Source organism: Pseudomonas sp. P42, from assembly GCF_017973755.1.
In the GTDB taxonomy this organism is placed as follows: domain Bacteria; phylum Pseudomonadota; class Gammaproteobacteria; order Pseudomonadales; family Pseudomonadaceae; genus Aquipseudomonas; species Aquipseudomonas iridis.
Map to the genome: position 1 here is coordinate 848,240 of NZ_JACOPU010000002.1, position 54,735 is coordinate 902,974.

The window sequence follows — 54,735 nt, forward strand, 5'->3', positions numbered from 1 at the left end:
GCGATGAGGGCCTGGCATTCAGCAGAGAATTTCAGGACTCCCCCCCCGGTTTCTCGGGTGTGGATGAGAACTGTGTTTCACACAGACCAAAGTGGGAGCTGGCTTGCCAGCGATGAGGGCCTGGCATTCAGCAGAGAATTTCAGGGTTCTCTGTTTTGCTCCTCTTCATACCGATCCAAGGTATCCCGCGCAATTTCCCTTCCCAGCGCGATCAACTCCGGCGCCTTGTAAAACTCGAAAAACCGGCACACCCGCTTCGGCACGTTGATCAGGATGTCCGGCGGATACCCTGCAATTTTGTACTGCGCCAACGAGGTCTGCATCACCTCGAAACTCTGGTTGATCAAGTCCAGCAATGACGCCGGTCCCACGTTATCGATGATGAATGAACCGGTTGCGGATTTCGGTGCGCCTTCACGCTCCGGGGCGGCTGCCGGTTGCTGGTTTTCCGGTTCGGCGCCTTCAATCCAGGGATTGATTTCAGCGGCCTGCGCGCGCAGCGCTTCCTGCTCCAGTTTCAACATCTTCTCGGCCTGGGTGCGACGGAAAGGCATCTTTGAACCGAGCGAATTGATCAGGCTGTCGAACCGCGAGCGGAAGGCAGGCGGGCGCTGGATCACCGGTAGCTTGTAATGCCGCTGGTTGGTCGAGTTGAGATTGACCGCGATGATCAGATCGCAATGACTCGACACCACTGGCACGATCGGCAGCGGGTTGAGAATCCCGCCGTCAACCAGCATCCGGTTGCCTTGCATCACCGGGGTGAACAGGCTGGGAATCGCCGCCGAGGCGCGCATGGCCTGATGCAGACAGCCTTCCTGAAACCAGATTTCCTGCTGGTTGGTGAGGTCGGCCGCGACCGCGGTATAAGGGATACGCAGGTCTTCAATGTTGATATCGCCGACGATCTTGCGGATCTGACCGAAGACCTTTTCTCCGCGAATCGCGCCGAGGCGGAAACTCACGTCCACCAGGCGCAGTACGTCGAGGTAATCCAGGCTTTCGATCCAGTTCTTGTATTCATCGAGCTTGCCGGCGGCGTAGATCCCGCCAACCACCGCGCCCATCGAACAACCGGCAATACAGGCGATGTCATAACCGCGTCGTTCGATCTCTTCAATGACTCCGATATGGGCGTAACCCCGGGCGCCACCGGAGCCCAGCACCAGTGCGACACGCTTTTTCATCAAACTTCCTCCCGACAAGGTTGCACAATGCACCCATCGGGCAGAGGGCTCAATCGCCGAGGTCGTTCAGCGCGCCGATGACGTCGTTTTTTTTATACTGTTTGACCACTCGGCGCTATCCTCTGGCCATCGCCTATTCATGGGGCGGCAAGGCACTTTTCCGCAGCCTTATCGTCTTACCTGCACGACTGTTGACCTATCTTTGAGGTGTGAGTGATGAAAGCCTGGATCTGTGTACCGTTGTTGGCCCTGGCATTGGCCGGTTGCGCCGGTAAAACCGCTTACCGCGACAGCTGCGGCAGCCAGCTCGACACCGCGTGGCATGAGCTGGACCTGGCCAAGGCCGAAGGCTTTGCCGGCACCGTGAGTTATTCCAAAGCGCTGTCATTGCTGACGGCCGCCAAGACCCAGCAACAATTTGAAGGCTTCGAAGGCTGTGCGAACAAGGCCGAGAAGGCGCGTTTCTATATTCGCGAATCCCGCGCCGGCCGCTAAGCTGCTGACTTGGCACAAGTCGGCTGAGGCTGCGACATTGCAGACTCGGTCGACAGGCTTTTTGAATCAGGGAGCAAGTGATGTCTGCGTTGGTTGACGGCTTGGTGGCTCATGTCCTGAGCCTGGAAGTACGATTGCTGGCCTGTCAGGCGCGCCTCACCGCGCGTACCGACCCTGAGGCGCTGCACGATCTGCGCACCACGGTGAGACGCTTGCGCAGTCTGTTGCGGCCGTTGCGCGGCTTGCCGGGTGTCGAGCAACTGGAAGACGCAGCGTCGGCGGTCGGTCAGTTGACCACACCGTGGCGTGATCGCGAGGTGCTGGCGGCGTATCTGCTCGAACACGATCAACCCGAAGCCGCACAGCGACGCATGGCGCAGATGGCCGAAGCCTACCCGGCGCTGGCGGCGAGCCAGGAAGTGGCCTCGCTGCTGATGATCCTCGACGCTTTTCCGCGCTTCTTGCGTGCCTCGCAGCGTCAGGGCCTGCTCAAGCGTCTGGGCAAGCGCATCGAAAAACGCCTCGGCAAACAATGGGAAAAACTCGACGAAGCGCTGCACGATCCGGCCCATGACCGGCATCGTCTGCGCCTGCTGATCAAGCGTGTGCGTTATGGCATCGAAGCTTATCCCGAACTGGATCGCTTGCCCGAGTCAGCGCTGGAGCGGCTGAAGTCCGCGCAAGGGGCCTTGGGTGATTGGCACGATTGCTGGCAGTGGCTGGCGCGGGCCGAGCTGGAGGCGGACCTTCAGCCGTGTGTCGCGACTTGGCAGGCAACGATGATCAAGTCTGAGGCCAAGGCAGATCGGGTGCTCGAAAAGCTCAGCGCAACCTGCTTCGAATAATCCCGCAATCTCCTACAGGGTTTTTCATTGGGTTTGAAATCGGTGTAAGGCCTATCTGTCTGCCCATTTGACCGGAATAGACGCTGCGGCGCTCTGCGTGGCTGGTTAAGATCCCCGCATTCATTTTTCGTTTTTTGAGGTTGCCATGCGCTTTAGCGATCTGCTTGATGCGGTCCGTCGTGGTCCGGAACTGACCATTCCCGCCGAATGGGGTCAGGGCCGCGCGAGTTTCGGTGGCCTGGTGGCTGCGCTGCAATTCGAGGCCATGCGCGCCAGGGTGCCGGCGGATCGCCCGGTGCGTTCGCTGGCGATCACCTTTGTCGGCCCGGTCGAGCCCGAAGTGCCGGTGCAATTCGAAGTCGATGTTCTGCGAGAAGGCAAAGCCGTCAGCCAGGTGCTGGGCCGGGCGATGCAGAACGGTCAGGTGGTGACGATCGTCCAGGGCAGCTTTGGTGCCTCACGACCATCAGAGGTAGCGGTTGAAGCGTATCCCGCGCCGCAAATGAAGCACCGGGACGAATGCCAGGAGTTGCCGTACATCAAAGGCGTGACCCCGGAGTTCATGCGCCACCTGGCGATGCGCTGGACTACCGGCGGCATGCCGTTCACCGGCACCTCATCGCGGCTGATGGGCGGATGGGTACGTCTGCGTGGGGATGTGAAAGAAGAGCCGGTCAGTGAAGCGCATCTGCTGGCGCTGGTGGATGCGTGGCCACCCGCGCTGTTGCCGTATCTGAAGAAGCCTGCGCCGGGCAGCACGTTGACCTGGACCATCGAATTCGTTCAGCCGCTACGCGACTTGGGTACGCTGGACTGGTGCCAATATCTGGCAGACATCGAGTATGCCGCCGACGGTTACGGTCATGTCGCCGCCAAGCTGTGGAGCGCGCAAGGGGAACTGATCGCCATGAGTCGCCAGACTGTCACGATCTTTGCCTGACTCGATGCCGACGCTGGCGCTCACGCTTCCAGGTGGTGGCCGTGGCGCTGTAAACCCAGCGCCGCGACGATGCCAATCACACCGATGGCCACGCTGACCAGGCTCAGGCTGAACACGCCGGAAACGATCAACAGAAACGCCACGATGAACAACGGCACTGCGATCAAGTGCAGCACCTGATGGGTCGGATGCTGGTGATTGCCCGGGTGCGCGCGCCATTGCCACGCGGGAAGGTTGGGGTGACGTTTGCCCATGTCTGCTACTCCTCGATCCGTGTTGAACACATGGGTGAAGAATAGGCGGGGGCGTGAAGGGCGGCGAATCAAGCTTGGCTATGAACGCGATAGGCTTCATCGCAGGAATTGATATTGACCGGGCTGACGCCATCGCGTGCAAGCCTGCTCCCACAGGATTGAGCGGTGTTCACATAATTTGCGTCCGCTGAAGATCCCTGTGGGAGCGGGCTTGCCCGCGATGGGCCCTCAGAGTTTCAACTGTCCAATGGCTTTGCTCAGTTCCCCCGCCAACGTCGCCAACTCATTACTGGTTGTCGCCGAATCCACTGTCTGCTGCACGGTGTTCTCGGTCACATCGCGAATGCTCACCACCGCCCGATTCATCTCCTCGGCGACCTGACTTTGCTGCTCTGCCGCCACGGCGATCTGCGTGTTGCTCTCACGCATCTGCGCGACTGCTCCGGTGATCTCTGCCAGTGCCTCGCCCGCTTCCTGCGCCTGCTGCACACAATCGTCAGCCTTGTACGAACTCTCCTGCATGAAATCTACCGCATCACGCGTGCCGGCCTGCAACGCCGACACCATGCTGGTGATCTCGTCGGTGGAGGTCTGCACGCGTTTGGCCAGGTTGCGCACTTCATCGGCGACCACCGCAAACCCACGGCCCATCTCACCGGCGCGGGCCGCCTCGATGGCGGCGTTGAGCGCGAGCAGATTGGTTTGTTCGGCGATGCTGTGAATCACGCCGACCACGCCGTTGATCTTCTGGCTGTCCTCGGCCAGCCGTTGAATCATCTGCGCGGTCTGTTGCACGCCGCTGGACAGGCCGGTAATCGAATGCTGAACCCGTGCCACCACTTGCTGGCCGCTGCCGGCGAGGGCATCGGCGGTTTGTGACAGATCGCGGGTGGCGCCGGCGTGCTGGGCGATGTGGTAAACGGTGGCGGTCATTTCGTTGATCGCCGTGGCCGCCTGATCGGTTTCACTCTGCTGGCCGAGCATGCCGTGACGCACTTCGTTCATGCTCGACGCCAGGCGCGCAGCCCCGACATCCAATTGCCGTGCGGTATTGGCGACAGTGGTGACGACGCGCTGATAACCGGCCTGCATCGCATTGAACGCATTGGCCATTTGCCCGACTTCGTCCTTGCCGGCCAGCGGCACGCGGGCGCAGAGGTCGCCGCTTTTTTCAACGTGCAGCATCACGTCTTTCAACGTGTTCAGTTGGCTGAGCAGGAAGCGGATCAGTAGTTGCGAAGCGCCAAGCATGGCAAGCATCAGGATGAACACCGCCACCGCGTAATTGGCGAAGCGCTCCCCGAACACTTGAGTGAGGCTGGGGCCATAAGTGACGACCGCGACTTGCTGACCGTCGGCGCGGCTGAAAACTTCGGCGCCGATCAGCAGGTTGTCGCCGAACAATGGCAGGTGATTGATCGCATGCCAGCCATTGCTTTCGGTGATCTCCAGCAGCGGCTGATCATTGAGGCGCGGTACTTCGCCGCGTTTAAACGTCAGCACTTGCTCGGCCTTGGGCAGCGGTTGCCCGGCAGGCCAGGCCTTGAGCAACTGCGCCTGAGTTTGCGCCGACGATTGGGCCGCGTGGCTGCGCGCCTGCTGTTCGAGTTGAACGGCATATAGCACCAGCAGCAGGGTGGTGACGAAGGCGACCGCGTTGACCGCCCAGAATTTGTATTTCAGCGAGATGTTGCTAAGCCAGGCACCCATGGAGGTCTTCTCTGATAGCGGAAACAGTTTTGGCAAGGTGCCAGCATTGTGCCTCTATGCAGGGGGGCCGATTTGATGTGGGTCAACAGATCCGGTGGTGAAAGAAAAAGATGTTCAGGCCAATTCAGGGAGACCAAAAAATGCCCGGCTGCAAGCGGTCGTGTGCGCCGCCAGATCTTCCTCGGTCTCACCCCGATGCAACGCCACCTCACGCAACACCTCAGTCAGATACGCCGGCTCATTGCGTCCGTTCTTCGGTTTCGGTCGCAGGGTGCGTGGCAGCAAATACGGCGCGTCACTTTCGAGCATCAGCCGCCCGCGCTTGATCTCCTTGACCAGCGGATGCAGATGCGTGCCTCGGCGCTCGTCACAGATCCAGCCGGTAATGCCGATGTGCAGATCCAGGTCGAGATAGCTGAATAACGCCTTTTGTTCGCCGGTGAAGCAATGCACCACGGCGGCGGGCAGTTGATCGCGGAAATCCTTGAGAATCTCCAGCAGGCGCTGACTGGCATCGCGCTCGTGCAAGAACACCGGCAATTGCAGGTCAACGGCCAGTGCCAGATGCTCTTCGAGGACTTTTTCCTGCTGCGGGCGCGGCGAGAAATCGCGGTTGAAATCCAGCCCGCATTCACCCACCGCGACCACATTGGATTCCTTCAGCAAACTGCGCAGGCGTCGGGCGCTGTCAGCGTTCCAGTCACTGGCCGAATGCGGGTGAATCCCGGCGGTGGCGAACAGTCGTTGACCGCTTTCATCCAGCTGCTGGCAGAGCTCCAGCGCCTGCTCGCTCCCCTCGACGCTGGTGCCGGTCAGCACCAGTTGGCAGACCCCGGCGGCATAGGCGCGGTCGAGTACGGCTTGGTATTTGTCGGCGAAACTTGGGTTGGTCAGGTTGACGCCGATATCGATGAGTTGCATGGTTGCTACCTCGGGCCGAAGGCCGGAAAGCATACCAGAGCTGTAGATTCATAAGAAAAGCCAAGAACTACAAAGAGTTATCGCTGTCTTTTGATGCCGCGAAACAGCTTGGGTTGGCAGTAATGCCAGCACTGTGCCAGTCTCTCGCACGTTGCCAGCGCACCAGGCGCTCTGTTTTCGTCGGTGATTTCAACCGTTGCGCGGTGATTTTGCCCCGTATCCTTTCCGGAGAGTGGATGATTCGTCCCTCGGTTTTGCTGCTGTTGTGTGCATCGTTGCTACTGCCAATGACGGCGGTTGCGCGTCTGCCCGGGCCGCTACAAGCCGTGCCCGCCGCCAAAGTCCGCGATCTTTCGCAGATTCGCAGCAGCCGCGTGTTGCGGGTGCTGGTCAACCAGAGCCGTAACAGTTCCGGTGAAGTCCAGGGCCAGGCCATCGGCGTCGAATACCATCGCCTGCGTGCCTTCGAGCAATACCTCAATGGCCACTCCCGGGATGGCCAGGAAATTACCCTCAAGATCATTCCCAAAGCCAAGGATCAACTGCTCGGCGCGTTGCAGCGTGGGGAAGGTGACCTGGTGGCGCCCGGGGAATTGCTCGAACTGCAACCGGGTTATGCGGTGGCCAGCAGTGAACCTATCGCCAGCAACGTGCCGTTGGTGCTGGTGGGCATCAAAGGCCAGCGGCGCTACACCAAGGTCGAGCAACTCGCCGGTAAAACCCTCGCGTTGCCCACCGGCAGCGCAGCAGGGGAGGCGATCAGTCAGCTCAATCAAAAACTGGCACTGCACAAACTCGCGCCGATCAAGATCGAGTGGGTCGATCCGACGCTGGCCGTCGAGGATGTGCTGGAGATGGTTCAGGGCGGCATTTTTCACCTGACCGTCGTTGAACTGCCGATTGCCGAGCGTTGGGGCAAGATCCTGCCCAAGCTGCGTGTTGATCGACAACTGGTGATCAGTGAGCCGGGTGAGGAAAACTGGTTCGTGCGCCGTGATGCGTCGATGTTGCGGGCCAGCGTCGACCGCTTCCTCAGCGGTTACAAGAAACCGGCGAACGAAGACGCGGCGTTTCTGCGTATTTATCGCCGGCTTTATCAGGTTCACTATCCATTGGCCAAGGCCGATCGTCAGCGTCTGGAAAAACTGCGCCCGACCCTGCAAAAACACGCTGCTGCACAAAATATGGATTGGTTGAATCTGGCGGCGCTGGCGTTCAAGGAATCGGCACTGCAACCCAACGCCCGCAGCGGCAGTGGCCCGACCGGGCTGATGCAGATCACGCCATCCGCCGCCCAGCGCGTCGGCGTGAACAATATCCAGAATCTCGATGCAAACGTGCAGGCCGGGGCCAAGTACCTGGCGCTGATCCGTCGCAAGTTCTTCAACAGCCCCAAACTTAACGAGCGCGAACGCATGGCGTTTACGCTGGCGGCCTACAACATCGGCCCTGAGCGAGTGCAAGGCATGCGCGCCGAAGCCCGGCGCCGTGGACTCAATCCCAACCAGTGGTTCTTTCAGGTCGAGCGTATTGCCATGGAGCAGGTGGGAATGGGGGCCGTCAGCTATGTTAATAGCGTGAACAAGTATTACTTGGCGTTCGATCGGGAGCGGGAGTCGTTGGAGCCCGGTGGACAGAAAGTTGTCTCACGGAAATAATCAAATAAATCGATTGTTATGGCGAAATATTTGCGCTTTAAACATGAAAATAACTGATTAATATAGCGGCCAACCCACACACACTTTCGCAAAACAAGGAACGCAGCATGAGCTCTCTGATCAACAAGGTACTGTTCACCCGCGCTGGTTACGGCCTGACCATCCTGCGCATCGTAGTCGGGGTGATCTTCGCCGCACATGGCGCACAAAAACTCTTCGGAATGTTCGGTGGATATGGACTTGCCGGCACTGCGCAGTACATGGAGAGCCTGGGTCTGACGCCGGGTTATGCCATGGCCGTTCTGTCGGGTGGTACCGAGTTTTTCGCTGGCCTGGCGCTGATCATCGGCCTGCTGGTTCGTCCGGCAGCCTTGGGTTTGACCGTCTTGTCGCTGGTGGCGATTTTCACCGTGCACATCAGCAACGGTCTGTTCATGGCCAACAACGGTTACGAGTTCGCCCTGGCTTTGCTCGGTGGCAGCCTCGCGGTACTGATCGAGGGCGCCGGCAAGCTATCGGTGGACCGCGCCATCGCCGGTTGACCGCTCTGGCTCAAGCAAAAGGCCCGCATTGTGCGGGCCTTTTTTTGTTGTGGCTGATTCTTGACACTGATCGGTCACGTTCTCTAGGATGTTGCCCATGCGCCGATTTAAACAGCTACTTGCGGGGCGCCAGGTGACTCGATCAGTCACCGTCAGAAGCCGGAACAGGGCTTCGAAATACCGCTAAAGCGCTGGTTCGGTGTTGCCTCTCACCTGCCATGCAGACTTTTGAGGCAGAGACACGACCAATGAATGCATTACGCCCTCCAGCACGTCCCGCGCCGATCACGGCACATATCACCCAGCGCAATCCAAAAATCCTCCTTGGCGGTAAACATCAGCCGACGCTGTTGCGTTATCTCGACGGCTGGCCACGGCGCAGCGGCGGTCCTGCCGCGTTCCTGATCCAGTTCGTTGAGGACGGCGAGTCGCTGACGCGTTTTGCCAGTGACAGTTTCGATCTGGCGGTGATTCAGTCACCGAGTCAGGAAGAGGCCTCTGAAATGATCAGGCAACTGGTGCGTGTCGCGCGGCAGGGGCTGATTACCCGTCGCTGATTACGGGTAATCGATCGCCACGATGTAAACGCATTGTTCGCCGGTCGGGGTTTGCACGCGCACTTCGGCATCCAGCGCCTTGCCAATCAAGGCGCGGGCCAACGGCGAATCAATGCTGATCAGGCCCAGCTTCAGATCCAGTTCATCAGGGCCAACGATGCGGTAGCGCGATTGCTTGCCGTCTTCGTCCTCGATGGTGACCCAGGCGCCGAAGTAGACCTTGTTCGGATCGCTGGGTTTTTCGCTGACAACCTTGAGTGCTTCCAGGCGTTTGGTGAGGAAGCGCACACGACTGTCGATTTCGCGCAGCATCTTCTTGCCGTAGGTGTATTCAGCGTTTTCCGAGCGATCCCCCTGAGCCGCCGCCTCACTGACCGATTGCGTCACTTGTGGGCGGCGCACGTGCCACAACTCATGGAATTCGGCGCGCATCCGCGCTTCACCTTCAGGGGTGATCAGCGCGGTGCCGGCGGTGCGGGGAGGGCGATAACGGCTCATGGCAACTTCTTGTGGTGACGAGCGCTTGAGTCTATCAACCCTCGCGCAACACTGTCAGCGGACTTGCGTTGAGTGCCCGGCGCGTGCCGAACACGCCAGCGCCGCCAATCAGCACTGCGCCAATCAGCGGTAGCACCAGCAGCCACGGATGCGGATGCCACGGCAGATCGAACGCGTAGCGATACAGCACCAGACTCACCACTTCCGAGCCAATTGCCGCGAGCAAACCGCTGACCGCGCCGAGCAGGCCGAACTCGATGCGCCGGGCCTTGATCAGCAATTGCCGCTCCGCACCCAATGCACGCAGGAGCGCGCCTTGGCGAATGCGTTCATCCAGCGTCGCTTGCAACCCGGAAAACAGCACGGCCATGCCCGCCGCCAGGACAAACAACAGCACGTATTCCACCGCCAGGGTGACTTGGGCGAGGATGCTGCGCAGCTGTTCAAGCAAGGCTTCGACCTGAAGGATGGTCACCGCCGGGAAGGCGCGCGACAGCTCGACGATCTGCTGGTCGTGACCCGCGGCCAGATAGAAACTGGTCAGGTAGGTCGCCGGCAGATCTTTCAATGTGCCGGGCTGGAAGATCATGAAGAAGTTCGGCTGGAAGTTGTCCCAGTTGATATCGCGCAGGCTGGTGACTTTCGCTTCGCGATTGACTCCGCCAACACTGAACACCATGTGATCGCCCAGCTTGAGCTTGAGGCTCTCGGCAACTTTGCCTTCCACTGACACACCCGGTACATCACCGGTTGGCTGGTCGGTCCACCACGATCCGGCGGTCAGTTTGTTGCCGGCGGGCATATCCGCGGCCCAAGTCAGGCTGAGGTCACGTTGCACCGCGCGGTCGCCGGCAGAATCCTTGCTGACGATTTGCTGCACCGGCTCACCGTTGATGCTGATCAGCCGCCCCGGCACGACCGGGTACAGCGGCGCCGCTTGCGCAGACACCTTGATCAGGTGATCGGTGAAAGCCTGCTTGTCCGCCGGCAAAATATTCAGGGCAAAGTAGTTTGGCGCGTTTTTTGGCAACTGGTTTTGCCAGGTGTCGAGCAGTTCGCCACGCAACAGCGCGATCAGCGCCATGGACAACAAAATCAAACCGAAGGCCAGCGATTGACCCGCTGCGGCCAGCGGATGGCGCAACAGTTGGCCGAGGCCAAGACGCCACGGCAACGATGCACGGGCGAGCATCCGACGCAGGCTTTGCAGCAACAACAGCAGCAGGCCACCCAGCACCAGCGCAGCGACGACGCCACCGCCGAGCAGTGCGAACGTCAGCAGCAGATCAAGGCTCAGGCGCCACATGATCAGACCTAGAGCGCCCAAAGCGGCACCGTAAACCATCCAGGTACTCGATGGGATCGGCAGCATGTCGCGGCGTAGCACGCGCAATGGCGGTACACGACCCAGCGCGGCGAGCGGCGGCAGGGCGAAACCTGCCAGCGCCACCAACCCGGTGCCGATCCCGGCGATGGCCGGAAACAGGCCGCCCGGTGGCACATCACTCGGCAACAGATCATGCAACAGCGCAAACAAACCCAACTGTGCCAACCAGCCAAGCAAAGCGCCGCTGAGGCTGGCGAGCAGACCAAGTACCGTCAGTTGCAGGCTGAACAACACCATGGTTTCGCGGCGTGACAAGCCGAGGCAACGCAGCAACGCACTGGCATCGAAACGACGGCTGGCGAAGCGATTTGCCGACAGAGCGACGGCCACCCCGGCCAGCAACACCGCGACCAAGCTGGCCATGTTCAGATAGCGTTCGGCTTTGCCCAACGCGCCACCAATCTGTCGGTTGCCGTCGCGGGCATCCTGAATCCGCTGGTTCGCCGCGAGCCCCGGTTTGATCAACTGTCGATAGGTTTCCAGCGCTTGCGGCTCGCCGCGCCACAGTTCGCGGTAGCTCACCCGACTGCCGGGCTGCACCACTGCGGTGGCGGCAAGATCGTCGAGATTGATCAGCACCCGTGGCGTCAGGCTGTAGAAGTTGCCGGCGCGATCCGGCTCGTAGGTCAGCACCCGGGTCAGCTTCAATGTCTTCGAACCGACATCGATGCTGTCGCCGATCTTCAGATCCAGCGCAGTCAGCAGACGTGCCTCGACCCAGGCTTCGCCCGGTTGTGGTTCGCCACCGGTCTCTTCAGTGGCGAAGGGCGCCGGTGCGCTTTTCAGTTCGCCGCGCAATGGATAAGCGCGATCAACCGCTTTGATACTCGACAACTGAATGCCGTTGTCGGTGGCGATGACGCTGGAGAACTCCACCACTTGCGCATGGTTCAGACGCAGTTCGGCGCCGCTCCTGATCTGCTCCTCACGGGCCGGCGAGCTGCCTTCAAGCACCAGGTCTGCGCCGAGAAACTCGGTGGCACGCAACATCATGGCGCCGTTGAGGCGAGCGCCGAAATACCCGATGGCGGTACTCGCCGCCACCGCCACGACCAAGGCGAAGAACAATACCCGCAATTCTCCGGCGCGGGCATCGCGCAGCAGTTGGCGGATGGCGAGGCTGAACAGACGCAACAGCGGCAGACGTGCCATCAAGGCTCCAGGGGGGCGACCAACAGCCCGGCTTCAAGACGGATCAGGCGCCGGCAGCGATGGGCCAGGCGTTCGTCGTGGGTCACCAGCACCAGGGTGGTGCCGCGTTCCTTGTTCAATTCGAACAGCAAGTCGCTGATGCGTTCGCCGGTGTGGCTATCGAGGTTGCCGGTGGGTTCATCGGCGAACAACACGTCAGGTTCGGCAGCAAACGCCCGGGCAATCGCCACACGTTGTTGCTCGCCACCGGACAATTGGCGCGGAGAGTGCGTCAGGCGCTGGCCGAGGCCGACCCGTTGCAGCAATTGGGTGGCGCGCTCACGGGCGTCTTTGCGGCCATCAAGCTCCAGCGGCAACATGACGTTTTCCAGGGCATTGAGGCTGTCGAGCAATTGGAATGACTGAAAGACGAAACCAACGTGCTCGGCACGAATGCGCGCGCGCTGGTCTTCGTCGAGACCGCTCAGGTCCTGGCCGGCCAGCGTGACTTCGCCGCTGCTGGGCAGGTCGAGTCCGGCGAGCAGGCCCAGGAGGGTGGATTTGCCGGAACCGGACGCGCCAACGATGGCCAGGCTGTCGCCCTTGTTCAGTTCCAGGCTGAGTTCGTGCAGGATAGTCAGTTCACCTTCCGCGCTGGAAACCACTTTGCTGAGGTTCTTCGCGGTGAGAATGCTTGCGCCCATGGAGAATCCGATGCGAGTGTGGTTTTTGAGTGCTGGCCTGGCCTTGATGTGCATGGCCCAGAACGCAGCGGCGGGTACTGTCCTGATCGTTGGCGATAGTATCAGCGCCGGTTTCGGCCTGGATACCCGTTTGGGGTGGGTGTCGTTGCTTGAGCAACGGCTTGAACAGGAGGGTTTCGACGATAAAGTGGTCAATGCCTCCATCAGTGGCGACACCAGTGCCGGAGGCCTGGCGCGGCTGCCCGCGCTGCTTGCAGAGCATAAGCCTGATCTGGTCATCCTCGAACTGGGCGGCAATGATGGCCTGCGCGGAATGCCGCCAACGCAATTGCAACAAAACCTTGCGGCGATGATCGACAGTTCGCGACAAAGCGGCGCGAAGGTGCTGCTGCTGGGCATGCAGTTGCCGCCCAACTATGGCAAGCGCTACACCGATGCTTTCGCCGAGGTTTACGGCAAACTCGCCGACGACAAGAAAATCCCGCTGGTGCCGTTTTTCCTCGACGGCGTGGGCGGTCATCCGGACCTGATGCAGGCCGATGGTCTGCACCCGGCGGCCGGGGCTCAAGGCAAGTTGCTGGAAAATGTCTGGCCGACGCTGAAACCGCTGCTTTGAGGCTTTTCTAGCGGCAGGCTTTCGGCTAATGTGGCGCCCCCTTAATCGGAGGCCCCGATGTCGCGTTCTGCCTGGTCCCTTTTTGCCTATCAACTGATCGAGCCTGACGAGCAGCTGGATCTGTTCGCCTGCCAGGAAGTGCGGGTGCATCTGGTGACACGTCAACTCGAACTCGGTGGCTCGGCCGATCGCACCTTGTGCGGCAGCCTGCTGCCGGCGCAACCGCGCTGGTCGAGCGTGGATCGCCGGGTCTTTCAGGACCAGCGGCTGTGCTCGCTGTGCCGGGCGATTCTTGAGTCGCAGAAGCGTGGCACTTCGCCGATCTGGCCCGAGTTGCGTTTCGAGCTCTAAGATAAAAAGAGCGCAGGCACGGTCTATCGGCCTGTCTCCCCGAATATTCCAAGTGCGGTGTACAATCGCGCTCTTATACCCTTGTTGATCACGCGAAGGATTTTCCGGATGTTGCCGCGCTTTCCTGCCGTCACCCGCTGCCTGTCACTTGCCGCCCTGTGTGTGGCCGGTCCCGTTGCTGCATTGGAGCTTCCCTTGCCACCACCCGGTGAAGACATCGTCGGCCAGGTGCAAGTGATCAAAGCCAAGTACGAAGACACCTTCGCCGATCTGGGCACCACCTACGATCTGGGCTATTCGGAAATGGTCGCGGCCAACCCGGGCGTCGATGCCTGGCTGCCAGGTGCCGGTACCGAGATCGTTCTGCCGACGCGTTTCATTCTGCCGCCGGGCCCGCGTGAAGGTATCGTCATCAACCTTGCCGAATACCGTCTCTATTACTACCCCAAAGGCCGGAACGTGGTGTACACCTTCCCGCTGGGTATCGGGCGTGAAGGTTGGGGTTCGCCGATCGCGCACACCACCATCACCGCCAAAACCCCCAATCCGACCTGGACGCCTCCAGCGTCGATCAAGGCTGAACACGCCGCTGATGGTGATCCGCTGCCAAACGTGGTGCCGGCCGGTCCTGACAACCCGCTGGGCCCGTTCAAGTTCACCCTGGGCACGCCGGGTTACCTGATCCACGGTTCGAACAAGAAGTTCGGCATTGGCATGCGCACCAGCCACGGTTGCTTCCGCATGTTCAACAACAACGTGCTGGAAATGGCCGGCATGGTGCCGGTCGGGACTTCGGTGCGCATCCTCAATGATGCGTACAAGTTCGGTCGCAGTGGCGGCAAGGTCTATCTGGAAGCGCACACGCCGATCGACGACAAAGGCAATCCGTCAGTGGTCGACAAGCACACGGCGGTGATCAACGCGATGCTCAAGCGTGAAGACATCACCAACAACCTGCGCATGAATTGGGATGTGGTGCGCGATGTAGTCGCAGCCGAAGATGGCCTGCCAACCGAAATCGGTACGCCTGGCACCTCGGCGCCGATGGTCTCCAGCGCCCCGATCGATCTGCAGCAGTAAGCTCAAACAAAGAACCCGCCGATGCGTGAGCGTCGGCGGGTTTTTTATTGTCCGGACAAAAGTATCCGGCACAAAAAAGCCGACCCAAAATATGGGTCGGCTTGATAACAATCCCGAAGGACTATTACTTGCGGCTAGCTTTTTCCAGCATGCGCAGAGCACGCTCGTTAGCTTCGTCAGCAGTCTGTTGTGCTTTTTGAGCAGCAGCCAGAGCTTCATCAGCTTTACGGTAAGCTTCGTCTGCACGAGCCTGGGAGCGAGCAGCTGCGTCTTCAGTAGCGGTCAGACGTGCTTCGGTTTCTTTCGATGCGCTGCTGCAACCGGTAGCCAGAACTGCGGCCAGAGCCAGAGCAGAGAATTTCAGAACGTTGTTCATCGTGTTCCCCTTCAAGGACTTTCAATTAAGTGGCTGTCTCCTCCGATTGAGGAAATAGCCGGCGTACATACTACCCATTACTTGTAGTAAGTAAACTGACGTAAGGCAAGAAGCAAAAAAAATTGTAGGCGCTGATTCTTTTTCGAGCAACTTTTAACTGGCCTGTTTAAAAAACAGCCAGCTACAAGCCCCGCACTGAGCGAGTCAAACAGAAAAAGTTCCCGTCATGGCGTGTTGTTTTTGCAGTGTTGGCTAAAGTCTTTCTAGATGAATTCGTCCACACTTTTGTTCCGATCTTGCGTGCTGCTTCGCTTATCTTTGTCCATGTTGAGGTGACTTTAAAAAAGGTTGCACGTCTTAAGTCTCAACATCCGGCAATGTTCAGGTAAGCGGCCCGGGAAGATCTTCTCCCAAACCGTCCCTGCGTCCATCGGAGCAACCCGCGTCAACCCGCTTGATGACGAGCGTATCTTGAGCAATTTTGCCAATGGTGCCTACTATTTATCAGGTGCTCGGTTGTACGAGATCGGTGTGTCTCTTCTCGGTGTCGATCAGGCACGGGGTGGCGTAGATGTTCCTTCGCCGGAAAAACATCGGTAAGGTAGGGGTCAGAATCCAAGACCCGCGAGGAGTAGTGATGAGCGAGGCGTTGTCCATCCACCATGACCAGGCTGGTCATCAGTTCGAGACCAATGTGGACGGTCATCGTGCCTACCTGACCTATATGGATCTGGGGAAACAGACCCTGGATATCTATCGCACGTTCGTGCCCAACGCCTTGCGCGGTCGTGGCATTGCGGCGGCGCTGACGGAAAGCGCGCTGCAATATGCCGAAGAAATGGGCTACACGGTGATTCCATCCTGCTCCTACGTCGAGCGTTACATGGAGCGTCACCAGCGCCGCGCCGCAAAGATCTGAATCGCGCACACAAAAACGCCGGGCAATGCCCGGCGTTTTTTTATGCCTGTAAAACGCGTATCAGCTGCGCTGGCGTTTTGGCAGAACATCCTTGAGCTTGGCGTGCATGCTGCGCAGGGTGTTTTCGGTGGCGGACCAGTCGATGCAGGCATCGGTGATCGACACGCCGTATTGCAGATCGGCGAGGTCTTTCGGAATCGCCTGGCAGCCCCAGTTCAAGTGACTCTCGACCATCAGGCCGATGATCGACTGGTTGCCTTCGAGGATCTGGTTGGCGACGTTTTCCATCACCAGCGGTTGCAGGGCCGGATCCTTGTTGGAGTTGGCGTGGCTGCAGTCGACCATGATGTTCGGCTTGATCTTCGCCTTGTTCAACGCCTGCTCGCACAGCGCAACGCTGACCGAGTCGTAGTTCGGCTTGCCATTGCCGCCACGCAGCACCACGTGGCCGTAAGCGTTGCCTTTGGTAGTGACGATCGACACGCCACCTTCCTGGTTGATCCCCAGGAAACGGTGCGGGCTGGAGACCGACTGCAAGGCGTTGATCGCTACGGTCAGGCCGCCATCGGTGCCGTTCTTGAAACCGACTGCCGAGGACAGGCCGGAAGCCATTTCACGGTGAGTCTGGGATTCGGTGGTACGCGCGCCGATGGCCGACCAGCTGATCAGGTCCTGCAGATACTGCGGGGAGATCGGGTCGAGGGCTTCGGTCGCGGTCGGCAGGCCTTTTTCAGCCAGGTCCAGCAGCAACTGACGACCGATGTGCAGACCGTCCTGGATCTTGAACGAGTCGTCCAGATACGGATCGTTGATCAGGCCTTTCCAGCCGACGGTGGTCCGCGGCTTTTCGAAATACACGCGCATGACCAGATACAAGGTGTCGGAGACTTCCGCGGCCAGCACCTTCAGGCGCTCGGCGTATTCGTGGGCAGCCTTGATGTCGTGGATCGAGCACGGGCCGATCACTACGAACAGACGGTGGTCGGTGCCATCAAGAATGTTGCGAATGACTTCGCGGCCCTTGGTGACGGTGCGCAGGGCGGCGTCGCTCAGAGGGATATCACGCTTGAGCTGATCAGGTGTGATCAGGGTCTCGTTAGAGGCGACGTTTAGGTCGTTGATCGGTAAATCAGCCATCGTTTACTCGTCAGGTCACGGGTGCCGGCCGCCAGCGATCCCCGCGCGGCGGAGCACAGCGGATTTAAGCGCGTCGGGGAGCGGAACCTTAGCGCGTCAGGCGCTGCTCGACAATGGGCAAACGCCGCTTTAATCCAGCACTGGCAGGGTAAAAGCCTTGCTCACGCTGTCGTGGGAGAACTCGTCGGCGTGTTGTTCGACCCATTGCAGGGCCACCGCTTGAATATTCTGCAGGCCATCGTGGGCGTCGTTGATGCGGCAGTAGCGTTCAATCTGACACACCTGCTCACCCATTCGTGCACTGAACAGCGTTTGTTCGTCGGTGAAGGCGATGCCCACCAGATAACCTTTTTTGCGGCGCAGACACCACGCCACATAGCCCGGAAAACACATGTCGGCGTTGAGTGTCGGCAGGCGTACTTGCAGCGCCGTGCCATGGCGCCAGGCACGGTGGTAATTGCAAGCGATGCCGCCGAGGCTGATAGTGTGCAGCTGTTGCCTGGAAATACATTCGGGCGTGAGCAACGTCAGTTCAACCGGCACTTCGTCCGGATGAGGAATGAAACGTCCCATGAGCACAGACTCCCTGTGTCAGCCATTTGACATTGTTTCCCCCAGTATAGTGGTCGAATCCGAACTGACCGATTTCGACGCCGACCAAAGGCTGTTGGCGATGAGCGGCGTTTCGCTGGTGATTTTCACCAGCGTCGGCTGCGCCAGTTGCCGCTTCGCCCGCGAAGTGCTGCCGGGATTCGCACTGGCGGTGGATCGTCTGTGCTGGATCGATGCGGGCGACAACGGCGGTCTGGTCGAGCGTTATCAGGTCTTTCATTTGCCGGCGCTGTTTGTCGTGCGCGACGGCGAGTTCTTTGGTGCATTGCACACGCGCCTGACAGCTGACGCACTCAACACGGCATTGGTGCAGGCACTGGGTCGAATTGCAGAGGAGTTGCCATAAATGGGGACAATCAACAAACCGGTGGTGGGGATTATCGGCACCGGTGCGATCGGCGGGTTCTACGGGTTGATGCTGGCGCGGGCGGGGTTCGATGTGCACTTTCTGTTGCGCAGCGAATTTTCTGCCGTGGCCGAACGTGGCTTGCAGGTGGACAGTGCGGTGCATGGCCGGCTCAAGCTCGATCCGGTGCAGGCCTATTCGGCAGCTGAAGACATGCCAAAATGCGACTGGCTGCTGGTCGGCGCCAAGACCACCAGCAATGCCGGGCTGGCGCCGTCGATCATTGCGGCGGCCAAGCCAGGCGCGAAAGTGCTGGTGCTGCAAAACGGTCTGGACGTTGAAGACAGCCTGCGTGAATTGTTGCCTGACTCCCTGCATCTGCTCGGCGGTCTGTGCCTGATTTGCGTGCATCGCGACGGCCCGGGTCTGATCACCCATCAGGCGCTCGGCGCAGTCAACGTCGGTTATCACAGCGGCCCTGCTACTGATGATGCGGCGCGCATGGCCATCGTCGAAGAGGGTTGCGAGTTGTTCCGTGCCGCCGGCATTGATTCCCAGGCGATGCCCAATCTGCATCAGGCGCGTTGGCAGAAGCTGATCTGGAACATTCCCTACAACGGTCTCTCGGTGCTGCTCGGCGCGGGCACCACGGCGCTGATGGCCGATGCTGACAGTCGCGCGCTGATCCAGGCGTTGATGGCCGAGGTTGTGCAGGGCGCCAAGGCGTGCGGCCAGGACGTGGCGCCCGGTTACGCCGACTTCCTGTTTACGATGACCGAGAAACTGCCCGACTATTGGCCGAGCATGTACCACGACTTTGTGCACAAGCGACCGCTGGAACTGGAGGCCATCTACGCCCGGCCCCTGGCGGCGGCGAAAGCGGCAGGGTGTGAACTGCCGCGCATCGAAGCGTTGTATCGAACATTGAGTTTTATTGACCGACGCAACACGTGAGTCGGTTTTTTGCGCAGGGTGGGGGAAGGCATGGCGAAAAACATTGATGACAAACTGGTGCTGGCGATTTCGTCGCGTGCCTTGTTCGACCTGAGCGAGAGCCACAAGGTTTACCTGTCGAGCGGCGTCGAAGCCTACCGGCAATATCAGATCGAACACGAAGACGAGATCCTCGCGCCGGGTGATGCGTTCCCGCTGGTAGAAAAACTCCTGAACCTGAACAGTCGTCTCGGCCGTGCACGGGTAGAAGTGATTCTGGTGTCGCGCAACAGCGCCGACACCGGATTGCGCGTCTTCAATTCGATTCACCATTATGGTCTGGCCATTTCCCGCGCGGCGTTCGTCGGTGGGCGCAGTCCTTATCCCTACCTCAAAGCGTTTGGTTGCGACCTGTTTCTCTCCACGCATGCCGAAGACGTGCGCGCTGCGCTGGATGCCGGTTTTGCGGCGGCGACGATTTTGTCCGGAGGCGCCAGTCGCGCGGCCAGCGATGAATTGCGCATCGCCTTCGACGGTGACGCCGTGATTTTTTCCGACGAGTCGGAGCGGGTTTATCAGTCCGGTGGGCTCGAAGCATTCCAGGCCAAGGAACGAGAGTCGGCGCGTGAGCCATTGCGTGGCGGGCCGTTCAAAGGCTTTCTGGCGGCGCTCAATCTGTTGCAGCGCGAGTTCCCTGACGACGACTGCCCGATCCGCACGGCGCTGGTCACCGCGCGCTCGGCGCCGGCCCATGAGCGGGTGATTCGCACGTTGCGTGAATGGGACATCCGCCTCGACGAATCCCTGTTTCTCGGTGGCCTGACCAAATCGGCGTTTCTCGAAGCGTTTGCCGCCGACGTGTTCTTCGACGATCAGGCCGGTCATTGCGAACTGGCCCGTGAAGTGGTCGCCACCGGCCATGTGCCGCATGGCATCAGCAACGAACCGTCGATCTAAAGCCCCGTGCTTCAACACGTTGCGTCGCCCGTCGTACTCGTCAAGGCACTGCTAAGCTGAATCAAATCTCCGCCATGTTGGCTTGCGAGGAGGTCATATGATTCGTTCGATGCTGTATGCCACTGACCTCGGTCTGTACGCACCGTTAGTGATGCAGCATGCCTTGGCGTTGGCTAGAACATTCGATGCCGATCTGTATGTGGTTCACGCGGTGGAGCCGATGGGGCTGTTCGCCGAATCGGTGTTGCAGAGTTATCTCGACGAGCAGGCGTTGAACGAATTCCATAGCCAGGGTCTGAAAACAGTCATCGCCAATATCGAGCAGCGCGTACTGGAGAGTTTTCGCGAAGAGCTTGGGGAAGAGGGCGAGCAGGACTTGCAGCGGATTCGTGCCGTGCGCGTGGTGCAGGGTGATCCGTCACAGGTGATTCTCGACCAGGTGCAGAAACTCTCTGTCGATCTGCTGATCGTAGGAAGTCACAGCCACGGGGTAGGCGCGGAAACACCATTGGGGCGCACGGCGGCGCGGGTCCTGCAATTGGCCAAGGTCCCGGTTTATCTGGTGCCGTTGGTGGAGCGGCGGCGGCGCGAAGATCGCTGAGGCAGGAATAATGGCGCTTTGACAAAAAAGTTCTAGATTTATTCTTTAAACCATTAATATAGTTATATACCGTCGCTGATGCCCGTGGCGTCTACCTGCTTTGAGGGATACATATGAAGCTTCAACAATTGCGCTACATCTGGGAAGTGGCGCACCACGACCTCAACGTTTCCGCTACAGCCCAAAGCCTTTACACCTCGCAACCGGGCATCAGTAAACAGATCCGACTGCTGGAAGACGAACTCGGCGTTGAAGTATTTGCCCGCAGCGGCAAGCACCTGACCCGCGTCACCCCCGCCGGTGAGCGCATCATCACCACCGCCGGTGAGATTCTGCGCAAGGTTGAAAGCATCAAGCAGATCGCTCAGGAATTCTCCAACGAGAAGAAAGGCACCCTGTCGATCGCCACTACCCACACTCAGGCACGTTATGCACTGCCGCCGGTGATCAGCAACTTCATCAAGCAATACCCGGACGTGGCGCTGCACATGCATCAGGGCTCACCGATGCAGATCGCCGAAATGGCAGCTGACGGCACCGTCGATTTCGCCATCGCCACCGAAGCGCTGGAACTGTTCGGCGATCTGGTGATGATGCCGTGCTACCGCTGGAACCGCTGCGTGGTCGTGCCACAGGGCCACCCGCTGACCAAGCTGCCGAAGCTGACCCTCGAAGCGTTGGCTGAATACCCGATCGTGACTTACGTGTTTGGCTTCACCGGCCGTTCGAAACTCGACGAAGCCTTCAGCCATCGTGGTCTCACGCCGAAAGTGGTGTTCACTGCCGCCGACGCCGACGTGATCAAAACCTACGTGCGCCTGGGCCTGGGCGTGGGCATCGTCGCCAAAATGGCGGTCGATACCAAACTCGACAGCGACCTGGTGGTACTGGATGCCAGCGAGTTGTTCGAATCGAGCGTCACCAAGATCGGTTTCCGTCGCGGCACCTTCCTGCGTGGTTTCATGTGCGACTTCATCGAGAAGTTTGCCCCGCACCTGACCCGCGAAGTAATGGCCAAAGCCATCGCCTGCCACAACAAGCAGGAGCTGGAAGAGCTGTTCGACGGTGTCGAACTGCCGGTCCACTGATCGCTTGCTTCAGAGCACCTCGGTAACAGCAAATTGTTGCCGGGTGCCCGCCACCAGAATCTCCACCTCATCCCCCTCGAGCTTGCCCAGCAGGCTTTTGCCCAGCGGCGAGCGCGGCGTGATGACGGTAATCGGTTGACCCACCACATCGATTTTCAAGCCTGCGGCGTCCGGCGCCAGGAACAGCCATTGCTCGCGACCCTTTTCGTCTTCCAGGCCGAGCAGGGCGCCAACCTCGATGCCACGGTTTTCGTCATAGGGACGCAGCGTCAGGTTCTGGCACAGCGCCAGTGACTGTCGGATTTCCTCGACGCGTTTCGCTTGCCCCGCCGCCAGATAAGACGCCTCAAGTCCAAGCGTGTCGTACTTGTTCTCGGCGATGTTCTCTTCGTGGGTCGCGGTTTCGTAAGCGGTTTGCGCGGCGCGTTCGGCTATATCGAGGTCGATGCGCAGCTTGTCGAGAATCAGTTGGTGGACGCTGTTTTTGTTCATGATCAATCGCAGAATTGCAAAACGTTGGCGCGGCTTTTTTCGCTGGGCGCGGTTTGGTCCTGTTGCAACCAGAACTGACATTTCGGGTTGGACAGATTGCGGCGGCTGTCGCGTGCCTGATCCAGACGATTCTGTTGCTCGTTCTTGCGCAGGTTTTCTTCGTACTGGTCGAACAGCGGACTCTGCGGCGCAATGTCCGGCGCCTGTTGTACAACGGGTGGAGCCGCCAGTTGCTGCACTGCTTGGGCCACCGGCGCCAGTTGTTCGTTGAACACAAAACGCGAGAGCAGCCAGCAGGTCAGCGCGATCGCGAGGAAACCCAGCCACATACCCAAGGCAATACTGCCGGTCAAATGCAGCGCGCTAAGCTGAACAGGCAAGGGGCGACGCGGGTTGGGACGATAGGGCATGGCTGCCTCCTGGCGGATGGTTGCGGGCAAGGGGCGATTGTCGCACGAAGATTAATCGCCGTCGGCTCTTCTGCATCCGCTCATTAATGCGGACAATCGGTGCTTTTGCCAACGGGAGTCTTGAATGCCGTCACTGAATACCCGCTGGGATATTTTTTGCACCGTCGTCGACAACTACGGCGACATCGGCGTGACCTGGCGTCTGGCCCGCCAATTGGTGGCCGAGCATTCGCTGGCCGTGCGGCTGTGGGTTGATGATCTGCGTGCGTTCGAACGTATTTGTCCAGAGATCGATATCAACGCCGCGCAACAATGGCAGCAAGGTGTAGAGGTGCGGCACTGGCCGAGCGAGTGGTTGCCCATCGACGCCGCTGACGTGGTGATCGCAGCGTTCGCCTGCCAGTTACCGAGTGCCTATATGGACGTCATGGCCGAACGGGAGAAGCCACCGCTGTGGTTGAACCTCGACTATCTCAGTGCCGAAGACTGGGTCACCGGGTGCCACGGCCTGCCATCGGTCAAATACAAGTCGGTGCAGAAAATCTTCTTCTTTCCGGGGTTCCGCCCCGGCACGGGTGGACTGCTGCGCGAACGAGGTTTGCTTGAGCAACGACGGAAGTTTCAGCGCGATGCCCACGCGCAGCGACAATTCCTGCAAGGTCTGGGCATCGAGCGTGCGCCCGACGCACAGTTGATCTCGTTGTTTGCCTACGAGAACGCCGGGCTGGCCAGTTGGCTGGACGTGTTGGCAGCTGGCGCGACGCCCACCCATTTGCTGGTGCCGGAAGGGCGGATTCTCGGTGACGTTGCGCGATGGCTCGGGGTGGAATCCCTGGCCGTCGGAGCGATTGATGTCCGTCAGGCGTTGACCGTGCAGGTGCTGCCGTTCATCCGTCAGGATCAATACGATCACTTGCTCTGGTGCTGCGATTTCAACGCGGTGCGCGGTGAAGACTCATTTGTCCGGGCGCAGTGGGCGGGTCGGCCGATGCTGTGGCACATCTATCAGCAAGACGAAGATATCCATCTGGACAAGCTCGATGCCTTCCTTGCCCTGTATACGAAAGGCCTCTCGCCGGCGGCAGCCAATGCGATGAACGGTCTGTGGCAGGCGTGGAGTGCGGGGCAGCCGATTGGCGATCAATGGCTCTGCGCGCGTAAACACTGGCCAGAACTGCAGGAAAATGCGGAAGCATGGTGTCTGGAACAAGGCTTGCAGGCCGATCTTGCCGCGGCGCTGGTACAGTTTTACCTAAATTGGATATGATACGCGGCCTAGATTTATGTAAATCCCATCCAAATTCGGATATTCGCAATGAAAACTGGTAAAGAACTCAAACCCGGTACCGTGATCCGTCTCGAAAACGATCCTTGGCTGGTTCAGAAAGCTGAATTCACCAAGTCGGGCCGTAACAGCGCGATCATGAAGACCAAGCTGAAAAACCTGCTGACCGGTTACAAGACCGAGATCGTTTACAGCGCTGACGACAAACTGGACGACGTGATCCTCGACCGCAAAGAAGCGACCCTGTCCTTCATCAGCGGCGACACCTACACGTTCATGGACACCACTGACTACACCATGTACGAGCTGAACGCTGAAGACATCGAAGCCGTTCTGCCTTTCGTTGAAGAAGGCATGACCGATGTTTGCGAAGCGATCTTCTTCGAAGAGCGTCTGGTTTCGGTAGAACTGCCGACCACCATCGTGCGCGTCGTTGACTACACCGAAGGTTCGGCTCGTGGCGACACTTCCGGCAAGGTAATGAAGCCAGCCAAACTGGCCAACGGTACCGAGCTGCAAGTTGCTGACTTCATCGAAATCGGTGACAAGATCGAAATCGACACCCGCGAAGGCGGTTCCTACAAAGGCCGTGCTAAATAAGCACTGTTTTTTGCGGAAAGAAAAAGCCCGACCATTGAGTCGGGCTTTTTTGTGCCTGCAGGTTACGTTCTTTTGCCTTGTTTACACGGTGACGTGCAGACGTACTTCGACATTGCCACGCGTAGCGTTGGAGTACGGGCAGACCTGGTGAGCAGCGTCGACCAGGCTTTGTGCGTCGACTTGTTCAAGGCCTGGCAGGCTGATGTGCAAGTCGATGTCCAGACCGAAACCACCAGGGATCTGGCCGATACCGACATGGGCGGTGATCGAGGCATCGTCCGGGATTTTGCGTTTGGTCTGGCTGGCGACGAATTTCAGTGCGCCGATGAAGCAAGCCGAATAGCCGGCGGCGAACAGTTGTTCAGGGTTGGTCGCCGCGCCGCCAGCACCACCGAGTTCTTTCGGGGTAGCAAGTTTGACGTCGAGGACGTTGTCGCTGGAGATTGCACGACCGTCACGGCCGCCAGTGGAGGTTGCGATTGCGGTGTAGAGAGTTTGCATGGTGTGGGCCTCGTTGGGTGTGTCGTGTCGCGCCAATTGTTTGCGCGCTAAGTAAGTTCGAGGTGAATGTAGCTCGCCAATGTTTAGTGCGCAAGATAAATTTTGAAAAAAGTTGGCTTCATTGGTCCGGGAGGAGCGCCAAGAGCGTCAGGACCCTTGTTCCAGAGCCGTTATCAGCATTGAGCAGGGAAGGGGGATTTCACAGCGCGGGTTCAACTGTAGGAGCTGCGGCACGCTGCGATCTTTTGATCCTTAAAAACAACATCAAAAGATCGCAGCGTGCCGCAGCTCCTACTTGGATTCGGTCGAGCCCGGGTTCAGTTCAGGCTCTCTTGCAGGTGACTGCGCAATGCCTGCAACTCGGCTTGCAGGCTCTGCAAACGTTCCAGGCTGAAACCGCTGGCGCCGAGGATGCATTGCGGGATGCTTTGGGCTTTGTCTCGCAAAGCGCGGCCCTGCGCAGTCAACTCGACAATCACCACGCGCTCGTCTTCACGGCTGCGCGTGCGACTGAGCAAACCTTCACCTTCCAGCCGTTTGAGCAAGGGTGTCAGCGATCCCGGATCCGTCAGCAGGCGCGTGCTGATTTCTCCCACGGTCAGACCATCCTTCTCCCACAGCACCATCATCGCCAGATACTGCGGATAGGTCAGGCCGATGGCTTGCAGCATGGGCTTGTAGACTTTGGTCATCATCAGCGAAGTGGAATGCAGGGCGAAGCAAGCCTGATTATCCAGCAGCAGGTCATCGCAGGTGTCGCGGTCGGTGGTCATGTCAAAGCCTTGATCAGTAATGCTCATGAATCTAGCGTTCGAATGTTTAATGCGCCAGATAATTTTCCAGACGTCAGAGTCTGCCTAAACCCCGTTGCAGCGCCAGATCCCATGGTGGCACCGGGCTGAAGCGGGTCTTGAGGTACTCCAGCAACAAACGGCTGCGCGAGTTTGTCTGCTGCTCCATGCGCAAGGCGTAAATGCCGGTGCTCTCGGGTTGCGGCAGGCCGTTTTCGCAAAACAGCGGCAGCAGTCCGCCGCGCAGCAGATATTCGCTGGCCAGCCACGTCGGCAGGTGCGCGATGCCCAGCCCGGCCAGCGCGCCGCACACCAGTGCTTCAGCGTTATTGGCGCTCATGCGGATGCGCGCCGGGCGGTGCAACTGCATCTGCCCGTCCTGCTCGAAGCGCCAGGCGAAGGGAGGGGCGAGGCCATCCCAGTCGAGGCCGTCATGTTCGCTCAACTGCGCGGGATGATTCGGTACACCGCGCCGCTTGAGATAGTCGGGGCTCGCGCAGGCGATTCGCACCATGCTCGCCAGTGGAGTGGCAACCAGTCGGGTGTCGGCCAGTTGCCCGGCGCGCAGCACCAGATCCACCTTGCCCAGATTCGAGCCGTGCATGTCGACGAAACTGTCGATCAGGTGCAGTTGCACATCCAGGCCCGGATACAGCACCAGAAAATCGGCAATCACTGGCGCCAGATGCCGACGTCCGAAGGCTGCCGGTGCATCGATGCGGATCAAACCTTCCGGTGCGCTGCTCAAGGAAACGGCTTCGGCGCGGGCCAATTGCAGTTCGGCGACGATCCGCCGCGCCCGTTCGGCAAAGGCCAGACCTGCTGGCGTGGCGCGTACGGCATGGGTGCTGCGAATGAACAACTGGCTGCCCACCGCGCTTTCCAGACTGTCGATGCGTCGCGCGACAGCCGAAGGTGTCAGTGGATGGCGACGAGACGCGGCAGAAAAACTGCCGCTTTCCAGCACGTCGAGAAACAGCCCGAGTTGATCGGTCAATTGATTGGGATTCATGTTGTTTAACGCTTGTGCGAGTTCGGCACAGCCATTGTGCGTTGCTATGCGTTTCCCCGCCAGCCGTGACTGCGTAGGATGAGTCGCCTGACGTAAGAGGAATTGAGCTGTGATGGAGTTTTTGTTGTTCCTGCTATTCGGCGCCGCGCTTGGCACATTGGGCGGCATCTTCGGCATCGGGGGTGGCTTGATCGCGATCCCGCTGCTCGGCGTGTGGTTCGGGCTCGATCAACAGATCGCCCAAGGCACGGCGCTGGTGATGGTGGTGCCGAACGTGATGTTGGCGCTGTGGCGCTATCACCAGCGCAATCGCATCGAACTGCGCCACGCGTTGCCGCTGGCGGTGATGGGGTTTTGCTTTGCGTGGATCGGTTCGATTTTGGCCGTGGGCATTGACGCGCAGACCATGCGCATCGGCTTTGTCGCGTTTCTCGTGGTGCTTTCGGTTTACAACCTGCTGAAAATGTTCGGCAAGCGCCCGGCGCCGACGGCCGAGATGCGTTATTCCTGGCCATGGCTGGGCGTGCTCGGCGCAGCGTCGGGGACCATGGGCGGGTTGTTTGGTGTCGGTGGGGCGGTGGTCGCGACGCCGGTGCTGACCAGTCTGTTTGGCACCACGCAAGTGGTCGCTCAAGGCTTGTCGCTGGCGCTGGCATTGCCGAGTACCGGCGTCACCCTGGTGACGTACGCGGTACACCACGAAGTCGAGTGGATGATCGGTTTGCCGCTGGCCATTGGCGGTCTGGCCAGCATCAGCTGGGGGGTGAAAGTCGCCCACGCCATGCCGGAAAAACTTCTGCGTGGGCTGTTCTGCGGTTTTCTGGTGCTGTGCGCGGTGATGCTCGCCTTTAAAGTTTGAAGCCTTCGACGATGTGTTCGGCCAGGCATTCGGTGATCGGCGATGGATTGTTCAGATTGCGGATCAGCATGATGCTGGCCTCGGGCAGCAGCGGCAGATCTTCATCGGCACCGAGAATGCGCATGTCCGGGGTGATCAGGCTTTCCAGTTGCGCGGTGATCGCCAGACCCGCGCTCACCACGGCCATCAGCGCCGAGAGGCTGGTGCTGTTGTAGGCGATGCGGTAATCGCGGCCCATCGCGTCCAGCGCATTGCACGCCCACAAGCGGCAGAAACAATCACTGTTGAACATCGCCAGCGGCAACGGCGTCTGCTCGTGGGCGCTGAAGTTTTGCGCCTCGGCCCAGACGAAACGCTCCTTGCGCAGCAGTTGGCCAATCTCGTTACCCGGTTCGCGGGTGACGATCGACAAGTCAAGGTCGGTACGCTGCAACAACTGTTTGGTCGATTCGCAATGCACTTCGATCTGGATCAGCGGATAGAACTGCGCAAACCGCGAAAGAATCCCCGGCAGAAAACGCATCACGTAATCGTCCGGCGTGCCGATCCGCACCGTGCCGACCATGTGTGGCTCGCGCAAGGTATTGAACACTTCACTGTGCAGTTTGAGGATGCGCCGTGCGTAGCCGAGCAACACCTGGCCCTCGGCAGTCAGGCGCACCTGCCGCCCGTCACGCTCGAACAACTGGCGCTGCAACACGTCTTCTTCCAGGCGCTTCATCTGCATGCTCACCGCTGATTGCGTGCGGTTGACCATTTCGCCGGCGCGGGTAAAACCGCCCTGATCGGCTATCGCGACAAAGGTGCGCAGGACATCGGTATCGATACTGGGGTAGGCGGACAATTGATGAATCTCCGTGATGCATACCATCAGAAACATTCGTTGGATTGATCTTAGCGCTGGCGCGAGACTTGAGCCATCTACAACGGAGAGCAAAACGATGAAAGGTCAAAGAGAGTATTTAGACGAAGAAAAATTTTCCGGCCATGGCCACATGGTTTCTGACTTGCTGCACAAGTTCAGCCGCTGGTACGAACTTCACCGTGAGCGTGAATTGCTCGCCAGCCTGAGCGACGAAGCGTTGAAAGACATCGGGGTCAGTCGTGCCGACGTCGAGCACGAATCAGTGCGGCCGTTCTGGGATGATCCGATGCATAAATGATGAGGCCATCGCTACACAAAACCTTCTGCACTGAGGTAGGTTGCGAGCAGACAAGGAGATGCTCATGCCCGCGACACTGTCCTTTTCCCTCAAACAGGCTCGACGTCTGGCGCTGGCTGCCCAAGGGTTCAACGGGCGCCAGCCGCCGACCGTCAAGGCGCCCCATATCAACCGGCTGATCGAACGGCTGGGCCTGCTGCAAATCGACTCCGTCAACGCCGTAGTGCGCTCGCACTATCTGCCGCTGTTTTCCCGTCTTGGTTCCTATTCTTCCGATCTGCTCGACCAGGCTGCCTGGAGTTCGGGGCGACGTCGTTCGCTGTTTGAGTATTGGGGGCATGAGGCGTCGTTGTTGCCGATGTCGATGTACCCGTTACTGGGGTGGCGCATGCAGCGGGCCAAGCGTGGCGAAGATATCTATCAACAGTTGGCGAAGTTCGGTCGTGAGCAGCAGGAAACGGTACGTCGAGTGCTGGCTTTGGTCGAAGAGCGGGGCGCACTGGGTGCTGGCAGTGTGTCGACTCGTCAGGACAAAGCCGGACCGTGGTGGGACTGGAGTGCGGAAAAGCATGCGCTGGAATGGTTGTTTGCCGCCGGGGAAGTGACCGTCGCCGGGCGGCGTGGCTTCGAGCGTTTGTATGATTTGCCGGAGCGGGTAATTCCCGCGGAGATCCTGCAACAACCGTTGCCTGATGAAGCGCAGGCGCAGCGTGGATTGTTGTTGCATGCGGCCGAAGCGCTGGGCGTGGCCACCGAAAAAGACCTGCGTGATTACTTTCGCTTGAACCCCGCTGATGCACGTCCGCGACTGTCCGAACTGGTCGAGGCGGGGCAATTGCAGATGTGCGAAGTCGCCGATTGGCGGCAAATCGCGTATTGCCTGCCGGAGCCGAAAGTCCCGCGCAAGGTCGCGGCCAGTGCACTGCTGTCGCCCTTCGATTCGTTGATCTGGGAGCGTAGCCGCACTGAGCGTCTGTTTGATTTTCGCTATCGGCTGGAAATTTACACACCGCAGGACAAGCGCGTTTACGGTTATTACGTGTTGCCGTTTTTGCACAACGAGCGGATTGCCGTGCGGGTGGATTTACGTGCCGAGCGAGCGTCGGGACGACTGGCGGTGCATGCGGTACACGAGGAGGAGCCGGGGCTGGATGAAGAGGGGATGTTGGCGCTGGCGGTGAATTTGCGGCGAATGGCGGATTGGTTGGGACTGGCGCAGGTGCAGCTTAATTGTCATCGCGAGAGTGCGGCGCGGTTGCGGGTGGCGTTGGCGCAGATTGATGTTGTCTGAGCTGACGCTATCGCTGGCAAGCCCGCTCCCACAGTGACCGAGTCGTACTCCAATTTTGTATACGACACAGATCCCTGTGGGAGCGGGCTTGCCCGCGATGAGGCCATTTCAAACGATACAAATCTCGGATCTCAGCGCCGAACCTGCTTGAGGGTTTCAGCAATCAAAAACGCCAACTCCAGCGACTGATCAGCATTCATCCGCGGGTCACAATGCGTGTGATAGCGATCCGACAAGCCATCTTCAGTGATCGGTCGTGCGCCACCAATGCATTCGGTGACATTCTGCCCGGTCATTTCGATGTGAATACCACCGGCGTAAGTGCCTTCCGCTTCGTGCACCTGGAAGAACTGCTTAACCTCGCCAAGGATCTGCGCAAAATCGCGAGTCTTGTAGCCACTGCTGGCCTTGATGGTGTTGCCGTGCATCGGATCGGAGCTCCACAGCACCTGCTTGCCTTCACGCTGCACCGCGCGGATCAGCGCTGGCAGGTGATCGCCGACCTTGTTCGCACCCATCCGCGCGATCAGGTTCAGGCGCCCGGGGTCGTTGTCCGGGTTGAGCACGTCAATCAGGCGGATCAGGTCGTCGGGGTTCATACTTGGGCCGACTTTGACCCCGATCGGGTTGTTCACCCCGCGCAGGAATTCGACGTGCGCGCCGTCGAGCTGACGGGTGCGGTCGCCGATCCACAACATGTGTGCGGAGCAATCGTAGTAATCGTTGGTCAGGCTGTCGCGGCGCACGAACGCTTCTTCGTAGTTCAGCAGCAGCGCTTCGTGAGCGGTGAAGAAACTGGTTTCACGCAGTTGCGGCGAGCTGTCCATGCCGCAGGCGCGCATGAATGCCAGAGTTTCATCGATGCGATCGGCGAGGTGGCTGTACTTCTCGGCCAGCGCGGAGTTGGCGATGAAATCGAGGTTCCACTTGTGTACCTGGTGCAGATCGGCAAAGCCGCCCTGGGCGAAGGCGCGCAGCAGGTTCAACGTTGCGGTGGACTGGTGATATGACTGCAGCAGGCGTTCCGGGTCCGGCACGCGGCTCTTTTCGTCGAAGCCGATGCCGTTGACGATATCGCCACGGTAGGCGGGCAGGGTCACGCCATCGATGGTTTCGTCGTTGGCCGAGCGCGGTTTGGCGAACTGGCCGGCCATGCGCCCGACCTTGACCACCGGGCAACCGGCCGCGAAGGTCATGACGATCGCCATTTGCAGCAACACTTTAAAGGTGTCGCGAATCTTTGCCGCGGAGAATTCGGCAAAGCTTTCGGCGCAGTCGCCGCCCTGCAACAGGAACGCGCGGCCCTGAGTCACTTCGGCAAATTGACGACGCAGTTCCCGCGCCTCGCCGGCAAACACCAGTGGCGGATAACTGGCCAGGGTTTGCTCGACCTGGCGCAGGTGCGCGGCGTCCGGGTATTGGGGTTGTTGCTGGATCGGCAGGGCGCGCCAGCTATCAGGGCTCCACGGTTGGCTCATCACGGTCTCTATGGTTCTACGCACGGAAGGCCATGTTAGCAGCAATTAGTGCGTGACCTGTTCCCGCCCCTTCGTCGACAATCGCCGCTTTGCCACGGCACAACTGCGGAGCCATCGCGTCACCGCGCCCGGTGACCACCAGGAGACAAGATGACTGAGGAGCGCGTCGAGCATCTGCTCGCCGAAGTACAGGATGAGTTCGGCGTGATTCGCGTGCTGGAAGTGGCCGATTACCGCTTTCTCGAATTCGGCGATGCGATCGAACAGAGCTGTGTGTTCACTGCCGATCCGAGCTGGCTGGAATATGACTACACCCGGGCGATGCTGATTGGTGCGCTGTGCCACGAGCACCCGGAGAGTGCGCTGTTCCTCGGGCTCGGCGCGGGTACGTTGACGCAGGCGTGCCTCAAGTTTCTGCCGCTGGAAGATGTCGAGGCAATCGAGCTGCGCCCGGACGTCCCGCGTCTGGCCATTGAATACCTTGGCCTGGATGACGATCCACGCTTGTACATCCGCGTCGGCGATGCCCTTGATTTGCTGCCGACTGCCGAGCCTGCGGACCTGATCTTCGTCGACCTCTATACCGACGTCGGCCCCGGTGTCGGGCATCTGGCCTGGAGTTTCCTCGGTGACTGTCAGAAACGCCTGAATCCGGGCGGCTGGCTGGTGATCAATCAATGGGCCACCGATGATGGCAAACCGTTGGGTGCGGCATTGTTGCGCGGGCTTTATCACCGGCATTACTGGGAGCTGCCGGTGAAGGAGGGCAACGTGATTCTGCTGGTGCCGGCGGATCTGGATCAGTCGTTGGATATGGAAGCGGTCGCCGCCCGTGCTGAGGCATTGGCGCCGAGGTTGGGTTACTCGTTGCAGTCGCTGATCAAGGCGATTCGCCCGGCGACATAAACGGCGAATTGAGCCTCTGTAGGAGCTGCCGAAGGCTGCGATCTTTTGGCTTTGATTTTTCAAGATCAAAAGATCGCAGCCTGCGGCAGCTCCTACAAGGGTTTGTGCAACGGCTCAGATCCCTTTGAAAATCCCGGGTCGGCGCTCAACCAGCGACCGCACCCCCTCCTTGGCATCTTCACTGGCCAGCAACTTCTTCACCAGCGGCGGCAAGCCCTGTGCCGCCGCTGTCTCGCCTTCATACCGCGCCTGTCGCGCCGACAGCAACGTCGCCTGCACCCCCAACGGCGCCTGTCGCGCAATTCGCTCAGCCAGTTCAATCGCGCGGGGCAGCAGATCCTCGCTGGCCATCACTTCCTGGACCAATCCCAGACGCAACGCATCGTGCGCATCGAACTCGTCCCCGGTCAGCAACCAGCGCATCGCGTTGCCCCAACCGGCCACCTGATGAAAACGTAAAGTCGCGCCACCAAGGGGAAAAATCCCACGCTGTACTTCCATTTGTGCGAAGCGGGTATTGCTCGCGCAGAGGTTGATGTCGGCGGCCAGCATCAATTCGATGCCGATGGTCAGGCAGTAACCTTGTGCCGCGACAATCACCGGTTTGCTGACCCTCGGCCCGACGAAAACACCCCACGGATCGCAACCGCCGGTCGGAACCTGCCAGCCTTGGGCAAGGGCGGAGCTTGCATTCACCAGATCCAGACCGGCGGTAAAATGCTCGCCATGGCCGAACACCACCGCCACCCGCGCCTCGCTGTCAGCCTCGAATTCGCCATAAGCCAGGCTCAGCTCATTCAGCAGGTCGAGGTCGAAGGCATTGCGCTTGGCCGCTCGATCCAGGCCGATCATATGCAGGTGACCACGGCGCTCCCGGCTGACGCGACCAGGACAGGACTGATTCATGGGAATTTCCTCGAGCGGGGAGGGAGGGGGCCGCGACCACATGCCGCACATCGGTGAAGCGTTTAAGCAGCATCTTCAGCAGGGCCGGGCCCTTGGAAAATAGACCTTCGCACGATTATCCGCAAAACCCCGTTACACAACGGTGACGGACGGATTCAGGCGATAAAAAAAGCTCCCTTTTTCGGTAATTTCCGGTATAGTGCGCGCCGGCCTTTAGCCAGGCCGCGTCAAGGTAGCGCAATTCCCCGAAGTCAGCTTCGGCTGCATGTCCGCACTGCGGGCTCTTCCTGGACGTTTCTTTTTTTCTTTCATTCGTTTTCGCAAATCCCCGCCGACAAAGCTGCCAGGGCGACTCTTGAGTCTTACACGGCATGCGCAGCTTTGGAGCATGGGTCTTTGCGGATGCACTTAGAGGCAGACCCATGACCCAGGAAACCGGCGGATTCGCCGCTTTTAATCTTAATCCGAACATTCTTGCAGCCGTCATCGCGACTGGCTACGAAGAGCCTTCGGCTATTCAGCAGCAATCGATCCCGATCATCATGGCCGGCCAGGACATGATCGGTCAGGCGCAAACCGGTACGGGTAAAACCGCCGCGTTCGCTCTGCCAATTCTTCATTGCATCGATCCTGCCAAGCGCGAACCGCAAGCCCTGATCCTGGCGCCAACCCGTGAGTTGGCGCTGCAAGTTGCAACCGCTTTCGAAACCTACGCCAAGCAAATGCCGGGCGTTACCGTTGTGGCCGTTTACGGCGGCGCGCCTATGGGCCCACAACTGAAAGCAATCCGTAATGGCGCACAGATCGTTGTCGCCACTCCGGGCCGTCTGTGCGACCACCTGCGTCGTGACGAAAAAGTGCTGTCGACCGTGAACCACCTGGTTCTCGACGAAGCAGACGAAATGCTCAAACTGGGTTTCATGGACGACCTCGAAGTCATCTTCAAGGCTCTGCCAGCTACCCGTCAGACCGTTTTGTTCTCGGCGACCCTGCCGCAGTCGATCCGCGCCATTGCCGAACGCCATCTGCGCGATCCGCAACACGTGAAGATCCAGACCAAGACCCAGACTGTTACCGCGATCGAACAGGCTCACCTGTTGGTTCACGCTGACCAGAAGACTTCGGCCGTTCTCAGCTTGCTGGAAGTGGAAGATTTCGACGCTCTGATCATGTTCGTACGCACCAAGCAAGCGACCCTTGATCTGGCCAGCGCCCTCGACGCAAAAGGCTACAAAGCCGCTGCGCTGAACGGTGACATCGCCCAGAACCAGCGTGAGCGCGTAATTGACTCGCTCAAGGATGGCCGTCTGGACATCGTTGTAGCGACCGACGTTGCTGCTCGTGGTCTCGACGTTCCACGTATCACTCACGTGTTCAACGTTGACATGCCGTACGACCCAGAGTCCTACGTGCACCGTATCGGCCGTACTGGCCGTGCCGGTCGCGAAGGTCGTGCACTGCTGCTGGTGACTCCACGTGAGCGCCGCATGCTGCAAGTGATCGAGCGTGTAACCGGTCAGAAAGTTGCCGAGGTTCGCCTGCCGGACGCTCAGGCAGTTCTCGATGCGCGCATCAAGAAACTGACCAACAGCCTGGCGCCGCTGGTTGCCGATGCTGAATCGACTCACGGTGAGCTGCTGGATCGTCTGACTGCAGACATCGGTTGCACGCCGCGTGCTCTGGCTGCTGCTCTGCTGCGCAAGGCCACCAATGGTCAAGCGCTGACGCTGGCTGCGATCGAGAAGGAACGCCCACTGGTGCCTAACAACGCACCGCGTGGCGACCGTCCTGAGCGTACCGGTGACCGTCCGGACCGTGGTGATCGCGAGCGTCGCGCGCCAATTCCTTTGGGCGAAGGCCGTGCTCGTTGCCGTACCGCGCTGGGTGCGCGTGACGGTATCGCCGCTAAAAACCTGCTGGGCGCCATCCTCAACGAAGGTGGTCTGGCCCGTGAAGCGATCGGTCGCATCCAGGTGCGTGACAGCTTCAGCCTCGTTGAGCTGCCGGAAGATGGTCTGGACAAACTCCTGACCAAGCTGAAGGACACTCGCGTTGCCGGTAAGCAGCTGAAGCTGCGTCGCTATCGCGAAGATTGATCCGCCCCTGGGCTGATTGATCGAACGTAAAAAATCCCCGACTGGTTCGGGGATTTTTTTTGCCTGCTTTTCAAGGGCAAAGATCAAAGATCAAAAGATCGCAGCCTTCGGCAGCTCCTGCAGTGGGGGAGTGCGATCTCTTGCTCTGGCTGTTTAACCGAACCGGTAAATATCCATGCCCAATGCGCCCATGGTGAATCCCTTGTGCGCCACGCTGAAAGCTCCCCCGGCACCCCGCGCAAAATACAGCGGCAATAAGTGCTCATCACTCGGATGGCTGCGTACCGCGTTCGGAGCCTGCTGGCGGTAGTCATGCAGCGCGGCCTCATCACCGGCCGCCAGTTTGTCGATCACCCAGTCACGGAAGTCCTGGGCCCACGGCTCAACGCTTTCCGGGCCGGCATGCCAGTCCAGTTCGCGCAAGTTGTGGGTGATGCTGCCTGAGCCGATCAGCAGAATCCCTTGCTCGCGCAAACCTGCCAATGCTCGGCCGACGCGGGTTTGCAGCGCCGGACCGCCGCGGCTCGGTAGCGACACCTGCACCACTGGAATATCCGCCTGCGGGTACATCAGCGACAGCGGCACCCAAACACCGTGGTCGAACGGTCGTTGCGAATCGAGGCGCGCCGGCAGGTCGCTGGCGATCAGTCTATCGGCGACTTCAGCGGCCAGTTGCGGATCACCCGGCGCCGGGTACTGCACTTCAAACAGCGCGCGGGGGAAGCCGCCGAAGTCGTGCCAGGTTTCCGGCGTTGGATGGCTGCTGACCAGTAGCTCGTGGCTCTCCCAGTGTGCGGAGACAATCACGATGGCTTTTGGCGTGGGCAGTTCGGCGGCCAATCGTGTCAGCGCCGGGCCGCTGGCGCCGGGCTCCAGGGCGAGCATGGGAGAACCATGGGAAATAAACAGGCTGGGAAACATGATGGGTTCCTGAGCGTTAAGATGGCCCATCTTCAGTCAGATCATTGATCTAAATCTAATATAAGTTTTAAAGCTTTTTGATCGAATTTTTGGGGGGATATATGCAGCATGAGTTCTGGCACAAGAAGTGGGCGTCGAACCAGATCGGCTTTCATCTGCCGCAGGTGAACCCGCATTTACAACGACACTGGCCGGATCTGAACATTCCCGCATCGGCGCGGGTGCTGGTTCCGCTGTGCGGGAAAAGTCTGGATTTGCGGTGGCTGGCCGGGCGTGGTCATCAGGTGCTCGGGGTTGAGCTGTCTTCGACGGCTGTTGAAGACTTTTTCACTGAGCATCAGCTACAGCCACAGATTAGCGAGAACGGTGCGTTCAAGGTCTATCGCGCTGACGCCATCGAGCTGTGGTGCGGCGATTTCTTTGCCCTGACGGCAGACGATGTGGCGGAGTGCACGGCGCTGTACGACCGTGCAGCCTTGATTGCCTTGCCACCGCCGATGCGCGAGCGCTATGCGGCGCAGCTCCAGCAGATTCTGCCGCAAGGCTTGAAAGGGCTGGTGATCACCCTGGATTACGATCAGGCGCAGATTCCAGGGCCACCGTTTGCGGTGGGGGATGATGAAGTACAGCGGTTGCTGGGTACTGGCTGGCAGGTTCAGACGCTGCAAGTGCAGGATGTGTTGCAGGAAAGCGGGAAGTTTTTGCAGGCGGGGGTGACGGCGCTGGAGGAGCGGGTTTATCGGGTTTCGCCTCGTTAGTTTGTGTTGGCTGTTCCGGCCTCATCGCTGGCAAGCCAGCTCCCACAGTGAATTATGGTGTATCGAAGATCGGGATAAAACCACGGAACCCTGTGGGAGCTGGCTTGCCAGCGATGAGGCCTGCATGAGCAGCCAAGTACATGGCCCCCACAAAAAAGGCCCGCATCTCTGCGGGCCTTTTTGTTTTTACCCCGGTTGAATCAACCGAGACGACGCAGGGCGTCGATACGATCTTCCAATGGCGGGTGGCTCATGAACATGCGGGCGAACCCTTGTTTGATGCCACCGTTGATGCCAAAGGCATTCAGGGTGTCGGGCATGTGCACCGGCAGGCCCTGTTCGGCGCGCAGACGTTGCAGCGCGCCGATCATTGCGCTGGTGCCGGCCAGTCGTGCACCGGCTTCGTCGGCACGGAATTCGCGTTTGCGCGAGAACCACATGACGATCGAGCTGGCGAGAATGCCCAGGACCAGTTCGGCGAAGATGGTCGCCACGTAGTAAGCAATGCCCTGACCTTCTTCGTTCTTGAAGATCACCTTGTCGACGAAGTTGCCGATGATTCGCGCGAAGAACATCACGAAGGTGTTCACAACGCCCTGGATCAATGCGAGCGTAACCATGTCACCGTTGGCGACGTGGCCGATTTCGTGGGCCAGCACGGCTTTCACTTCATCGGGCGAGAACCGCTCGAGCAGGCCTTGGCTGACCGCGACCAGTGCGTCGTTCTTGTTCCAGCCAGTGGCGAACGCGTTCGCTTCGTAGGCCGGAAAAATACCGACTTCGGGCATCTTGATCCCGGCTTCGCGGGACAGTTGCTCGACCGTTTGCAGCAGCCATTGCTCATGCCGGGTACGTGGCTGGCTGATGATCTGGGTGCCGGTGCTCATTTTCGCCATCCACTTGGAGATGAACAGCGAGAACAGTGAGCCGGCGAAACCAAAGACCGCACAGAAAACCAGCAGCTGACTGAGGTCGAGATCAACCCCGTTGGCCGCCATGAACCCGTTGAAGCCGAAAAGGCTCAGGGTGATGCTGGCTATCAGCACGACCGCCAGGTTAGTGGCCAAAAACAGCAGGATGCGCATCATGGTTGTAGAAATCTCCTCAAGCTAAAGATGTAGCGTACTGCGGGGTATATAAGGTGCTGCACCGGGCTATTCAACTGGGTGACTATTTCAAACTGTGTCCTACAGCTGATTCTTCGTCACATAACCCCATTTCCCACAGCAGACACCGACACGGATGACGAACACTCGCGACCCGTCGCCATTGCGTCAGACGCACGAGATCGGCATGAATCGCAAGTGTAGAAGGCGAGCGGAAGCAGGGATTGCAGAAGTGTTGCTGAATCAGACAGTGCGCAACGTTAGGTCGTTGCGCACTGCTGGTTAGTTACTGGCGGTAAGACTTGAGGAAGTTGCCAATGCGGCCGATGGCCATTTCCAGTTCATCGACCCGGGGCAGGGTGACGACGCGGAAGTGATCCGGCCATGGCCAGTTGAACGCCGTCCCTTGCACCACCAGCAGCTTCTCGGAAAGCAGCAGGTCGAGGACGAATTTTTCGTCATTGTGGATCGGGCAGACTTTCGGGTCGATCCGCGGGAACGCGTACAGCGCGCCCATCGGCTTGACGCAGCTCACGCCCGGAATGTCGTTGAGCAACTCCCAGGTGCGGTTGCGCTGTTCCAGCAGGCGACCCTGCGGCAGCACCAGATCGTTGATGCTCTGATAGCCACCCAGCGCCGTCTGGATCGCATGTTGGCTCGGCACGTTGGCACACAGACGCATGTTGGCCAGCATGTCGATGCCTTCGATGTAGCTCTGGGCATTGTGTTTCGGCCCGGAAATAGCGATCCAGCCAGAACGGAAACCGGCCACGCGGTAGGATTTTGACAGACCGTTGAAGGTCAGGCACAGCAGGTCCGGGGCCAGCGATGCGGTGCAGATGTGCACGGCGTCGTCGTACAGGATCTTGTCGTAGATCTCGTCGGAGAACACCACCAGATTGTGCTGGCGGGCCAGCTCCAGCATGCCCAGCAGCACTTCTTTCGAATACACCGCGCCGGTCGGGTTGTTCGGGTTGATGATCACCATCGCCTTGGTGTTCGGCGTGATCTTGGCCTTGATGTCGGCCAGGTCAGGGAACCAGTCGGCACCTTCGTCGCACAGGTAATGCACGGCGTTACCGCCGGCCAGGCTGACGGCCGCGGTCCACAGCGGGTAATCCGGCGCCGGTACCAGCACTTCGTCACCGTTGTTGAGCAGCGCCTGCAGCGACATCACGATCAGTTCGGAGACGCCGTTGCCCAGGTAGATGTCTTCGATACCGACACCTTCGACCTGCTTCTGCTGGTAGTACTGCATTACGGCCTTGCGCGCGCTGAACAGGCCTTTGGAGTCACTGTAGCCTTGCGCGGTCGGCAGGTTGCGGATCACATCCTGAAGGATTTCGTCTGGCGCTTCGAAACCAAACGGCGCCGGGTTGCCGATGTTCAGCTTGAGGATGCGCTGGCCTTCCTCTTCCAGACGTTTGGCGTGCTTGAGCACCGGGCCGCGAATGTCGTAGCAGACGTTGGCGAGCTTGTTCGATTTGCTGAACTGCATGGCGATGTGATCCCGAAAATGAACGATCCAGGCGGCGGATGGACAACCGTACTGGGATTCCTGCGTTTACACACAGACGGACGTCTCGAGCGCGTGGCTCCAAGAATCCGTTTGAATGCGCCCGGTCTGGCTGCCAGACTGGCGCGTAACGAGGCGCAATCATACGTGCCGCCCGATCCGTGGAAAAGGTACAGATCGGGCTTTTTCAGCCGCTGAGGTGTGATGATGGAAAAGTTGGAAAAAACCCTGGAAGAATGGCAAGCCATGCTCGACCCCGAGCAATACAACGTGTGTCGCCTCAGTGCGACCGAGCGACCGTTCTCCGGCAAATACAACGCCACCAAAACCGACGGTGTTTATCACTGTGTCTGCTGCAACGAGCCGCTGTTCGATTCCAAGACAAAATTCGATTCGGGCTGCGGCTGGCCGAGCTTCTATGCGCCGATCGGCGAAAGCGCCATGACCGAGATTCGCGATATCAGCCACGGCATGATTCGCACCGAAGTCAAATGCGCCCGCTGTGATGCGCACCTTGGTCACGTTTTCCCGGATGGCCCGCCACCGACCGGTCTGCGTTATTGCATCAACTCGGTGTGCCTGGATCTGGTGCCTCGCGAGTGAGTGATCGGGCGACCTGAGGGTCGCCTTTCGGATAATTAAATTGCACGCAATTTAATTGCTCGCTATGTTTGCCCTTCGACTATCTGCGGAGACTGTTTCATGAGCGACAACCTGCTGAGTATCCCGTGCACCACCATCAAAGGTGAGCAGAAAACCCTGGCCGATTACGCCGGCAAAGCCGTGCTGGTGGTCAACACTGCCAGCAAGTGCGGTTTCACTCCGCAATACAAAGGCCTCGAGGAGCTGTGGCAGACCTACAAGGATCAAGGTCTGGTGGTGTTGGGCTTTCCGTGCAATCAGTTCGGCAAGCAAGAGCCGGGCAACGAGGGCGCGATCAGCGAGTTCTGCGAACTGAATTTCGGTGTCAGTTTCCCCCTGTTCAAAAAGATCGACGTCAACGGCTCCGACGCCCACCCGCTGTTTGTGCAATTGAAGAAACGTGCCCCGGGCGTACTCGGGTCCCAAGGCATCAAATGGAACTTCACCAAGTTTCTGATCGGCAAGGATGGCCAGTTGGTCAAGCGCTTCGCCCCGGCGACCAAGCCGCAGGATCTGAGCCGCGAGATCGAAGCCCTGCTCAAATGAACAGCCAGTCCGTTGATTCGCTGAAGCTCGACAGTCAGTTGTGCTTCAAGTTGTATGCCGCATCTCGGGCGGTGATTCGTGGCTACAAGCCGATGCTCGATCAGCTCGGCCTCACGTATCCGCAATACCTGGCGATGCTGGTGTTGTGGGAATGGCAGCAATCCGCGCCGGAGCAGCCGACGGTCAAGGCCTTGGGTGAACGTCTGGCGCTGGATTCCGGTACGCTGACGCCGCTGCTCAAGCGTCTGGAGCAGTTGCAACTCGTGCAGCGCCAGCGCTCGGCGCGCGATGAGCGGGAAGTGCATCTGAGCCTGACGCCGCAAGGACAAGCGCTGCGTGATCAGGTCGGGCCTCTCAAGGCCCGATTGCTCTGCGACAGCGGGGTGGACCTGGACCGGCTCAACGAACTGCGTAACGGTCTTGATCAACTGCTCGTGCAGATCAAGGCGCTGTCCTAGTCGGGATCCACTGATCCAGCAGCGCCGCCAATTCTTCACGACGAAACGGTTTGGCCAGATAGTCGCTCATGCCGGCAGCCCGGCAGCGCTCGCGTTCCTCGGACATGGCGTTGGCGGTCAGCGCAACGATCGGCAGGTTTGGCCAGCGTCCGCTCTGGCGAATCTGTCGGCTGGCTTCGTAGCCGTCCATCACTGGCATGTTGCAGTCCATCAACACCAGGTCGAACTCGTGATACTCCAATTGATCCAGTGCTTCGGCGCCATGTGCGGCGACGATCACATCGCAGCCGAGTTTGCCGAGCATGCCTTTGGCCACCAGCTGATTGACCGGATTATCCTCGACCAGCAACACCCTCGCGCGTTTGACCAGTGTCGACGTTTCGAGCTGCGCGTCGTTGAGGGTAGCGACTTCAGGTTGCAGGGTGCGCCGCAGGTTCTGGTAGAGCGCATTGCGCGCCAGAGGCCGCGCTTGTTGTTGCAACGGGGCGAGGGCCGCCGCCTCTTCACTGGGCAGGAAACTACCGTAGGCGGTCACCAGCAGGATTGGCGCGACAAGTGTCGGACGCAGCCCGAACAGGCACTCCGGGCAATCGGTGATCACCACATGGGGCGTAACACCGAGCAGCGAGTCGTCGATGGTGCGTTGTTCGTAAGCCAATCCCCACACCGGCAACAGACTCTTCAGCAACTCCGCCAGACCGCTGCTGGCAGCGGTGATGGCGAGAATTTTGCCATGCAGGGGCGGCTGGGCCAGCGCTCGGGTGTGGCAGGGCAAAGGCAACTCAGCGCAAAACTGGCTGCCGAAGCCAATCTCTGAGCTGATGGTCAAGCGTCCCTGCATCGCTTCGCAGAGGTTGTGAGTGAGCGCCAGTCCCAGCCCGGTGCCGCCGTATTGGCGGGTAATACCGGCGCCTGCCTGGGTGAACGGCTGGAAGATTCGCAGTTGGGCTTCCTGCGCGATGCCGATGCCGGTGTCGCAAACTTCTATTCGCACACCCTCCTTGTAAGCCGACAAACGCACATCCACTCGACCGAAGCGGGTGAATTTCAGCGCGTTGGACAGCAGATTGCTGACGATCTGCCGAACCCTTGTCGGATCGCCCAATACCAGCGCCGGAAAATGCGGATCAATCAGGCACGTCAGCTCGACGCTCGGCGCCGCGTTTTGCGACAGCAGGTTGGCGGTGTCCTCGATCAGTGAGCCGAGATCGAACGGAATGTGCTCAAGTTCGAGTTGCCCGGCATCGAACTTCGACAAATCGAGAATATCGTTGAGCAATTCCACCAGCACCTTGCCGGAGTCGTGGGCGATCGACAGCTGTTGCTGCTGTTCGGCATTCAGCGGTCCGTCGAGCGACAGGGCGATCATCCCCAGCAGGCCATTGAGCGGCGTGCGGATCTCATGGCTCATGTTGGCGAGGAACGCCGAGCGGGCTTCGGCCATTTCCAGTGCGGTGCTGCGGGCGACCTCGAGTTCTTCGTTGGACTGACTGAGCCGGGCGTTGATCGTCTTGAGCTCGACGGTGCGCGCCGAGACGATGTTTTCCAGTTGGCCGAGATAATCGGTCAGACGGTTTTCGGCGTTGCGTCGCTGCTGGATCTCGGTAGCGATGTTTTCGAACTGCTGATTGGCGACTTTGACCAGCACGCCGATTTCATCGTTGGCGTGCCCGGCCGGGCATTCCAGTGTAGTGGGCTCGACACTGCGCGGATCACGCCCGCTGAGCTCACGGATCACCCGCACCAGTGGTTTGGTCAGCATCACATAGAACAGCGCCAGGAGGATGCCGGTCAGGAGCAGGCTGCGGGCGAAGCCGTTGAGCAGAGTGACTTCTGCCCGGCGCAGAAAGCGACTGCCGAACGCATAGGTGTCGACCTCAAGTTTGAGGGTGCCCAGCGATTCGTTGGGCAGATGATCCAGATACAGGCGATCTTCGAACCGGCGCTTGGCCCCGAACAGGTAGTCACTGATGAGCCGATAGCCGCTTTGCAGCTCCGGGCGTTTGACGCTGGCGAGCACCGTATTGTTGTTGTCGGTCAGTTGCGCAGAAATGATTGCCGGTGAGCGCAACAGCCCCAACGTGAGTTCCTGGGCCAGTTCGGCATCGATGTTGTAGGCGATGCGTGATGCCGGGTTGTGGCTGATTTCCAGCAAGGACAGGATTTCACGGTTGATAGAGGCGTCTTCGCTGGCATAATCGATACCGATTTGCAGCAGGCTGAGCAGCGTGCCCAGAATGAACCCGACCAGCACGGTAAGCCTGGCTTGCTTGTACGACAGCCGGTGGGTGAATTTAATATCCATGGGGTGTTGAACCACTTTCGTTTCCCTTCGCTGCTCAAGCATAGTCGATCATGCATCGATACCGAGGATCCCGAATCGCCTTGTAACAAGGCACGGAGCGGGAATTTCATCTACGTGTCGTCGCTGGATCGCCATCATCACTGTGAACGTGCCCGAGGAAAAGACGTGGATTCCCGATTAAATGCTTTTCTTGAACGCGCCGAGTCGGTTTTGGCGCGGATCGAACCCTTGTTGCCGGCAACGCGCCCGATAATTGACTGGGGCACTTGCCTGGCGGCGCGCTGGCAGCGTGACGGACGCAGCGGGTACCTGCTGCCGCTGGAAGTCAGCCTCGACATGCGCCTGTCCGATCTGATCGGCGTCGACCGTCAACTGGAACAACTGGGGCGCAACACCCGGCAGTTTCTCGATGGCATGCCAGCCAACCATGCCTTGCTCTGGGGGTCGCGTGGCACCGGCAAATCCTCGCTGGTGCGCGCATTGCTCGCGGAACACGCCGAGGCGGGCCTGCGCCTGATCGAGATCGAACGCGACCATCTGGCCGACTTGCCACGGGTGGTCGAGCAGATCGGCAAACTGCCACAACGTTTTGTGCTGTTCTGTGATGACTTGTCGTTCGAATCCGGCGAAGGCGATTACCGCGTCCTCAAAAGCGTGCTAGACGGTTCGTTGGAGCAGGCACCGGACAACGTCTTGCTTTACGCCACGTCCAACCGTCGCCATTTGGTGCCGGAGAAGGAGAGCGACAACGAAAACTGGAAACGCGTTGACGGCGAACTGCACCCCAGCGAAGCGGTGGAGGACAAGATCGCGCTGTCGGACCGGTTTGGTCTGTGGCTGTCGTTTTACCCGTTTACGCAAGAACACTTCCTGAACGTCGTCGAGCACTGGATCGGCCAGTTGGCTGCCAAGGCTGGCCTGAACTGGCAACGCGACGAGGAACTGGAGATTCTCGCCGTGCGCTGGGCCACCGGCCGCGGCAATCGCAACGGACGTTGCGCGTACCAATTCGCCCGATACTGGGTGGGACTGAAATTGTTGGAGCACAAGGCATGATTGATTTGCAACAGAGCGGCCAGGGCCTCGAAGGCTATGGCATGTTGGCCGCACAACTGGAATCACTGCTGGCGGACGAACGCGACTTTATCGCCAACGCCGCGCAGTTTTCGGCGTTCCTGTTCAACCAGCTCGATGATTTGAACTGGGCCGGCTTTTACCTTAATCGCAACGAAGAGCTGGTGCTGGGGCCGTTCCAGGGGCAGATCGCTTGCGTGCGCATTCCGTTTGGTCGCGGTGTGTGCGGCGCTGCTGCGGCCACTCTGCAGACGCAGCGCGTTGAAGACGTTCATGCGTTTCCCGGTCATATCGCCTGCGACAGTGCGTCGGAGAGTGAACTGGTAGTGCCGTTGGTCAAGGACGGTCGCCTGATCGGCGTGCTCGATCTCGACAGCCCCAAGCTCGCCCGTTTTGGTGTGCACGATCAGGCCGGCATCGAGCAACTGGCGGCAATTTTCCTGCGCCTTACCGACTGCTGATCATGGGGCAAGGCCAGCCTTGCTCAACAGGCTGGCCGGGTTCACGGCATCAATCTGCTGTGGGTCGAGAAAACGCACGGCGTACTGCATGTAGATGCCTTCGTTGATGAACAAGCCAAACAGCTGCGCATCGATGTGTGCCTCGCGGCTCATGGTCGCCATGATTCCCAGGGCTTCGCTTAACGACTTGGCCTTTTTGTACGGGCGATCGGCTGCGGTCAGCGCCTCGAAAATATCGGCAATAGCCATCATCCGCGCCGGCAGGCTCATTTCTTCGCGCCTCAGGCGTTTCGGGTAGCCGCTGCCGTCCATTTTCTCGTGATGACCGCCGGCGATTTCGGCAATGCTGTCCAGGTGGCTGGGGAAGGGCAGGTGGCTGAGCATCATGATCGTCTGCACCATGTGGTGATTGATGATGTAGCGCTCTTCGCGGGTCAGCGTGCCACGCTTGATGCTCAGGTTGTACAGCTCGCCACGATTGAATTTGTAGCGCGGTACATCCAGCTTGAAGCCCCACGGATTGTCTTCGGGAATCAGCTCGTTTTCGTCGCGTTCAAGCAAATGCGCGGGTTTGTCCGCCAGCAGTTTTTCGCAGACCGGTAAAGTCGGTGCAGGCGTGCGTGCCTGACGCTTGTTCTCTTCCCATGAAACGCCCAGACGGTCATCCAGTGTGCGCATCCAGGTGATTCGGGAAAGCTTGTCGAGGCGTTGCAGATCGGCCTCTGCCATCGCCTCACTGCCCAGATTGCAGCGAGCGATAAAGGCGAAGTCTTCGTCCAGTGCCCGCAGGTTCGTATCGCGCAGATCAGCCAGTGAGGGTTCGTCACCACCCAGGGCCAGCGCCTGCCAGTAACTGATCCAGGCATCACGCTTGAGCACTTCGAAGCGGGTGCGAATTTCGTGGATCCGGTCGTTGATGGTTTCCAGTTTGGTGGCCTTGTCGACCACGTACTCCGGCGTCGTGACCTTGCCGCAATCGTGCAACCACGCGGCAATGTGCAGGGCTTCCCATTCATCCTCGGTGGGCTGATAGGCACTGAAGGCGGGGGCCTTACTCGCCGCTGCGGCCTGGGCGAGCATCAGGGTCAGCTCTGGTACCCGCTGACAATGCCCACCGGTATAGGGACTCTTGGCGTCGATGGCGCCGGCCAGCAGCTGAATGAACGCATCAAGCAATTGCTTCTGTCTGTCTTGCAGGCGCTGACTTTCGATACTCACTGCAGCGGCCCCGGACACCGCTTGCAAGAAGGCGATGCGGTCGGGCCGCAGTTTTTCCATGTCAGCCGGCGTACCGCTGTCGCTGACCAGCAGGATCAGCAAGCCAATGGTTTCGTTGTGGCGGTTGTGCAGGCGGATGCCGATCAGATGAACGCGGGGTGAGGCCATTGCCAGCAGGATTCGCTGCAGGTCGCCCGCCTGATCGACACCGAGATTGCTCACCACATTGTTGGCGATGACCAATTGTTGGAACCACGCCGGGCCGCTGCTTGTTTGCAGGTCGTGGCCGTGAATATCGAACGTCTCCAACAACTGCGGTGCGCCATTGATGATCAATCCGTATGGTTCCATGCGACTGCTGTCGTTATCACGCAAATAAATCAGCCCGGCCTGAGCCTGGGCGATTTGCACCGTTTCAAACAGCACCCGTTGCAGCAGCGGGGCAAAGCGCGTTTCGGCGCCCAGGGTATCGGTGATGCGGAAGAAGCTCGCCAGGGTGTCTTTCATTCGTGCCATCGACACACTCAGTTGGTCGACTTCCAGCACCGGTGAGCGTCGGGTCAGGGGGAAATTGAAATCGAAACTGCGGATCGCATCGGCTTCCTTGACCAGCGCGTGCAGTGGTTTGACCAGAATCCTCGATATCAGCCAACCCAGTGGCAGGCACATCAGTAGCGTAGCCAGGGTGATCAACGCGCCTTGCCAGCGCATGCGATAGGCATCGACCAGCAGTTCGTCCTCCGGCACCAGCAGGGCCAGTTGCAAACCTTGTGGCCCACCTTCCTGAATGCTGCTGCGGGCGACAATCCATTGCCGGCCATCGGCTTCAAGGCGATTCGTGGTCGGGGCATCGGACAGCAACGCGTGCAGGCTCGGGCTCAGGTCGGCGGCTTTTACCAGGTGCGCGGTACTGTCATCGACGATCAGACGGCTGCTGTCCGGGTAGGCCACGGCGTTGCCTTGCGCATCGAACAAGGCAATTTCGGTGGACGGCGTCACCACATGTTTGCTGAGGGTGGCAGACAGCGCGGCCAGCGTCATGTCAGCGCCGATTACCGCGTGTTCACCACTGCGTCGGGCCAGCGTGGTGCCGACATTGCGGGTGGAAAAAAATACGTAGGGCGCGGTGGTGATCTGTTCGGGTTGCTGGCGGGCATTGACGAACCACGCTCGGCTGCGCGGGTCGTAGGAGTCTTCGGGATTGTCCTTTCGGCTGAGCTGAGTCAGTGTTTGATCAAAGAACAGCGATTGCGAGTGCGATGCGCCCTGCAAGTCATGCTCAATGCTCCACACCTGGTACGCCGCGGCGTCGGGGGCGTTGAACAACGATTTCAGGGCCGCAGTAGGTAGCGGGCGCACCATGAAAAAATCGCCATTGGCATAACCCAGATAGAGCGAAGCCAGGCTCGGGTTATCCGTGAGTGACTGGCTGAACGGCTTGAGCAGCGGCAAGCGTTGTTCAAGGTTCAACGCCTGAGTGGCAGGGTAGTCCCCCAGCAGGCTCAGCAGGTGCCGGATCGGCTGATAGGTGGCGGATATGTCCAGGCGCACGTCCTGTTCGATCCGGTTGAACAGCTTCTCGCTGCTCGACAGAATGATGTGCGTGGTCTGGCGATAATTGAAAAACCCCAGTACCACACCGGTGAGCAGCAGGAGAAACGTGAACATGACGCTGATGTGCACGTGCAGCGGGAACCGGCGTTGTTCCGGGCGCAGTGGGCTGGGCATTTCCGGTTCTCCATGACGTTTAACTCACTGCTCAGCGCCTAAGCATAGTTAAGGCAAGCTCATTGCGCCTTGATCGAACAAAACCAATTGTTGCTGCAGGGCCTGCTCCAGTTCGAGGATTGCCTGGTTGCTCGCCTCGCAACGACGTTCAATCTCCTCTCTTGCCAATGCCTGCGCGCAGGCGTGTTCGAGGGCATCGCAGCATTCGATCACACGTGATGCCTGGGCAATGCGCGCGGCGCCTTTGATTTTGTGGGCAACCACCGCCAGTGCGTCCCGATCATGTTCCAGCGCCAGCGTGAGTAACTCCTGACGATCGAGGCGGCTGCTCTTGAGCAGTTCCACCAGCAGACGCCGAGCCTGCGCGGGGCTGCCGCCGGTCAACATGTTCAGACTTTGCAAACTGAATGCCGGTGTCGGTGACAACGGGGTGATGCCGTCGACCCACTGCCCGAGCAGACTCAGGCTCAAGGGTTTGAACAGGCAGTCATCCATGCCGGCCTGTTTGCAGCGTTGTACTTCCTCGGGTTGCGCGTTGGCGGTGAAGCCCAGCACCGTGCAGGGTGGGCAGCGATTCTGCAACTCGTGCTGGCGAATGGCGCGGGTCATGTCATAGCCGTTCATCAAGGGCATGTTGCAGTCGACGATCACCAGGTCGAAGCCGCCATCCTTCCAAAGCTCCAGACCGCCGCGGCCATTCTCGGCGACGCTGAAGTGATGACCGAGAAACTCCAGTTGTTGACACATCAACAAGCGATTCGCCGGGTGGTCGTCCACCACCAACACGCGCAAGGGTGTCTGTGAAGTCTTGATTGAGGGTTCGGCCCTGGCGGTGCTCGCCTGGGCCGGAAAAGTTTCCAGCGGCAGGGAAACGCAAACCTGAGTACCGATGCCGGGCTGGCTGCTCAGTTGCAACTGGCCGCCCATCATTTCGCAGAGGTTGCGGCTGATGACCAGCCCCAGACCTGCGCCGCTACGGGCTAGTTGATGGCTGTTCTCCGCCTGGGCAAAGGGTTCGAACAATCGCTGCTGATCCTCCGCACTGATACCGACGCCGCTGTCCTGTACCGTCAGTTGCATCAACGCAGGCGCAGGCGCGTCCGTGCTCATGAGGTCCAGGGTAATCCTGATGTGTCCGTGCTCGGTGAACTTGATGGCATTGCTGACCAGATTCGACAGCACCTGCTTGAAGCGCAGGGGGTCCAGATGCACATCGACTGCCAGATCCGGCGGGTTGAAGATCACTTGCAGGGCGAGGTTCTTTTGCCGGGCCAGGCCGTCGAAAATTCTTGCGACAGACGTCACCGTATCGACCAGATTGACCCGTTCCGGGCACAGGCTCAGACGCCCGGATTCAATCCGGGCGATGTCGAGAATGTCGCCGATCAGCCCCAGCAGATCCTTGGCGGAATGGTAGGCGGTGTCTATCGAGGCGCGATCCGGATGCTGCTGGTCCATGCGCCTGAGGGTCAGTTCGAGCATGCCGATCACGGCATTCATTGGCGTACGGATCTCATGGCTCATGGTGGCGAGGAATGTACTTTTGGCGCGGTTGGCCTCATCCGCCTGCTCTTTGGCTGCTCGCAGATCTTCGAACAGCTGACGGCGTTCGCTGATGTCGATCCAGCCGCCAATGATGCCTTTCACGTCACCACTGGAATCGCGATAGGGAATGATCCAGTGATAGATGGTCAGACGTCGGCTGCCGATGTGCAGCGGCCGGTCGAGCAACAGCGGAATGCCTTCAGCGACGACTCGCTGGTAATCGGCGTGGAAGGCTTGAGCCTCGAAAGCGTTGCTCACGGTACCCTGCATGACGCTTTTGCCAATGACATCCTCGCGCTTGGCATTGAACGTTTCGAGGTAACTGTCATTGCAGCTTTGCAGCAACCCCTGGCGATCGCGAACGTAGATAGGGTGCGGTGTACCGTTGACCAGCGAGCGCATGAATTCGAACTGGTCGCTCAGGGCTCGCTCCGCCGCCTGGCGTTGTTTGATCTGGTGGCGCATGTAGGCGTTCCACGCCAGCAACAGCAGCAGGAGCAGGCAGGCGCCGATGACTACTTGATAGAACAGGCGCTGGTAGTTGCGCCAGATATTTTGCGAAGCCGTGGAGTAACCACGCCAGCGGCCATTGATCACGCCCAGCTCTTCGGGGGAAATACTCAGTAATGCTTTGTTGATGATCGAGTTCAGTTCCGGGTTGTCACGCGCGGTTACCAGCGAAAACGCAGCCTGCCCGGTGCCGATTGTGGTGGTGATTTGCAACGCTCGTTCGAAGATTTGCGAGGAGATGAAATAGTTGGCGATCACCAGTGAATTGACTGCGCCGTCGACGTGACCTTCGGCCAGCAGGGACACCGCGCTGAAGGTATCTGCCGTCTCAACCAGTTGGATGCGGGGATACTCGTTTCGCAAGTACTCAACCATCGGATTGCCTTTGGCGATCGCCAGTTGCTTGCCTTTGAGCTGGCCCAGATTGGTCGGACTGTCGGCGCTCTTGCGCGTCAGCAGGACATAGGAGTTTTCCAGATAGGGTCGACTGAAGTTCAGGGTTTTTTCCCGTTCGGCAGTCGGAAGGAGGGCGGCGACAAGGTCGGCCTGATGGCTGTCTATCTGCTGGATCATTTCCGCGTCGTTACGACTGCGCCGAATCTCGAAACGCAGGCCGGTGCGCAGGCGGATCAGTTCGAGAAGGTCGGCGCTGATCCCGCGAAAATTGCCGTCGCCGTCGAAGAAGGTCAGCGGTGCGTATGCCTCATTCACGACCACACTGACGACAGGATGCCGGTTGCGCCATGCTTCTTCGCGTTGGGTCAGTTGCAGCTTTTGGTCGGTGAGCAGCAGATCGCTGCCGGCGCTCCAGCGTTTGGCGATGTTTTCACGCTCGCTGCGCGGCACCGATTTGAGCACGGTGTCGATAATTCCCAACAACTGCGGATTGTCGCGGCGTACGGCGAAACTGAAACCGTGGGCTTCCTGCTTGCCGAAATTGGCCATGCGCACGTTGTTGAGGTAGCCCTTGTTGATCATGTAATGCGTGGAAATGGTGTCGCCGAGAAATACATCGGCCTGATCGAATGCGACTGCGTTGATCGCATTCTGGTAGGAGGGGTAGCAGGTAATCAGTGCTTTGGGGTACAGCGCCTTGACCTCATGGAGCGGCAGATAGTGATAAACCATGCTCAGGCGCAATCCTGCGAGGCCTTCGGTCAATGTCCGGCTTTCGTCCTCGCGGGTCACGAGCACCGGCTGATCATTGGCGTAGGGTTCGGACAGCGCAAGGTTGGCATTGCCGGCTTCATAGCCGTTGGCCGTACCGAGCAAGTCGATTTGACCATCGACCAGCGCGCGAATCGCGGCCTCCCGGGAGGGAAAGCGTTTGATCCGGATCGACATCCCGGTAGCCTCGCCGATAATCCCGGCATAGTCGGCGGTCAGACCTTCGTAGTCCTGGCCACTGACGGTCATGTCGAAAGGCGGATAGTCCGGCGCGGAAGTGCCCAATAGCAGCTCGCGGCGAGTTTGCAGCCACTGTCGTTGAGACTGTTCAAACGCGACCGGCATCGACTCGTTTGCCGACCGGCTGAGCAAGGTGTAGTCAGGTGAGCCGCCCTGCATGGCGAACACGTTGGAGCTCAGGAAAAACCCTGCACTCAACGCAATTAGATAGTCCTTTAAAAGGCTGGGCATGCGGGGTCTCACACGAGTGCGTTGCGTTTGGCCATCTCGATAAGTTCTACAAGGGATTTGGCTTTGAGTTTTTGCATCAAACGTTTTTTGTAAGTGCTGACGGTTTTGTTGCTGAGAAACATCCCCTTGGCTATTTCCTTGTTGGTGCGACCTTGGGCAAACAATTGCAGGACCATCAATTCGCGATCATTGACGGACTTGAAGAGTTCCAGTTCCGTATAACGAACATCGTCACTGCGAACCGGATTCAACGCCTGACTGGGGAAATAGTTGTAGCCGGAGAGTACGGCTTTTATCGCGCTGACCAGTTCGCTCAAATCCTCCTGTTTGCATACATAACCGGAGGCGCCAGATTGCATGCAGCGAACACCGAACAAGGTTGGACACTGGGCGGTCAGCACCAGGGTTTTCAAAGGTGAACTCATGGCGTTGAACCGGGCCAGCACCTCCAGTCCGTCGAGTTTTGGAATACTGATGTCGAGAATGATCAGATCAGGCATGCACTCGCGCACCATCTGCATGGCATCAACCCCATTATCGGTCTCACCGACGACCTTATAACCTTCATGTTCCAGTAGCATGCGTACGGCGAGACGAATGACCGGGTGATCGTCGACAATAAAAACGGAGTTCATAATCAAATCCCATACAAGCACGAATAAAGCGCGCACCTTAGCTCAGATGAATGAGCGCTCGCATGAGCTGACATGGCTCCAGCCGTGTTATCGGATAATTCCTACACTTAACAAGGAAAAAGACTACAGCTAAACTAGGTCAAGCGTAAGTAAGCGCAGGAATCGTATTGGCTTATAGTTCGCCTTTTTCTTTTTGCAAATGCTGGTTGTAATTGGCTTTTTCAATTGTGTTTAAGTTTGGTGAGACCTGGCGAGTTGGCGGGTTGTCTTTAGCGGTTACATTGCGTCATAAATCGACAAGAGTTTGCCGTTGTTAATGGCATCGTGCAGATAAGTGAGCCCCTTGCATTCAGCTGGCCGGGGTTTGCGGCCAGCTGAACGAGGCGGAGTCAGTGACTGGAGCGACCGGTCATTTCCAGCGCCATGTCGCTGGCGTAGCCGTCGGTCATGCCGGCGATGAAATCGATCATGCGCAAAAATGACGTGTGCAGCGAACCTTGCGGGTCAGGCGCGTTGTTGCCCAGCAGATCGAGGATGCGCCGGCTCTTGAACGACGGGGTTCGTCCATTGTGTTGTTCCAGTGCGGCGCCGCAGAACGAATTGAGCAGGATCTCCAGCGTCGTATAGGCGCCGATTTCGTGCAGGGTCTTGCGTTTGTCCTGGAAGATCTTCTTGCGGGCAATGTCCTTGGCGTTCAATACACAGCGCTTGGCCGGGCCATGCATGTGCTCGACCAGATCACCGTGCAGCGTGCCGGCCAGCAACGCGTCCTGTTGCTCGACAAAGGCTCGCGCCGCTGCATTGGTCAGATGTTCGATGGCCTTGCCGCGCAGGATCGCGAGTTTGCGCCGCCGAGAATCCTGCGGGCCAAGCTGGCGATAGGTTTCCGGCAGGTCATCGCCCACCAGTCCAAGCAGCAGCGATTCGACTTCGGCGTACTCCAGCAACTCCATCTCAAGGCCGTCTTCGAGATCGATCAGCGCGTAGCAGATGTCATCGGCGGCTTCCATCAGGTACACCAACGGATGGCGCGCCCAGCGCTGATCTTCGAGTTGTGGCAGGCCAAGCTTGTGAGCAATCTGTTCCAGCAGCGGCAGCTCGCTCTGATAGCAGCCGAACTTGTGTTTCTTGTAGCCGAGGGAGTCCGCGTGACGGGCCGTCCACGGGTACTTCAGATAAGTGCCGAGGGTGGCGTAAGTCAGGCGCGTACCGCCGTCGAACTGATGGTACTCAAGCTGAGTGAGCACGCGGAAACCCTGGGCATTGCCTTCGAAATTGAGGAAATCACCGCGCTCGGCTTCGCTCATGCCATCCAGCCAGCCGCGCCCGGCCGCCTGCTGAAACCAATGGCGAATCGCGTCTTCGCCGGAATGGCCGAATGGCGGGTTGCCGATGTCATGAGCGAGGCAGGCCGATTGCACGACCATGCCCAGGTCACTCGGATCGCACCATTGCGGCAGCGCACTGCGCAGTGTTTCGCCGACGCGCATACCCAGCGAGCGGCCCACACAACTCACTTCCAGCGAATGGGTCAGGCGGGTGTGAATGTGATCGTTGCTGGTAACCGGATGCACCTGGGTTTTACGACCCAGGCGGCGGAAGGCGCCTGAAAAAATGATGCGGTCATGATCTTTGTGAAAAGGGCTGCGGCCAAGTTCCTGCGGGCTGTGCAGCGGCTTTCCTAGACGTTCGCGGTTGAGCAGGGTTTGCCAATCCAAGGCTGATTCTCTCCGTCTGATGGATGAATTGCCCTAGCTTCCCGGTTCAGGTCTGCGCCTGCAAGTGGAACTACAGTCCCGCCGCATCAATGTCGATCAACAGCAACCGTTCACCGTTGTCGAAAAATTGCCCGGCCGTCAGGCAATACTGGTTGCTGGTGGCATCACGGTAGGTGTTGGACAGGGTCAGGCGCCGCTCCTCCCAGCCCTCGGCGAGCAAATGGTAGAAGTACGGACGCCACGACCAGTTGTGCCCCAGATAGCGGTCATCGGATACCCAGCCGTCGTGGCGCCATTCCAGATTGGGGGTCAGTTGCGTGC

54 protein-coding genes and 1 pseudogene (1 of these 55 running past the window's edge) are annotated in these 54,735 nt (G+C 59.3%); 28 read left to right on the top strand and 27 right to left on the bottom strand.

Annotated elements, in window-relative coordinates:
• Window positions 1-140: 140 nt before the first annotated feature.
• On the bottom strand, window positions 141-1,187 hold the full coding sequence (locus H8B20_RS08820) for a patatin-like phospholipase family protein (protein ID WP_042560326.1): 1,047 nt from the start codon (window positions 1,185-1,187) through the stop codon (window positions 141-143).
• A gap of 216 nt (window positions 1,188-1,403) precedes the next feature.
• On the opposite strand from H8B20_RS08820, the gene H8B20_RS08825 reads away from it, so the two are divergent.
• From H8B20_RS08825 to H8B20_RS08835, 3 genes are all read left to right on the top strand, one after another.
• Complete coding sequence (locus H8B20_RS08825; RefSeq protein WP_042560325.1) at window positions 1,404-1,682, top strand: hypothetical protein; 279 nt, start codon at window positions 1,404-1,406, stop codon at window positions 1,680-1,682.
• Between the two features lie 80 nt (window positions 1,683-1,762).
• Window positions 1,763-2,527: a CHAD domain-containing protein gene (locus H8B20_RS08830; RefSeq protein WP_210622880.1), complete on the top strand. Its 765-nt coding sequence runs from the start codon at window positions 1,763-1,765 to the stop codon at window positions 2,525-2,527.
• A gap of 145 nt (window positions 2,528-2,672) precedes the next feature.
• Window positions 2,673-3,467, top strand: coding sequence for an acyl-CoA thioesterase (locus H8B20_RS08835; protein WP_210622881.1), 795 nt, complete (start codon window positions 2,673-2,675; stop codon window positions 3,465-3,467).
• A 23-nt stretch (window positions 3,468-3,490) separates the two neighbouring features.
• Here H8B20_RS08835 and H8B20_RS08840 read toward each other — a convergent pair.
• The 3 genes and pseudogenes from H8B20_RS08840 to H8B20_RS08850 all read right to left on the bottom strand — a co-directional run.
• Window positions 3,491-3,721 (bottom strand): annotated as a pseudogene (locus tag H8B20_RS08840) (terminase); the annotation flags it as partial.
• 228 nt (window positions 3,722-3,949) lie between these two features.
• On the bottom strand, window positions 3,950-5,431 hold the full coding sequence (locus tag H8B20_RS08845) for a methyl-accepting chemotaxis protein (protein ID WP_210622882.1): 1,482 nt from the start codon (window positions 5,429-5,431) through the stop codon (window positions 3,950-3,952).
• 114 nt (window positions 5,432-5,545) lie between these two features.
• On the bottom strand, window positions 5,546-6,352 hold the full coding sequence (locus H8B20_RS08850) for a TatD family hydrolase (RefSeq protein ID WP_210622883.1): 807 nt from the start codon (window positions 6,350-6,352) through the stop codon (window positions 5,546-5,548).
• Between the two features lie 236 nt (window positions 6,353-6,588).
• On the opposite strand from H8B20_RS08850, the gene H8B20_RS08855 reads away from it, so the two are divergent.
• From H8B20_RS08855 to H8B20_RS08865, 3 genes are all read left to right on the top strand, one after another.
• A complete protein-coding gene (locus H8B20_RS08855) occupies window positions 6,589-8,010 on the top strand; it encodes an MltF family protein (RefSeq protein ID WP_210622884.1) in 1,422 nt (473 codons plus the stop codon).
• A 107-nt stretch (window positions 8,011-8,117) separates the two neighbouring features.
• Window positions 8,118-8,552, top strand: a complete 435-nt coding sequence (locus tag H8B20_RS08860) for a DoxX family protein (RefSeq protein WP_047302390.1) — start codon at window positions 8,118-8,120, stop codon at window positions 8,550-8,552.
• A gap of 248 nt (window positions 8,553-8,800) precedes the next feature.
• On the top strand, window positions 8,801-9,109 hold the full coding sequence (locus H8B20_RS08865) for a class I SAM-dependent methyltransferase (RefSeq protein WP_150686776.1): 309 nt from the start codon (window positions 8,801-8,803) through the stop codon (window positions 9,107-9,109).
• Here H8B20_RS08865 and greB read toward each other — a convergent pair whose 3' ends face one another.
• The 3 genes from greB to H8B20_RS08880 are packed head-to-tail and all read right to left on the bottom strand — an operon-like array spanning window position 9,110 to window position 12,829.
• Entirely contained in the window at window positions 9,110-9,607 is a 498-nt protein-coding gene (gene greB / locus H8B20_RS08870; RefSeq protein WP_025113125.1) for a transcription elongation factor GreB, read from the bottom strand.
• 34 nt (window positions 9,608-9,641) lie between these two features.
• Window positions 9,642-12,146: an ABC transporter permease gene (locus tag H8B20_RS08875; RefSeq protein ID WP_210622885.1), complete on the bottom strand. Its 2,505-nt coding sequence runs from the start codon at window positions 12,144-12,146 to the stop codon at window positions 9,642-9,644.
• Window positions 12,146-12,829 carry an ABC transporter ATP-binding protein gene (locus H8B20_RS08880; protein WP_042560282.1) on the bottom strand — a complete coding sequence of 228 codons (684 nt, stop codon included), beginning with the start codon at window positions 12,827-12,829 and terminating at the stop codon, window positions 12,146-12,148. Before H8B20_RS08880 ends, H8B20_RS08875 begins: the two co-directional genes overlap by 1 nt.
• Window positions 12,830-12,839: 10 nt before the next feature.
• On the opposite strand from H8B20_RS08880, the gene H8B20_RS08885 reads away from it, so the two are divergent.
• The 3 genes from H8B20_RS08885 (at window position 12,840) to H8B20_RS08895 (ending at window position 14,876) form a co-directional block, all read left to right on the top strand.
• Window positions 12,840-13,445, top strand: a complete 606-nt coding sequence (locus H8B20_RS08885; protein ID WP_210622886.1) for an arylesterase — start codon at window positions 12,840-12,842, stop codon at window positions 13,443-13,445.
• Window positions 13,446-13,502: 57 nt separating this feature from the next.
• On the top strand, window positions 13,503-13,796 hold the full coding sequence (locus tag H8B20_RS08890) for a hypothetical protein (protein ID WP_007908575.1): 294 nt from the start codon (window positions 13,503-13,505) through the stop codon (window positions 13,794-13,796).
• A 108-nt stretch (window positions 13,797-13,904) separates the two neighbouring features.
• Complete coding sequence (locus tag H8B20_RS08895; protein ID WP_042560280.1) at window positions 13,905-14,876, top strand: L,D-transpeptidase family protein; 972 nt, start codon at window positions 13,905-13,907, stop codon at window positions 14,874-14,876.
• Between the two features lie 124 nt (window positions 14,877-15,000).
• Here the strand turns inward: H8B20_RS08895 and oprI are convergent, their stop codons facing one another.
• Window positions 15,001-15,252 carry an outer membrane lipoprotei OprI gene (gene oprI, locus H8B20_RS08900; RefSeq protein WP_003183784.1) on the bottom strand — a complete coding sequence of 84 codons (252 nt, stop codon included), beginning with the start codon at window positions 15,250-15,252 and terminating at the stop codon, window positions 15,001-15,003.
• Between the two features lie 637 nt (window positions 15,253-15,889).
• On the opposite strand from oprI, the gene H8B20_RS08905 reads away from it, so the two are divergent.
• A complete protein-coding gene (locus tag H8B20_RS08905) occupies window positions 15,890-16,171 on the top strand; it encodes a GNAT family N-acetyltransferase (RefSeq protein WP_003226804.1) in 282 nt (93 codons plus the stop codon).
• A gap of 60 nt (window positions 16,172-16,231) precedes the next feature.
• On the opposite strand, the gene H8B20_RS08910 is transcribed toward H8B20_RS08905, so the two are convergent.
• Together H8B20_RS08910 and H8B20_RS08915 are read right to left on the bottom strand one after the other, a co-directional pair.
• On the bottom strand, window positions 16,232-17,308 hold the full coding sequence (locus H8B20_RS08910) for a 3-deoxy-7-phosphoheptulonate synthase (protein ID WP_042560279.1): 1,077 nt from the start codon (window positions 17,306-17,308) through the stop codon (window positions 16,232-16,234).
• 129 nt (window positions 17,309-17,437) lie between these two features.
• Entirely contained in the window at window positions 17,438-17,881 is a 444-nt protein-coding gene (locus H8B20_RS08915; RefSeq protein WP_042560278.1) for a PilZ domain-containing protein, read from the bottom strand.
• Here H8B20_RS08915 and H8B20_RS08920 point away from each other — a divergent pair.
• The 5 genes from H8B20_RS08920 to cysB all read left to right on the top strand — a co-directional run bounded on the left by H8B20_RS08920 (window position 17,880) and on the right by cysB (window position 21,845).
• On the top strand, window positions 17,880-18,266 hold the full coding sequence (locus H8B20_RS08920) for a thioredoxin family protein (RefSeq protein WP_210622887.1): 387 nt from the start codon (window positions 17,880-17,882) through the stop codon (window positions 18,264-18,266). The two genes, H8B20_RS08915 and H8B20_RS08920, sit on opposite strands and share 2 nt — an antisense overlap.
• Window positions 18,267-19,220, top strand: coding sequence for a putative 2-dehydropantoate 2-reductase (locus H8B20_RS08925; RefSeq protein WP_210622888.1), 954 nt, complete (start codon window positions 18,267-18,269; stop codon window positions 19,218-19,220).
• 30 nt (window positions 19,221-19,250) lie between these two features.
• Complete coding sequence (locus H8B20_RS08930) at window positions 19,251-20,156, top strand: 5'-nucleotidase (protein WP_042560275.1); 906 nt, start codon at window positions 19,251-19,253, stop codon at window positions 20,154-20,156.
• A gap of 97 nt (window positions 20,157-20,253) precedes the next feature.
• Window positions 20,254-20,757 (top strand): universal stress protein, encoded by a 504-nt coding sequence (locus tag H8B20_RS08935; protein ID WP_200616726.1) that lies wholly within the window; start codon window positions 20,254-20,256, stop codon window positions 20,755-20,757.
• Between the two features lie 113 nt (window positions 20,758-20,870).
• Window positions 20,871-21,845, top strand: coding sequence for an HTH-type transcriptional regulator CysB (gene cysB / locus H8B20_RS08940; protein ID WP_042560273.1), 975 nt, complete (start codon window positions 20,871-20,873; stop codon window positions 21,843-21,845).
• A gap of 9 nt (window positions 21,846-21,854) precedes the next feature.
• Here the strand turns inward: cysB and H8B20_RS08945 are convergent, their stop codons facing one another.
• Both H8B20_RS08945 and H8B20_RS08950 read right to left on the bottom strand, forming a co-directional pair.
• On the bottom strand, window positions 21,855-22,337 hold the full coding sequence (locus H8B20_RS08945) for a GreA/GreB family elongation factor (protein ID WP_210622889.1): 483 nt from the start codon (window positions 22,335-22,337) through the stop codon (window positions 21,855-21,857).
• Window positions 22,338-22,339: 2 nt separating this feature from the next.
• Window positions 22,340-22,747: a hypothetical protein gene (locus H8B20_RS08950; protein WP_210622890.1), complete on the bottom strand. Its 408-nt coding sequence runs from the start codon at window positions 22,745-22,747 to the stop codon at window positions 22,340-22,342.
• A 124-nt stretch (window positions 22,748-22,871) separates the two neighbouring features.
• Between H8B20_RS08950 and earP the strand changes: the two genes are divergently transcribed.
• A complete protein-coding gene (gene earP / locus H8B20_RS08955; protein ID WP_210622891.1) occupies window positions 22,872-24,014 on the top strand; it encodes an elongation factor P maturation arginine rhamnosyltransferase EarP in 1,143 nt (380 codons plus the stop codon).
• Window positions 24,015-24,062: 48 nt separating this feature from the next.
• Window positions 24,063-24,632 (top strand): elongation factor P, encoded by a 570-nt coding sequence (locus H8B20_RS08960; protein ID WP_007908599.1) that lies wholly within the window; start codon window positions 24,063-24,065, stop codon window positions 24,630-24,632.
• A gap of 81 nt (window positions 24,633-24,713) precedes the next feature.
• On the opposite strand, the gene H8B20_RS08965 is transcribed toward H8B20_RS08960, so the two are convergent.
• The 3 genes from H8B20_RS08965 to H8B20_RS08975 form a co-directional block, all read right to left on the bottom strand.
• Complete coding sequence (locus H8B20_RS08965) at window positions 24,714-25,133, bottom strand: organic hydroperoxide resistance protein (RefSeq protein WP_210622892.1); 420 nt, start codon at window positions 25,131-25,133, stop codon at window positions 24,714-24,716.
• Window positions 25,134-25,450: 317 nt separating this feature from the next.
• Window positions 25,451-25,906: a MarR family winged helix-turn-helix transcriptional regulator gene (locus tag H8B20_RS08970; RefSeq protein WP_210622971.1), complete on the bottom strand. Its 456-nt coding sequence runs from the start codon at window positions 25,904-25,906 to the stop codon at window positions 25,451-25,453.
• Window positions 25,907-25,979: 73 nt separating this feature from the next.
• On the bottom strand, window positions 25,980-26,936 hold the full coding sequence (locus tag H8B20_RS08975; protein WP_210622893.1) for a LysR family transcriptional regulator: 957 nt from the start codon (window positions 26,934-26,936) through the stop codon (window positions 25,980-25,982).
• Between the two features lie 109 nt (window positions 26,937-27,045).
• Between H8B20_RS08975 and H8B20_RS08980 the strand changes: the two genes are divergently transcribed.
• Window positions 27,046-27,795 carry a sulfite exporter TauE/SafE family protein gene (locus H8B20_RS08980; protein ID WP_210622894.1) on the top strand — a complete coding sequence of 250 codons (750 nt, stop codon included), beginning with the start codon at window positions 27,046-27,048 and terminating at the stop codon, window positions 27,793-27,795.
• Here H8B20_RS08980 and H8B20_RS08985 read toward each other — a convergent pair.
• The gene (locus H8B20_RS08985) at window positions 27,785-28,639 is read right to left on the bottom strand and encodes a LysR substrate-binding domain-containing protein (protein WP_174823975.1); all 855 of its coding nucleotides are present in this window, start codon (window positions 28,637-28,639) and stop codon (window positions 27,785-27,787) included. The genes H8B20_RS08980 and H8B20_RS08985 overlap by 11 nt on opposite strands.
• Window positions 28,640-28,736: 97 nt before the next feature.
• On the opposite strand from H8B20_RS08985, the gene H8B20_RS08990 reads away from it, so the two are divergent.
• Window positions 28,737-28,958, top strand: a complete 222-nt coding sequence (locus tag H8B20_RS08990) for a DUF1127 domain-containing protein (protein ID WP_047302364.1) — start codon at window positions 28,737-28,739, stop codon at window positions 28,956-28,958.
• A gap of 64 nt (window positions 28,959-29,022) precedes the next feature.
• Window positions 29,023-30,249: a winged helix-turn-helix domain-containing protein gene (locus tag H8B20_RS08995; RefSeq protein ID WP_210622895.1), complete on the top strand. Its 1,227-nt coding sequence runs from the start codon at window positions 29,023-29,025 to the stop codon at window positions 30,247-30,249.
• Window positions 30,250-30,380: 131 nt separating this feature from the next.
• Here H8B20_RS08995 and H8B20_RS09000 read toward each other — a convergent pair whose 3' ends face one another.
• A complete protein-coding gene (locus H8B20_RS09000; RefSeq protein ID WP_007964815.1) occupies window positions 30,381-31,727 on the bottom strand; it encodes a class II 3-deoxy-7-phosphoheptulonate synthase in 1,347 nt (448 codons plus the stop codon).
• A gap of 150 nt (window positions 31,728-31,877) precedes the next feature.
• Here H8B20_RS09000 and H8B20_RS09005 point away from each other — a divergent pair, with 150 nt between their 5' ends.
• Entirely contained in the window at window positions 31,878-32,633 is a 756-nt protein-coding gene (locus tag H8B20_RS09005) for a spermidine synthase (RefSeq protein WP_210622896.1), read from the top strand.
• A gap of 114 nt (window positions 32,634-32,747) precedes the next feature.
• On the opposite strand, the gene H8B20_RS09010 is transcribed toward H8B20_RS09005, so the two are convergent.
• Window positions 32,748-33,539 carry a crotonase/enoyl-CoA hydratase family protein gene (locus tag H8B20_RS09010; RefSeq protein WP_210622897.1) on the bottom strand — a complete coding sequence of 264 codons (792 nt, stop codon included), beginning with the start codon at window positions 33,537-33,539 and terminating at the stop codon, window positions 32,748-32,750.
• A 422-nt stretch (window positions 33,540-33,961) separates the two neighbouring features.
• On the opposite strand from H8B20_RS09010, the gene H8B20_RS09015 reads away from it, so the two are divergent.
• A complete protein-coding gene (locus H8B20_RS09015) occupies window positions 33,962-35,635 on the top strand; it encodes a DEAD/DEAH box helicase (RefSeq protein WP_042560261.1) in 1,674 nt (557 codons plus the stop codon).
• Window positions 35,636-35,788: 153 nt separating this feature from the next.
• On the opposite strand, the gene H8B20_RS09020 is transcribed toward H8B20_RS09015, so the two are convergent.
• Window positions 35,789-36,556 (bottom strand): DODA-type extradiol aromatic ring-opening family dioxygenase, encoded by a 768-nt coding sequence (locus H8B20_RS09020; RefSeq protein WP_210622898.1) that lies wholly within the window; start codon window positions 36,554-36,556, stop codon window positions 35,789-35,791.
• Between the two features lie 101 nt (window positions 36,557-36,657).
• On the opposite strand from H8B20_RS09020, the gene H8B20_RS09025 reads away from it, so the two are divergent.
• Window positions 36,658-37,314 (top strand): thiopurine S-methyltransferase, encoded by a 657-nt coding sequence (locus H8B20_RS09025; RefSeq protein ID WP_210622899.1) that lies wholly within the window; start codon window positions 36,658-36,660, stop codon window positions 37,312-37,314.
• Window positions 37,315-37,514: 200 nt separating this feature from the next.
• On the opposite strand, the gene htpX is transcribed toward H8B20_RS09025, so the two are convergent.
• Together htpX and H8B20_RS09035 are read right to left on the bottom strand one after the other, a co-directional pair.
• The gene (htpX, locus tag H8B20_RS09030; RefSeq protein ID WP_042560258.1) at window positions 37,515-38,402 is read right to left on the bottom strand and encodes a protease HtpX; all 888 of its coding nucleotides are present in this window, start codon (window positions 38,400-38,402) and stop codon (window positions 37,515-37,517) included.
• A gap of 304 nt (window positions 38,403-38,706) precedes the next feature.
• A complete protein-coding gene (locus tag H8B20_RS09035; protein WP_042560257.1) occupies window positions 38,707-39,918 on the bottom strand; it encodes a pyridoxal phosphate-dependent aminotransferase in 1,212 nt (403 codons plus the stop codon).
• A 225-nt stretch (window positions 39,919-40,143) separates the two neighbouring features.
• On the opposite strand from H8B20_RS09035, the gene msrB reads away from it, so the two are divergent.
• The 3 genes from msrB (at window position 40,144) to H8B20_RS09050 (ending at window position 41,582) form a co-directional block, all read left to right on the top strand.
• A complete protein-coding gene (msrB, locus tag H8B20_RS09040; protein WP_150593161.1) occupies window positions 40,144-40,539 on the top strand; it encodes a peptide-methionine (R)-S-oxide reductase MsrB in 396 nt (131 codons plus the stop codon).
• A 99-nt stretch (window positions 40,540-40,638) separates the two neighbouring features.
• Window positions 40,639-41,124 (top strand): glutathione peroxidase, encoded by a 486-nt coding sequence (locus H8B20_RS09045; protein ID WP_210622900.1) that lies wholly within the window; start codon window positions 40,639-40,641, stop codon window positions 41,122-41,124.
• Complete coding sequence (locus H8B20_RS09050) at window positions 41,121-41,582, top strand: MarR family winged helix-turn-helix transcriptional regulator (protein ID WP_200616719.1); 462 nt, start codon at window positions 41,121-41,123, stop codon at window positions 41,580-41,582. Before H8B20_RS09045 ends, H8B20_RS09050 begins: the two co-directional genes overlap by 4 nt.
• On the opposite strand, the gene H8B20_RS09055 is transcribed toward H8B20_RS09050, so the two are convergent.
• Window positions 41,566-43,887 (bottom strand): hybrid sensor histidine kinase/response regulator, encoded by a 2,322-nt coding sequence (locus H8B20_RS09055; protein WP_210622901.1) that lies wholly within the window; start codon window positions 43,885-43,887, stop codon window positions 41,566-41,568. The genes H8B20_RS09050 and H8B20_RS09055 overlap by 17 nt on opposite strands.
• Window positions 43,888-44,052: 165 nt before the next feature.
• Between H8B20_RS09055 and H8B20_RS09060 the strand changes: the two genes are divergently transcribed.
• On the top strand, window positions 44,053-44,943 hold the full coding sequence (locus tag H8B20_RS09060) for an ATP-binding protein (RefSeq protein ID WP_210622902.1): 891 nt from the start codon (window positions 44,053-44,055) through the stop codon (window positions 44,941-44,943).
• The gene (locus H8B20_RS09065; protein WP_042560251.1) at window positions 44,940-45,422 is read left to right on the top strand and encodes a GAF domain-containing protein; all 483 of its coding nucleotides are present in this window, start codon (window positions 44,940-44,942) and stop codon (window positions 45,420-45,422) included. The genes H8B20_RS09060 and H8B20_RS09065 overlap by 4 nt, the downstream gene beginning before the upstream one ends.
• Here H8B20_RS09065 and H8B20_RS09070 read toward each other — a convergent pair whose 3' ends face one another.
• The 5 genes from H8B20_RS09070 to H8B20_RS09090 form a co-directional block, all read right to left on the bottom strand.
• Entirely contained in the window at window positions 45,423-48,368 is a 2,946-nt protein-coding gene (locus H8B20_RS09070; RefSeq protein ID WP_210622903.1) for an HD domain-containing phosphohydrolase, read from the bottom strand.
• A 48-nt stretch (window positions 48,369-48,416) separates the two neighbouring features.
• Entirely contained in the window at window positions 48,417-52,061 is a 3,645-nt protein-coding gene (locus H8B20_RS09075) for a transporter substrate-binding domain-containing protein (protein WP_210622904.1), read from the bottom strand.
• Window positions 52,062-52,069: 8 nt separating this feature from the next.
• The gene (locus H8B20_RS09080) at window positions 52,070-52,696 is read right to left on the bottom strand and encodes a response regulator transcription factor (protein WP_047302336.1); all 627 of its coding nucleotides are present in this window, start codon (window positions 52,694-52,696) and stop codon (window positions 52,070-52,072) included.
• A gap of 389 nt (window positions 52,697-53,085) precedes the next feature.
• Entirely contained in the window at window positions 53,086-54,414 is a 1,329-nt protein-coding gene (locus H8B20_RS09085) for a deoxyguanosinetriphosphate triphosphohydrolase (protein ID WP_042560247.1), read from the bottom strand.
• Window positions 54,415-54,484: 70 nt separating this feature from the next.
• Window positions 54,485-54,735, bottom strand: the 3' end of a protein-coding gene (locus H8B20_RS09090; RefSeq protein ID WP_047302333.1) for an EAL domain-containing protein. 913 nt of this gene lie beyond the right edge of the window; the window shows 251 of its 1,164 coding nt (coding positions 914-1,164); its start codon lies off the right edge, out of view — the gene reads right to left on this strand; its stop codon occupies window positions 54,485-54,487.

Bases quoted from the DNA above. Each gene is read 5' to 3' on its own strand.
- H8B20_RS09000 (WP_007964815.1), bottom strand. From the start codon at position 31,727: ATGAGCCAACCGTGGAGCCCTGATAGCTGGCGCGCCCTGCCGATCCAG.
- H8B20_RS08970 (WP_210622971.1), bottom strand. From the start codon at position 25,906: ATGACCACCGACCGCGACACCTGCGATGACCTGCTGCTGGATAATCAG.
- H8B20_RS08850 (WP_210622883.1), bottom strand. From the start codon at position 6,352: ATGCAACTCATCGATATCGGCGTCAACCTGACCAACCCAAGTTTCGCC.
- H8B20_RS08825 (WP_042560325.1), top strand. From the start codon at position 1,404: ATGAAAGCCTGGATCTGTGTACCGTTGTTGGCCCTGGCATTGGCCGGT.
- H8B20_RS08935 (WP_200616726.1), top strand. From the start codon at position 20,254: ATGATTCGTTCGATGCTGTATGCCACTGACCTCGGTCTGTACGCACCG.
- H8B20_RS09065 (WP_042560251.1), top strand. From the start codon at position 44,940: ATGATTGATTTGCAACAGAGCGGCCAGGGCCTCGAAGGCTATGGCATG.
- H8B20_RS08995 (WP_210622895.1), top strand. From the start codon at position 29,023: ATGCCCGCGACACTGTCCTTTTCCCTCAAACAGGCTCGACGTCTGGCG.
- H8B20_RS08860 (WP_047302390.1), top strand. From the start codon at position 8,118: ATGAGCTCTCTGATCAACAAGGTACTGTTCACCCGCGCTGGTTACGGC.
- earP (WP_210622891.1), top strand. From the start codon at position 22,872: ATGCCGTCACTGAATACCCGCTGGGATATTTTTTGCACCGTCGTCGAC.
- H8B20_RS08835 (WP_210622881.1), top strand. From the start codon at position 2,673: ATGCGCTTTAGCGATCTGCTTGATGCGGTCCGTCGTGGTCCGGAACTG.
- H8B20_RS09015 (WP_042560261.1), top strand. From the start codon at position 33,962: ATGACCCAGGAAACCGGCGGATTCGCCGCTTTTAATCTTAATCCGAAC.
- H8B20_RS08880 (WP_042560282.1), bottom strand. From the start codon at position 12,829: ATGGGCGCAAGCATTCTCACCGCGAAGAACCTCAGCAAAGTGGTTTCC.
- oprI (WP_003183784.1), bottom strand. From the start codon at position 15,252: ATGAACAACGTTCTGAAATTCTCTGCTCTGGCTCTGGCCGCAGTTCTG.
- H8B20_RS09050 (WP_200616719.1), top strand. From the start codon at position 41,121: ATGAACAGCCAGTCCGTTGATTCGCTGAAGCTCGACAGTCAGTTGTGC.
- H8B20_RS08845 (WP_210622882.1), bottom strand. From the start codon at position 5,431: ATGGGTGCCTGGCTTAGCAACATCTCGCTGAAATACAAATTCTGGGCG.
- H8B20_RS08965 (WP_210622892.1), bottom strand. From the start codon at position 25,133: ATGCAAACTCTCTACACCGCAATCGCAACCTCCACTGGCGGCCGTGAC.
- H8B20_RS08945 (WP_210622889.1), bottom strand. From the start codon at position 22,337: ATGAACAAAAACAGCGTCCACCAACTGATTCTCGACAAGCTGCGCATC.
- H8B20_RS08875 (WP_210622885.1), bottom strand. From the start codon at position 12,146: ATGGCACGTCTGCCGCTGTTGCGTCTGTTCAGCCTCGCCATCCGCCAA.
- H8B20_RS08905 (WP_003226804.1), top strand. From the start codon at position 15,890: ATGAGCGAGGCGTTGTCCATCCACCATGACCAGGCTGGTCATCAGTTC.
- H8B20_RS09025 (WP_210622899.1), top strand. From the start codon at position 36,658: ATGCAGCATGAGTTCTGGCACAAGAAGTGGGCGTCGAACCAGATCGGC.
- H8B20_RS08960 (WP_007908599.1), top strand. From the start codon at position 24,063: ATGAAAACTGGTAAAGAACTCAAACCCGGTACCGTGATCCGTCTCGAA.
- H8B20_RS09080 (WP_047302336.1), bottom strand. From the start codon at position 52,696: ATGAACTCCGTTTTTATTGTCGACGATCACCCGGTCATTCGTCTCGCC.
- H8B20_RS08895 (WP_042560280.1), top strand. From the start codon at position 13,905: ATGTTGCCGCGCTTTCCTGCCGTCACCCGCTGCCTGTCACTTGCCGCC.
- msrB (WP_150593161.1), top strand. From the start codon at position 40,144: ATGGAAAAGTTGGAAAAAACCCTGGAAGAATGGCAAGCCATGCTCGAC.
- H8B20_RS08930 (WP_042560275.1), top strand. From the start codon at position 19,251: ATGGCGAAAAACATTGATGACAAACTGGTGCTGGCGATTTCGTCGCGT.
- H8B20_RS08865 (WP_150686776.1), top strand. From the start codon at position 8,801: ATGAATGCATTACGCCCTCCAGCACGTCCCGCGCCGATCACGGCACAT.
- H8B20_RS08885 (WP_210622886.1), top strand. From the start codon at position 12,840: ATGCGAGTGTGGTTTTTGAGTGCTGGCCTGGCCTTGATGTGCATGGCC.
- H8B20_RS09035 (WP_042560257.1), bottom strand. From the start codon at position 39,918: ATGCAGTTCAGCAAATCGAACAAGCTCGCCAACGTCTGCTACGACATT.
- H8B20_RS08920 (WP_210622887.1), top strand. From the start codon at position 17,880: ATGAGCACAGACTCCCTGTGTCAGCCATTTGACATTGTTTCCCCCAGT.
- H8B20_RS09020 (WP_210622898.1), bottom strand. From the start codon at position 36,556: ATGTTTCCCAGCCTGTTTATTTCCCATGGTTCTCCCATGCTCGCCCTG.
- H8B20_RS09070 (WP_210622903.1), bottom strand. From the start codon at position 48,368: ATGCCCAGCCCACTGCGCCCGGAACAACGCCGGTTCCCGCTGCACGTG.
- H8B20_RS08950 (WP_210622890.1), bottom strand. From the start codon at position 22,747: ATGCCCTATCGTCCCAACCCGCGTCGCCCCTTGCCTGTTCAGCTTAGC.
- H8B20_RS08890 (WP_007908575.1), top strand. From the start codon at position 13,503: ATGTCGCGTTCTGCCTGGTCCCTTTTTGCCTATCAACTGATCGAGCCT.
- H8B20_RS08990 (WP_047302364.1), top strand. From the start codon at position 28,737: ATGAAAGGTCAAAGAGAGTATTTAGACGAAGAAAAATTTTCCGGCCAT.
- greB (WP_025113125.1), bottom strand. From the start codon at position 9,607: ATGAGCCGTTATCGCCCTCCCCGCACCGCCGGCACCGCGCTGATCACC.
- H8B20_RS09075 (WP_210622904.1), bottom strand. From the start codon at position 52,061: ATGCCCAGCCTTTTAAAGGACTATCTAATTGCGTTGAGTGCAGGGTTT.
- H8B20_RS08820 (WP_042560326.1), bottom strand. From the start codon at position 1,187: ATGAAAAAGCGTGTCGCACTGGTGCTGGGCTCCGGTGGCGCCCGGGGT.
- htpX (WP_042560258.1), bottom strand. From the start codon at position 38,402: ATGATGCGCATCCTGCTGTTTTTGGCCACTAACCTGGCGGTCGTGCTG.
- H8B20_RS08975 (WP_210622893.1), bottom strand. From the start codon at position 26,936: ATGAATCCCAATCAATTGACCGATCAACTCGGGCTGTTTCTCGACGTG.
- H8B20_RS08830 (WP_210622880.1), top strand. From the start codon at position 1,763: ATGTCTGCGTTGGTTGACGGCTTGGTGGCTCATGTCCTGAGCCTGGAA.
- H8B20_RS08925 (WP_210622888.1), top strand. From the start codon at position 18,267: ATGGGGACAATCAACAAACCGGTGGTGGGGATTATCGGCACCGGTGCG.
- H8B20_RS09045 (WP_210622900.1), top strand. From the start codon at position 40,639: ATGAGCGACAACCTGCTGAGTATCCCGTGCACCACCATCAAAGGTGAG.
- H8B20_RS09005 (WP_210622896.1), top strand. From the start codon at position 31,878: ATGACTGAGGAGCGCGTCGAGCATCTGCTCGCCGAAGTACAGGATGAG.
- cysB (WP_042560273.1), top strand. From the start codon at position 20,871: ATGAAGCTTCAACAATTGCGCTACATCTGGGAAGTGGCGCACCACGAC.
- H8B20_RS08910 (WP_042560279.1), bottom strand. From the start codon at position 17,308: ATGGCTGATTTACCGATCAACGACCTAAACGTCGCCTCTAACGAGACC.
- H8B20_RS08855 (WP_210622884.1), top strand. From the start codon at position 6,589: ATGATTCGTCCCTCGGTTTTGCTGCTGTTGTGTGCATCGTTGCTACTG.
- H8B20_RS09055 (WP_210622901.1), bottom strand. From the start codon at position 43,887: ATGGATATTAAATTCACCCACCGGCTGTCGTACAAGCAAGCCAGGCTT.
- H8B20_RS09010 (WP_210622897.1), bottom strand. From the start codon at position 33,539: ATGAATCAGTCCTGTCCTGGTCGCGTCAGCCGGGAGCGCCGTGGTCAC.
- H8B20_RS08915 (WP_042560278.1), bottom strand. From the start codon at position 17,881: ATGGGACGTTTCATTCCTCATCCGGACGAAGTGCCGGTTGAACTGACG.